Annotated in this window: 48 protein-coding genes and 1 riboswitch (1 of these 49 cut by a window edge); of the genes, 43 read left to right on the plus strand and 5 right to left on the minus strand. The window is 33.9% G+C overall.

All coding sequences use genetic code 11. From position 1 onward, the window contains the following. The first annotated feature begins 173 nt into the window (after positions 1-173). The 4 genes from STERM_RS08490 to STERM_RS08510 all read left to right on the plus strand — a co-directional run bounded on the left by STERM_RS08490 (position 174) and on the right by STERM_RS08510 (position 11,138). Positions 174-1,262 (plus strand): hypothetical protein, encoded by a 1,089-nt coding sequence (locus STERM_RS08490; RefSeq protein ID WP_012861180.1) that lies wholly within the window; start codon positions 174-176, stop codon positions 1,260-1,262. A 170-nt stretch (positions 1,263-1,432) separates the two neighbouring features. Next, positions 1,433-1,520, plus strand: a riboswitch (SAM riboswitch). Positions 1,521-1,670: 150 nt separating this feature from the next. Then, entirely contained in the window at positions 1,671-2,825 is a 1,155-nt protein-coding gene (gene metK / locus STERM_RS08495; RefSeq protein ID WP_012861181.1) for a methionine adenosyltransferase, read from the plus strand. Between the two features lie 263 nt (positions 2,826-3,088). Beyond that, a complete protein-coding gene (locus STERM_RS08500) occupies positions 3,089-3,895 on the plus strand; it encodes a Cof-type HAD-IIB family hydrolase (RefSeq protein WP_012861182.1) in 807 nt (268 codons plus the stop codon). A gap of 529 nt (positions 3,896-4,424) precedes the next feature. Continuing rightward, entirely contained in the window at positions 4,425-11,138 is a 6,714-nt protein-coding gene (locus STERM_RS08510) for an autotransporter domain-containing protein (protein ID WP_012861183.1), read from the plus strand. Between the two features lie 94 nt (positions 11,139-11,232). Here the strand turns inward: STERM_RS08510 and STERM_RS08515 are convergent, their stop codons facing one another. After that, entirely contained in the window at positions 11,233-11,565 is a 333-nt protein-coding gene (locus STERM_RS08515) for a DUF1622 domain-containing protein (RefSeq protein WP_012861184.1), read from the minus strand. Between the two features lie 364 nt (positions 11,566-11,929). Between STERM_RS08515 and STERM_RS08520 the strand changes: the two genes are divergently transcribed. The 10 genes from STERM_RS08520 to STERM_RS08565 all read left to right on the plus strand — a co-directional run bounded on the left by STERM_RS08520 (position 11,930) and on the right by STERM_RS08565 (position 27,301). Next, entirely contained in the window at positions 11,930-14,002 is a 2,073-nt protein-coding gene (locus STERM_RS08520) for a BglG family transcription antiterminator (RefSeq protein ID WP_148211850.1), read from the plus strand. A 139-nt stretch (positions 14,003-14,141) separates the two neighbouring features. Next, positions 14,142-14,609, plus strand: a complete 468-nt coding sequence (locus STERM_RS08525; protein WP_012861186.1) for a PTS sugar transporter subunit IIA — start codon at positions 14,142-14,144, stop codon at positions 14,607-14,609. 15 nt (positions 14,610-14,624) lie between these two features. Next, complete coding sequence (locus STERM_RS08530; protein WP_012861187.1) at positions 14,625-14,903, plus strand: PTS sugar transporter subunit IIB; 279 nt, start codon at positions 14,625-14,627, stop codon at positions 14,901-14,903. Between the two features lie 47 nt (positions 14,904-14,950). Then, on the plus strand, positions 14,951-16,312 hold the full coding sequence (locus STERM_RS08535) for a PTS galactitol transporter subunit IIC (RefSeq protein ID WP_012861188.1): 1,362 nt from the start codon (positions 14,951-14,953) through the stop codon (positions 16,310-16,312). A 1-nt stretch (position 16,313) separates the two neighbouring features. Continuing rightward, on the plus strand, positions 16,314-17,255 hold the full coding sequence (locus STERM_RS08540) for a 1-phosphofructokinase family hexose kinase (protein WP_012861189.1): 942 nt from the start codon (positions 16,314-16,316) through the stop codon (positions 17,253-17,255). Positions 17,256-17,269: 14 nt separating this feature from the next. Then, on the plus strand, positions 17,270-17,929 hold the full coding sequence (locus STERM_RS08545) for a class II aldolase/adducin family protein (protein WP_012861190.1): 660 nt from the start codon (positions 17,270-17,272) through the stop codon (positions 17,927-17,929). A gap of 1 nt (position 17,930) precedes the next feature. Continuing rightward, on the plus strand, positions 17,931-18,113 hold the full coding sequence (locus STERM_RS08550) for a hypothetical protein (protein WP_012861191.1): 183 nt from the start codon (positions 17,931-17,933) through the stop codon (positions 18,111-18,113). Further along, on the plus strand, positions 18,091-18,351 hold the full coding sequence (locus tag STERM_RS08555) for an HPr family phosphocarrier protein (RefSeq protein ID WP_012861192.1): 261 nt from the start codon (positions 18,091-18,093) through the stop codon (positions 18,349-18,351). Before STERM_RS08550 ends, STERM_RS08555 begins: the two co-directional genes overlap by 23 nt. Before the next feature lie 577 nt (positions 18,352-18,928). Then, positions 18,929-26,719, plus strand: coding sequence for an autotransporter domain-containing protein (locus STERM_RS08560; protein WP_012861193.1), 7,791 nt, complete (start codon positions 18,929-18,931; stop codon positions 26,717-26,719). Between the two features lie 303 nt (positions 26,720-27,022). Further along, complete coding sequence (locus STERM_RS08565) at positions 27,023-27,301, plus strand: GNAT family N-acetyltransferase (RefSeq protein WP_041310619.1); 279 nt, start codon at positions 27,023-27,025, stop codon at positions 27,299-27,301. Positions 27,302-27,438: 137 nt separating this feature from the next. Here the strand turns inward: STERM_RS08565 and STERM_RS08570 are convergent, their stop codons facing one another. Continuing rightward, on the minus strand, positions 27,439-29,037 hold the full coding sequence (locus STERM_RS08570) for an oleate hydratase (RefSeq protein ID WP_012861195.1): 1,599 nt from the start codon (positions 29,035-29,037) through the stop codon (positions 27,439-27,441). A 304-nt stretch (positions 29,038-29,341) separates the two neighbouring features. On the opposite strand from STERM_RS08570, the gene STERM_RS08575 reads away from it, so the two are divergent. From STERM_RS08575 to STERM_RS08655, 17 genes are all read left to right on the plus strand, one after another. After that, positions 29,342-30,646: a deoxyguanosinetriphosphate triphosphohydrolase family protein gene (locus tag STERM_RS08575; protein ID WP_012861196.1), complete on the plus strand. Its 1,305-nt coding sequence runs from the start codon at positions 29,342-29,344 to the stop codon at positions 30,644-30,646. Between the two features lie 168 nt (positions 30,647-30,814). Further along, the gene (gene era / locus STERM_RS08580; protein ID WP_012861197.1) at positions 30,815-31,696 is read left to right on the plus strand and encodes a GTPase Era; all 882 of its coding nucleotides are present in this window, start codon (positions 30,815-30,817) and stop codon (positions 31,694-31,696) included. A gap of 224 nt (positions 31,697-31,920) precedes the next feature. Next, positions 31,921-32,520 carry a metallophosphoesterase family protein gene (locus STERM_RS08585; protein ID WP_012861198.1) on the plus strand — a complete coding sequence of 200 codons (600 nt, stop codon included), beginning with the start codon at positions 31,921-31,923 and terminating at the stop codon, positions 32,518-32,520. A 22-nt stretch (positions 32,521-32,542) separates the two neighbouring features. Then, positions 32,543-34,456: a hypothetical protein gene (locus tag STERM_RS08590; RefSeq protein WP_012861199.1), complete on the plus strand. Its 1,914-nt coding sequence runs from the start codon at positions 32,543-32,545 to the stop codon at positions 34,454-34,456. Between the two features lie 58 nt (positions 34,457-34,514). Further along, the gene (locus STERM_RS08595) at positions 34,515-35,303 is read left to right on the plus strand and encodes a Cof-type HAD-IIB family hydrolase (protein WP_012861200.1); all 789 of its coding nucleotides are present in this window, start codon (positions 34,515-34,517) and stop codon (positions 35,301-35,303) included. Between the two features lie 15 nt (positions 35,304-35,318). Next, the gene (dnaE, locus tag STERM_RS08600) at positions 35,319-38,684 is read left to right on the plus strand and encodes a DNA polymerase III subunit alpha (protein WP_041309891.1); all 3,366 of its coding nucleotides are present in this window, start codon (positions 35,319-35,321) and stop codon (positions 38,682-38,684) included. Positions 38,685-38,933: 249 nt separating this feature from the next. Beyond that, on the plus strand, positions 38,934-39,329 hold the full coding sequence (locus STERM_RS08605) for an acetyl-CoA carboxylase biotin carboxyl carrier protein (protein WP_012861202.1): 396 nt from the start codon (positions 38,934-38,936) through the stop codon (positions 39,327-39,329). 15 nt (positions 39,330-39,344) lie between these two features. Further along, positions 39,345-40,691, plus strand: coding sequence for an acetyl-CoA carboxylase biotin carboxylase subunit (gene accC, locus STERM_RS08610; protein ID WP_012861203.1), 1,347 nt, complete (start codon positions 39,345-39,347; stop codon positions 40,689-40,691). A gap of 18 nt (positions 40,692-40,709) precedes the next feature. Continuing rightward, positions 40,710-41,126 carry an Asp23/Gls24 family envelope stress response protein gene (locus tag STERM_RS08615; protein WP_012861204.1) on the plus strand — a complete coding sequence of 139 codons (417 nt, stop codon included), beginning with the start codon at positions 40,710-40,712 and terminating at the stop codon, positions 41,124-41,126. 132 nt (positions 41,127-41,258) lie between these two features. After that, the gene (amaP, locus tag STERM_RS08620) at positions 41,259-41,930 is read left to right on the plus strand and encodes an alkaline shock response membrane anchor protein AmaP (protein WP_012861205.1); all 672 of its coding nucleotides are present in this window, start codon (positions 41,259-41,261) and stop codon (positions 41,928-41,930) included. 11 nt (positions 41,931-41,941) lie between these two features. Then, on the plus strand, positions 41,942-42,334 hold the full coding sequence (gene nusB / locus STERM_RS08625) for a transcription antitermination factor NusB (RefSeq protein ID WP_012861206.1): 393 nt from the start codon (positions 41,942-41,944) through the stop codon (positions 42,332-42,334). 15 nt (positions 42,335-42,349) lie between these two features. Further along, the gene (locus tag STERM_RS08630; protein WP_012861207.1) at positions 42,350-43,810 is read left to right on the plus strand and encodes a SpoIIE family protein phosphatase; all 1,461 of its coding nucleotides are present in this window, start codon (positions 42,350-42,352) and stop codon (positions 43,808-43,810) included. A 136-nt stretch (positions 43,811-43,946) separates the two neighbouring features. After that, the gene (locus STERM_RS08635; protein ID WP_012861208.1) at positions 43,947-44,159 is read left to right on the plus strand and encodes a heavy-metal-associated domain-containing protein; all 213 of its coding nucleotides are present in this window, start codon (positions 43,947-43,949) and stop codon (positions 44,157-44,159) included. A gap of 214 nt (positions 44,160-44,373) precedes the next feature. Beyond that, positions 44,374-44,748, plus strand: coding sequence for a hypothetical protein (locus STERM_RS08640; protein WP_012861209.1), 375 nt, complete (start codon positions 44,374-44,376; stop codon positions 44,746-44,748). A gap of 29 nt (positions 44,749-44,777) precedes the next feature. Then, on the plus strand, positions 44,778-45,665 hold the full coding sequence (locus tag STERM_RS08645; RefSeq protein ID WP_012861210.1) for a GNAT family N-acetyltransferase: 888 nt from the start codon (positions 44,778-44,780) through the stop codon (positions 45,663-45,665). 83 nt (positions 45,666-45,748) lie between these two features. Beyond that, the gene (locus STERM_RS08650; RefSeq protein ID WP_012861211.1) at positions 45,749-46,585 is read left to right on the plus strand and encodes an AraC family transcriptional regulator; all 837 of its coding nucleotides are present in this window, start codon (positions 45,749-45,751) and stop codon (positions 46,583-46,585) included. After that, positions 46,582-47,502 (plus strand): DMT family transporter, encoded by a 921-nt coding sequence (locus STERM_RS08655; RefSeq protein ID WP_012861212.1) that lies wholly within the window; start codon positions 46,582-46,584, stop codon positions 47,500-47,502. Before STERM_RS08650 ends, STERM_RS08655 begins: the two co-directional genes overlap by 4 nt. A 148-nt stretch (positions 47,503-47,650) precedes the next feature. Here STERM_RS08655 and STERM_RS08660 read toward each other — a convergent pair whose 3' ends face one another. Then, positions 47,651-48,067, minus strand: a complete 417-nt coding sequence (locus STERM_RS08660) for a DUF4189 domain-containing protein (protein WP_169305396.1) — start codon at positions 48,065-48,067, stop codon at positions 47,651-47,653. A 270-nt stretch (positions 48,068-48,337) separates the two neighbouring features. Here STERM_RS08660 and STERM_RS08665 point away from each other — a divergent pair, with 270 nt between their 5' ends. Continuing rightward, the gene (locus STERM_RS08665; protein WP_012861214.1) at positions 48,338-48,781 is read left to right on the plus strand and encodes a GNAT family N-acetyltransferase; all 444 of its coding nucleotides are present in this window, start codon (positions 48,338-48,340) and stop codon (positions 48,779-48,781) included. 88 nt (positions 48,782-48,869) lie between these two features. Continuing rightward, on the plus strand, positions 48,870-49,304 hold the full coding sequence (locus tag STERM_RS08670; RefSeq protein ID WP_012861215.1) for a hypothetical protein: 435 nt from the start codon (positions 48,870-48,872) through the stop codon (positions 49,302-49,304). Between the two features lie 183 nt (positions 49,305-49,487). On the opposite strand, the gene STERM_RS08675 is transcribed toward STERM_RS08670, so the two are convergent. After that, entirely contained in the window at positions 49,488-50,981 is a 1,494-nt protein-coding gene (locus STERM_RS08675; RefSeq protein ID WP_012861216.1) for a YifB family Mg chelatase-like AAA ATPase, read from the minus strand. Positions 50,982-51,279: 298 nt separating this feature from the next. Then, the gene (locus tag STERM_RS08680; protein ID WP_012861217.1) at positions 51,280-51,504 is read right to left on the minus strand and encodes a helix-turn-helix domain-containing protein; all 225 of its coding nucleotides are present in this window, start codon (positions 51,502-51,504) and stop codon (positions 51,280-51,282) included. Positions 51,505-51,929: 425 nt separating this feature from the next. Here STERM_RS08680 and STERM_RS08685 point away from each other — a divergent pair, with 425 nt between their 5' ends. From STERM_RS08685 to STERM_RS08730, 10 genes are all read left to right on the plus strand, one after another. After that, complete coding sequence (locus tag STERM_RS08685; protein ID WP_012861218.1) at positions 51,930-52,115, plus strand: hypothetical protein; 186 nt, start codon at positions 51,930-51,932, stop codon at positions 52,113-52,115. Positions 52,116-52,247: 132 nt separating this feature from the next. After that, a complete protein-coding gene (locus tag STERM_RS08690) occupies positions 52,248-53,018 on the plus strand; it encodes a DKNYY domain-containing protein (RefSeq protein WP_012861219.1) in 771 nt (256 codons plus the stop codon). Positions 53,019-53,197: 179 nt separating this feature from the next. Further along, complete coding sequence (locus STERM_RS08695) at positions 53,198-53,797, plus strand: N-acetylmuramoyl-L-alanine amidase family protein (protein ID WP_012861220.1); 600 nt, start codon at positions 53,198-53,200, stop codon at positions 53,795-53,797. Then, entirely contained in the window at positions 53,794-54,294 is a 501-nt protein-coding gene (locus STERM_RS08700) for a hypothetical protein (protein ID WP_012861221.1), read from the plus strand. Before STERM_RS08695 ends, STERM_RS08700 begins: the two co-directional genes overlap by 4 nt. Positions 54,295-54,460: 166 nt before the next feature. Further along, positions 54,461-54,748 (plus strand): hypothetical protein, encoded by a 288-nt coding sequence (locus STERM_RS08705; protein ID WP_012861222.1) that lies wholly within the window; start codon positions 54,461-54,463, stop codon positions 54,746-54,748. A 54-nt stretch (positions 54,749-54,802) separates the two neighbouring features. Beyond that, positions 54,803-55,351, plus strand: coding sequence for a GNAT family N-acetyltransferase (locus STERM_RS08710; RefSeq protein ID WP_012861223.1), 549 nt, complete (start codon positions 54,803-54,805; stop codon positions 55,349-55,351). Continuing rightward, positions 55,348-55,860: a hypothetical protein gene (locus tag STERM_RS08715; RefSeq protein ID WP_012861224.1), complete on the plus strand. Its 513-nt coding sequence runs from the start codon at positions 55,348-55,350 to the stop codon at positions 55,858-55,860. The genes STERM_RS08710 and STERM_RS08715 overlap by 4 nt, the downstream gene beginning before the upstream one ends. A gap of 188 nt (positions 55,861-56,048) precedes the next feature. Then, positions 56,049-56,705: an N-glycosylase/DNA lyase gene (locus tag STERM_RS08720; protein ID WP_012861225.1), complete on the plus strand. Its 657-nt coding sequence runs from the start codon at positions 56,049-56,051 to the stop codon at positions 56,703-56,705. An 84-nt stretch (positions 56,706-56,789) separates the two neighbouring features. Next, positions 56,790-57,107, plus strand: a complete 318-nt coding sequence (gene trxA, locus STERM_RS08725; protein ID WP_012861226.1) for a thioredoxin — start codon at positions 56,790-56,792, stop codon at positions 57,105-57,107. A 151-nt stretch (positions 57,108-57,258) separates the two neighbouring features. Then, positions 57,259-57,671: the 5' end (the start) of a BMP family lipoprotein gene (locus STERM_RS08730; protein WP_012861227.1), read on the plus strand. 628 nt of this gene lie beyond the right edge of the window; only the first 413 of its 1,041 coding nucleotides appear in the window; its start codon is at positions 57,259-57,261; its stop codon lies off the right edge, out of view.

Consider the following 57,671-nt stretch of genomic DNA (forward strand, 5'->3'; position numbering starts at 1 on the left):
TAAATCCGCTGATGTTATATTAAAACCACAGATAAAGAAATTTAATTTGACTGTTTACAGAGAAGTAATTATAATATATAAAAAAGGGTGTGACTAAATCAAATCCTGAGAGAACACACAATAATAAAGACATTAGAAAGGGAATGAGAGCCGCCAAGTATAGGAGTGAGATAATGAGTTCAAGTCACGGCGAGACAGTAATGCAAAAACCAATCAATGAATATGCTTTATATCTTAAAAGCCTGATACCGAAAAATATACCCGAAACTTATGCGTTGAATCCCATGTTTGAAGATGTTGCGGATGAAGAAAACATACGAAACGGCATTATTGCATTCAGAGATTATTTATACTTATTCTGTGAACGCTTGATTTCAGACGGTCATTTATATTCAAAGCCGCACAAAACAAAGAATCTGGAAGATTATCCTTTTATAAATAATATTAATCACCTGTTGATTGAAATAGGTTATCACAGCCAATTTAATGAAAACGGGGATTCATTATTGATAACTGAAATACCGCTGTTCACTCTACCAAAGCCTAAAGTTCCTTTTTCTAAACAAGTAGAATGCTTGCAATTCCTAACTTTATGCGGCTTTGTTTTTTCCGGTATTGATTTAGACGGGAAAAAAATCGAGTTTACAGAAGGTCAGGTTCTGGAAGTTACTTATCCTGACAATCCTCTTGTACTCACAGGTCTAAAGGTTCTTTCGATCGCTGCTAAGGAGCTGTGGAGAAGATTTTATAATAATGCTGATAATCTTCTGCGATGTGACTACAGAGCTATAAAAGCAGAGGATTCTGATGACTATGATATTTTAAAAGAATTTTTGCAGTCTTTACCTGAAAAACTTCAGAAATTTGGTTTGGAATTACATCAGCGTTATAAAGATATGGGAATGACTTGCGTAGAACTTCATGATGATGCAAATCATTTTGCTTATGCGAATACAAAGAAAAGTAAAAAGACCTTGTCCAGAAGAGATATCTTTCAAAAAAGGGTATGGGAGTTTAGTTTATCTGTAAAATACGGATTCTGTTTAGTAGTAAGAATGAAAAAAGCTGATAAATATGCAGATATTATTGAAGGATTTCCTTTAGTCCTAAAAGAAAAGATTTTACAAGGCTACGGCTGTGACAGAAAGCTGCGCAATGAACCCTGTCAGGGCGGTTGCCAGGGGATTCGCATTCCTTTTGATAATTCAGTGCTTGAAATGAAAAAAGATATTGAAATATGGCTGGATAATGAGGTAATGTGATATAAAAAAGCCAGCCTGTAATAAAAATATATAAATTTGAAATTCATATAAAAATCTCTTGGTTATTGATAAAATAATCCAAATCGAAAATTAGTTTTATAATAAAAATATTTGAAATAAAAATTTATATTGACAAAATAAAAAGTATGTAGTATAGTATCTATTAGAAAATATCATCAAGAGGAACTGAGAGACAGGCTCTGTGACGTTCCAGCAACCTACGTAAATCGTGTGGTGCTAATTCCTGAAAGATGAAAATGAGTTATCTTCAATTTTGCTTTCGGGATTGAAGATTTTTTTATTTCCGAGAAAATTTAACAGAAAATAACAGGGAAACGGGCTGTATTTTCTTAATATAACATTGATGATATCCCGATAAAAACTATATATTCAAGGAGGACAGTAAAAATGTCAAAAAATTTGTTTTTTACATCAGAATTTGTATCACCGGGACATCCGGATAAAATATGTGACCAGATATCGGATGCGGTTTTGGATGCGTGTCTTGTAGATGATCCGCAGTCAAGAGTAGCATGTGAGGTTTTTGCTACAACTGGTCTTGTAATGGTCGGCGGAGAAATAACTACCAATACTTATATCGATATACAGAAAATAATAAGAGAAAAAATCGAAGAAATCGGATATAGACAGGGAATGGGATTTGATTCTGACTGCGGTGTACTGAATACTATTCATTCACAATCTCCGGATATTGCCATGGGAGTGGACACAGGAGGCGCAGGAGATCAGGGCATAATGTTCGGGGGAGCAGTAAATGAGACTCCGGAGCTGATGCCTCTTGCTCTTACACTTGCAAGATCAATAATAAACAGACTGACAGTGCTTACCAGATCAAAAGAACTCGCATGGGCGAGACCTGATGCAAAAGCACAGGTAACACTGGCTTATGATGAAAACGGAGAAAAAGTAGAATATGTGGACACGGTTGTTTTATCAGTGCAGCATGATGAAGAAGTAACTCAGGAAGAAATAAAAAGAGATCTGAAAGAAAAAGTAATCAGACCTGTTCTTGAAAAGTACGGACTGGACTCGGAAAAGGTAAAGAAATATCATATAAATCCTACTGGAAGATTTGTAATAGGAGGACCTCACGGAGATACAGGACTTACAGGAAGAAAAATAATAGTGGACACATACGGCGGATTTTTTAGACACGGCGGAGGAGCATTTTCAGGAAAAGATCCTTCAAAGGTAGACAGATCAGCAGCATATGCGGCGAGATGGATAGCTAAGAATATAGTGTCAGCAGGAATAGCAGATAAGTGTGAAGTACAGCTGTCTTATGCTATCGGTGTAGCAGAGCCTACATCTATAAAGGTGGACACGTTCGGTAAATCAAAGGTTTCAGAAGAAAAAATAGCTGAAGCAGTGGCAGAGATATTTGATCTGACACCAAGAGGAATAGAAAAAAGTCTTGAATTAAGAGAGGGGAAATTCAGATATCAGGATCTGGCTGCTTTTGGGCATATAGGAAGAACTGATATTGATCTTCCATGGGAAAGAGTAAATAAAGCCGAGGAATTAAAGAAGATTTTATTATAAGAAAAAAGAGGAATGACTTTCTTGAGCTTTTGCTGGTATAATAAAATATTTCCGGTTAGTTATCTGGATTTGAAAATATAGAATATTCATACTCTGTCTGTTTTATTTTTTATATAAAATAAGAAAGAGGCTGAAATAAAAAGCTCTGTTACTAGATTCTGCAATATATTTTATCAGTATAAAACAGAGCTTTTTCAATTTCTTTATGGAAGTTTTTATATAATTATGCTAAAATTTGGCAAACAACTAAATCTGGAGGAAAAATGAAGTATAAAATGCTGGTTACCGACGTGGATGACACATTATTAACTGATGATCATGAAATAACAAAGGAAAACAGAGAGGCTATAATGGAGCTTCAGAAGAACGGGGTAAGATTCGTACTTGCAAGCGGGAGACCCACAGAGGCGATCACTGGTATAGCAAAAGAATTGGAGCTGTCTAAGTACGGTGGTTTTGTGGCTGGATATAACGGCGGTGAAATACTGGAAATGAGTTCGGGAAGCATGCTGGACAGGAAAGGACTGACTAGGGAAGAGCTTTTGGAAATATATGACAAATCAAAAAACATAGATTTAAAATATATAACATATAAAGATAATTTTGTATTAGGAAAAGAAAAAGATATATTTGTGGACGAAGAGCTGAAAATAACAAACTTTGAGTATCTGGAATTCAAGGATCTTCAGGATGTAGAATTCGATATGCTTATAAAGTGTATGCTTGTGGGAAAGCCGGAAATTGTACTGGAAACCAGAAATATGCTGGAGCCTTTGTTTGACGGCAGAATAGCTCTTACAATATCAAAACCGATTTTTCTGGAATTTATAAATAAGGATGCCAGTAAGGGAAATGCTGTAAGAACTATTGCGGCTAAACTGGGAATAAGCCTTGAAGAAGTAGCAGCTATAGGAGACAGCTATAATGATATAAGCATGCTTGAAATAGCAGGTTTTTCGGGAACTGTAGAAAACGGGAATAACGCAGCTAAAGAAACGGCTATGTTTATAAGCAGCAGTAATAATAACAGCGGACTTGCCAGATTTGTGGAAGAGATGAAAAAACAGTAGTATTATATGGCGGATACAGGATTATTTTTTTAATATTTTAAAATTCTGAAAATACAGTTTTTATTAACTGTATTTTTTTTATAAATGGAAAATAAAATTATTGTATAAAAAATATATTGATAAATAAGATTTAAAAATTAGTTCAAAAGAATGCATTAATTTTACAGTGAAAGTAGCAGAATATAAGTCTGCACAGCTGTAATAGAAATATTTGTTAATGTTGACAAATTAAATTTAAATGTGTAAAATGATTTTATAGAAAATAAAATTTGTTATTTATTTTACTAAATAAACGAGTGTTTAAAAATTTGATATTGCAGGAACTTTGTTAGTTTACATTATTTCTATATAAAAATGAAAAAATATAAGCTTATCTCTTGTAACAATTTAACCGGATATATAGTTTATATTTTTTTGTTTGTTTTTGTATATGAAAGTAAAAATGTGTCAGAGAACTATAATCACCTGTTAAGTCAATTTTTTTATAATTCAGATAAAATTATTATACATGAAGGAGTAAGGAGAAGGAATGAAAAATAAAAATTTTTTGATGTTTTTTCTGGCGGTAAATGCTTTTGCTGTTTCCCAAGGAGCAGCAGAAAGTATAAAACGTCCGGAAAAATATGAAAAACTTTATAACGGGATGGTCCAGAACATAGAAGCTGGAAAATCTAACGTAAAAAATTATGAAGTATTGGAAAAAATACTTGAAAAAAGAAATAAAGAGCTTAAGGATCTCTATGAGCAGAGTGATTACATCGTAAAACCCGAGTATCTGGAATGGCAGATATTTTTCAGCGGTTTTTATTCTCACAGAGAATCGGGGGATAACACACTTGCCAATGGTACTTACCACTCTGATCCGAGCAATGTAAACGGAAAATTTTACACAGCTCTGGGAGAAGCAAAGCAGGTAGATCTGGGATTATATATTCCAGAGCGTACTATAAAAAGAAGTCCTGTAGAATTAAAACTGGTAAGTCCTCCGGAAATAAATCTGAGCAGTCTTGATGTAAATCCGGAAGTGAACCCAAGCGTAAGTCCGGATGCTGCTTCGGGTACTTATAAGGAATATACGCCTGTCGGCAGTATGAAAAGCTTTCTTGAGGCTTATGAGAATGTTTTTAAGTCAGAAACAAACAGCCAGCTAAAAGATGACGGAGTTACAGAGCTTATAAATTCAGGAGATCCCAGTAGTTCTTACAAAATAAATTATAATGTAAATACTGGTTTAAATATAACTTATGATACTGTAACAGATTCTTTTAGTGAGAATAAACTTTTTACAAATGGTGATTCTCTGGTAACTTGGGGAACGAATTCAATAACGACTTCTTATGGAAATACTGCAAATGATCCTGCATTTTATGGAGGAGGAACACGGGTAGCGGGAGTTTACGGCGGAACTGGCAACAGTATTACGAACAGCAATCAGATGGATTTAAAAGGACCGTTTACTTATGGAATGGTTGCTGAAGGTGGTAACAGCAATACTTTGATTAATAATTCCACAGGAATAATAAGTGATGATAAGGAAAATGATATTACCGATACATGGTATAATAATGAAATCCCTCATATCGGGGAAACTATAACTTATACTCAGGAAAAAACAACTTCAGATCCGAATATAGTAATAAATGATCCATATAGAACAACAACAGTATCTAAACATCCAGACGGAAACATAATATATGTAAATGGAAGACCTGTATACAGACATGGAGGGACGGCGACAAATCCTGATGTTTCGTCAACTGTGACAACAATTGATTCGATTGATTATACACGAACAACTTCCGTTACTTCATATACAGGCGGATATCTCGGATATAAAGTGGGAATGTTTGTAAACAGTAATTTGAATCCGATAAATACAATCATACAAAATGACGGTAAAATTAAATTTAACGGTTATAGTTCAATAGGTATGTATACTTCTGCCGGTGTCAGATTATCTGATGTTCAGATGCTCAATACAGCAACTATAGATATAAATACAGGCAATTATACTGGATATTCTAATTTTGGAATGAAACTAGACGGCGTTGTTAATAACGACCAGACTAAAAAAATAATTTCAAATACCGGAACAATTAGCATAAGTAACGGAGCCGGTATAGCAGTAGTAAACGGAAGCGTCGGAGAAGGCTTTGTGGAAAATTCGGGGACAATCACTGTAACAAATGGAACCGGAGTTTATCTGGCACCAGTGTCAACTAGTGCAAGATTAGAAGATGCGGTAAATACAGCTTCCGGAATTATTGATGTAACTTCCGGAGCCGGAATGTACGCTTTAGGCGGACGTGACGAAATAACAAGAGTTATAAATAACGGGGAAATATCTGTTTTAGGCGGAATGGGTATGGTTGCTTCGGGTAAAAATGCTGAAGCAGTTAATACAAGCAATGATTTTAAAATAAAGACTTCTACAGGCGGCTTCTATGCACATAACGGCGGAAAGGTCATTAATAGTGCAGATTTGACTGTTAATTCTTCAGGAGTATCCCTGTTTAATATTGATGTTAATTCTGAAGGAAGCAGTGTAGGAAATATAATAATGGACGGTACCAATTCAGTTGCTGTTTATAATAAAGGGAAATTTACATCAACTGGCGATATTGATATAGCCAAAAGCGGGTCAATTGCTGTATATAGTACTGGAACAGATAATACAAATATAAAAGCCGATACTATAAAACTTGACGGAGCAAAGGGAGCAGCATTTTATACAGACGGCGGAAAAATAAATATATCTCCGAATACAGGGACAACAACAGCTGTAACAGTGTCAGGAGACTCGTCATACTTATTTTATGACAGCAGCTTTAAAACAGGAGCTGTTCCAAATCAGACTTTTGTAATAGACGGAAATTTTACTGCTAATGTAAAAGATGGGGCTATAGCTTTTGACTTTAAAAATAATTCAGGAAATCTTATAGATTATGTAAAAAATAGTCTTTTGAATATAAAGAGCGGAACAACAACTATTAATATAGAAGGAACAGCATTTCATGCAAAAAATTCCACTATAAGTATTGATGAAGTTTCGCAGATAAAAACAACTGGCGGTCTTGCATCAGGCTCTGTCATATTAAAAGGAAGCGATGTATTTTATGCAGAAGAAAGTACAATTAATATAGATCAGGATTCTGATCTTGATGATTCTGCGGATACATACCAAAAAAATCAGAGTCATATAGCAAATTCAAATGTAAATCTTCTGTCTGGCATGACTATATCGGGAAGTAAAAATGATCAGTATGGAATCGGGCAGGAAGATTACAAAAACAGCGGTGTTACTTTAACAAATGCCGGTGATATAATTCTTACAGGATCAGGAACTACCGGAATATACGGGAATAATGCAAAAATTATAAATAATGGAAATATAACAACTGGAGACAGCAGTACAGGAATTTTTTCATCAAATAATGCAGAAGTTACAAATACCGGAAATATAAACTTCGGGAATTCCGGTATAGGAATTTACGGGATAAATACTTACGGTTCCAAAGTACCTTCTTCCGGTTCCAAAGTACCTTCTTCATTTAATAAAATAAATATAACGATGTCATCGGGAACTATAACAGCTGACGGTACTACAGAAGGCTACGGTATTTTTGCGAATAATTCAAAAGGATATGGATTTTCTGAGGTAAACTTCGATGGAGGGTTAATTGATCTCAGCAAAATTTCTGCTGCGGATAAAAGCAAGGCAGTGGCTGTAGCTGTAAAGGATACAGACTTAAGCTCGTCAGGAAATATTAATACCGCTGAAAACGGAATAGCTTTTTATATAAACGGAGGAAATACAAGTATAACAGGCGGTACTATTAATTTAGACAAAGATAATTCAATAGGTCTGGCTCTTCAAAATATAGATACAAGCAGTTTTACAGGTACAGGAGCTGCATTTAATATAGATGGAAACGGTGTAATTCTTTTTCATTTAAAAGACTCAACAGGAATAAAGGATGATTTTACGGTAAATGTTGCATCAGGTTCTAATTACAGATATGCAGATATGAAAAACAGCTCATTTACTTTTGATAAATCCTTTAGTATAGAGGATAATATAAATCTTATAGTTGCTGATGCTTCGGCTGTTCTTCTGGGGACAAGCTCGGATATTAGTTCCGCAGGAACGGGAAATATAGGGGTATATGCTAAAAATAAAGCTTCAGCTGCAGTTTTAAGTTCTCTCGGGGTTTCAGACGAGATAACAAACAAAGGAAAAATCAACTTGGGGGATTCTTCTACAGGAATTTATGCAGAAGGCGGTGCCGGATTATTAAATGAAACTGCCGGAATCATTAATGTAGGAGATAATTCACAGGGGATTTATGCAAGAAATTCCGGATCAGCAGTAAACAGAGGAAAAATAAGCATCGGAGATTCTTCAATAGGAATTTATTTTAATAATGCATCTGCAGCAGTCAATTACGGAGATATAACAAGCGGCTCGGATAATGGCGTGGCGGTTTATATGGATGATCAGACAGCAGGCTTTAGAAATGACGGTCTGATTTCATTAAGCGGTCAGAATAATATAGGTATTTACGATACGGGAACTGGTATCAGAGTTATTGATAACAACGGGGAAATATCAGTAGGAGATTCAGCTTCGGCAGACAGTCCGAATGTAGGTATATATTCTGTAGACGGTTCTCTGACAATAAATCATAATACAAATGCCAAAATTACTGCCGGAATAAATTCAATGGGAATTTATGCAAAAAATACAAAAATAAATGCAGAGGGAATAATAAATATTGGAGATAACGGAACAGGAATATATGCTGATTCGGGATCAAATGTGTATCTCGGCAGCAATGCAAGGCTGAATCTGGGAGCTGTAAATGCAGCTGGAGTATATGCACTCGACGGGAGTATCGTCGATAACTATACTTCTAATATAATATATCCGTCGGATTCTTATGCATTTGTACTGAATTCAGGGGCAGTTTTAAATAATTATGCTGCAAATACCATGCTTGATAACGGAAAAGTATACGCATATTCTGATAATGCAGTAATAAATAATAAGGGGAATTTTACCCTGACAGGTACTGATAATATAGTTTTATACGGAGTTAACAGCTCTGCAGTAACTAATTCAGGAAAAATAGATGCAGGCGTAACTCAGGGAAGCAATATAGGAATATATGTAAAAGAAAGCAGTGCGGTAAACAGCGGAAAAATAATAATGGGAGATTCTGTTATTGTTGATGAATATAATCCTTTTGTAAATAAATATTCAGTAGCAATATATGGAGAAAATTCCGATATTTTAAATGATACAAACGGTTCTGTTTCTGTCGGAGAAAACTCTGCCGGATTATATGCAGTAGGCGGAAGTATAGTAAATAAAGGGACGGTAACTTCTGTAAAAAACGGTGCAATCGGAATATTTATAGATAACGGTACTGCAGAAAATACAGGTCTCATAGATTTATACGGAGCTGATTCAGTAGGGCTTGCAGGGAAAACAGGGGCAGTACTTACTAACTCGGGAACAATAAGAATTCATGGAGATAATTCCATAGGGATTTTTGCAAATTTAAGTTCTTCGGTAATAAACAAGGGAACTATTGAAGTATTGGGGAATAACAGTACAGGAATACATCTTCAGGGAAACTCGGTACTTTTGAATGAAGGAACTATAGTACTCGGATCAAATCTTTCGGAATCTGTGAAGGTATCATATTCAACAGGATACGACATACCTGAAATACAGAATGCCGGAATAATAAAAGTATCCGAAAAATTCGAAGTTCCTGCTGATTTTCAGATTTCAATAAAGCCGGCTCCTTCTTCATTCAGAGAACCGACTGCATCTGAAATATTCTCAGATAATTATGCTCTTGAAGATATCGACGGAAGATATTTGATATCAAATGCAGTAAGCTTTGTGGCGCCATATTTTGCCGCGACAGAGCCTGTAGTAGTACTGCCTGATTTTTCACAGCATACAAATGCACTGGCATATAAGCTTGAAGATGTTTTTGTTCCTACCACTCCTGACGGAGGACCGAATTCAGGCAAAGTAAGGGTAAAAAGCAAATCTATTACATGGGATGTTATTCCTGATGAAAATGCTGACGGAAATATAGATCTCTGGATGGTGAAAATTCCTTATAATGTTTATACTAACGGTCTTTGGTATGACGGCTTCGGAAAATCGCTAGATGCAAATTATGCCGGAGCAAATGCAGAAGGAATAGAAATCTTCGATAAAATAGATTATATAGATAATGAAAAAGATCTAAGACATATTATGGCAAGTTTGGGAGGAAGTGTATATTCCAATATAAACCAGAGAGAGGAAGATATAGCAGAGGTATTCGAAAGCTCGCTGGATCTTCTGCAAAGCTCGCATAATAATACAAAAGAAAATGTGAAGATAAATGTAATTGCCGGAAAAGGAAACAGAAAAGAAAAGACAGACGGTGTGGAAGAGTATGATTCTGCATATACAGGAGTAATGGCTCTGAGAGAAGTAGAAAGAACATACAGACATACTTTCGGATATTCGGCAGGATATCTTCATTCAGGCTTTGAATTCAAAGACGGCAATGAAAGCGAAGAATGGGTAGATACATTGCAGCTTGGAGTTCACAGTAAATACAGGGCAGATAACTGGGAACTGAGAAATGATCTTACAGCAAGGGGAAGTATTCATAATATAGACAGAAACATAGACTGGCCGTCTCCGAACAGCAGATCTGAAATGAACGGTACATATGAAACTTACAGTCTTACAAGTGATAACAGACTCGGAAAAGAGTTCGGAGTAGGAAAAAATGCTTCTGTAACACCTTATGGAGGTATTAGGGCAATGTATGTGGTAAGACCGACTTTTGAAGAGGAAGGTTTGGAAAGATTAAAAGTCGAGGGTAATGATGCATGGAGTGTAAAACCAAGAGCCGGAGTAGAGCTTAAAGCTTCGGTTCCGATTGGGAAAAACAGTGCATGGAAAGTAAAAGGAACTTTGGATCTTGCTTATGAGTATGAGCTTGCTAATCTGAACGAGAGAGAAAGAGCTCAGCTTGTAGCAGCGGAAGACGGTTATCATGATCTTGCAAAGCCGGAGGAAGAAAAAGGACAGTTTAAAACAAGGGCAGCAATAGGGGTAGAAGTAGAAGAAAGATACGGAGTCTTTTTGACAGGCGAATATGTAGCAGGTGAAAAGAGTCAGGAAGAGTATAGAGCTGGAGTAACATTAAAGGCTGTATTCTAATTAACATTTATTATTAAAAAATATAAATATAAAGGTACTGTAGCAGTTAGAAACTGCAATACAGTACCTTTTTTATATAAGCAAAAACAGAAGTTTATCCCTGCCGTGCTGTCTCTTTTATCTCCTTTTGTAAAAAGTAGGAAATGAAAGTACGTATAAAAACTATTACAATAAGTGTTATTATTTCGTTTAGTTCAGGATGAGCTATAGTATCTATAATATCAGCAGCTATTAACACTTCCAGACCGAGAAGAATATATGAAGCCAGAAAAGTACGGATATAAGCCCGCTGTACTGCTTTCTCGCTGCTGCTGCTTTTGGAGAGTTCATTTTTGAAAAACTGAAAGGTAGAAATAATAACTCCCCAGATGATAATTACACCGGAGAAAAAACTCATAATAGTACCTAAATATCTGATATGTTCCAAAATCCTTACACTCCTTTCTCCCAAAATAATATTTATAAAATACAAGAGAATTTTTTTTATTATACCATCTTTTATTAAGAAAAGATAAGCTAAAATATTTCTTTATGAAACCATTCATGTTTAACCGGATATAAATATAATACTATACCAGTATAAAAAAATACTTTATGAAATATTATTTCCTAAAAAAAGAAAAATAATAATAAAAATGACTAAAAGTCAAATTTTATAAGTGAAGTAAAAAAAGTACTGATAAAAATATCTTTTCCGAAAAAATTGAAGTTTGCTGAAAATTTACAAATACTTTTTTCAGGCTATTATTATAGGGAAGAATCAAAAATTGGAGGTGGTCATAATACTTAACTTGAAAGAAATCGAAATTTTTAATATTTTTATTTCTTCAGATGAAGTAAACATCAATGAATTAGCCGGTAAGTTTTATGTCACAGAAAGGAGTATAAGATATAATATCGAAAAAATAAATCAGGTTTTGGAGCTTCTCAATTTTAATACCATACAAAAAACCAAGAAAGGATGTCTTACATTATCAAAAAATCAAAATCTGAATAAAATGCTGGATTTTCTAAAAGAACTGGAAATTTTATTACCTTATGAAAGGATGGAAATATTAAAGCTGACACTTGCTTTGGATCCGAACGGCCTAAATATAAACAGGCTTTATAAAAAACTGGAGGTCTCCAGAACAACCTTGAAAAAGGATTTTGATGAAGTAAAAAGAGAGCTTTTCCAATCAGGGCTTTTGGTAGAGCAGGTGAAGAAAGGCGGGCTTCAGATAAGCGGGGAATATGAAGATATAGAAAAATTCCGGATCAAATTTCTTATGAAATATCTTCAGCTTTATCTGGATAACAGACCGGGAAAATCCTTTGAAAAAATTATACTTAATATGATGAAAGATATTTTTAGACTTAATAATCCGGGACTGGTGAAAAAATTTATAAAAAATGTAGCAAAAAATCTGGAAATTATTATATCTGACGAACCATTCGGCATAATAGCCAGCTATATGCTTATAGTAATACTGAACAATAAATCTGGAAAGGAGAATTTACAGGAGCCTGCTGTGACAGAAGAAAGGTTTCTGAAGGAAACAGATGAATATCGGTCAATAATAAAACATATAAGTGAAATTGAAATGGCAGAAGAAATAAAATTTAAAAATACCCAGATATTAAAACTCGCTGATCTGGTTTTAGGGAGCAATTCATTTCATATAGAAAATGATTTTTATGAAAGCTGGATAGAAATAGACCTTCTGGCTAAAAAGCTTATAAATAATATGAATCAGAAGATCGAAGCTGATATATCAAATGACGAAATACTTTTCAGATGTCTTATACATCATTTGAAACCGACGATTTACAGGATAAAAAAAGGCGTAAGAATAGTAAATCCAATATTTGAGAATATGAAAATAAAGAAAGATGATTTCTATTATTATGTAAAAGATGCAGCAAAAGAACTGGAAAAAATGCTGGGACAGGAAATACCGGAAGATGAGCTTTTTCTGCTGATAATACATTTTAAGGCATCTATAGAAAGAAACCGGCCGAAGCATGTAAAAAAAATACTTCTGGTATGCAGTCTGGGATACGGAACAGCTACACTGCTTGCTCAGAATATAAGGGATACATATGAAGTGGAAATTATGGAAATACTTCCTTATTATGCTTTAAGAGAATCAATAAAGGAGTATAAGGGAATAGATCTTATAATTACCACTGTGGATATAAAGGAAAGCAAAAAGCCAAAGAATGTGCCTGTGGTAAAAATAAATCCGATATTTACTCTGGATGATATCAAAATACTGAATGAGGCAAATCTGGAGCAGAGCAATAAAACCATACTGCTTTCTGAAATAATAGACGTAATAGAAAAAGAAACAAGAATTTTGAACAGGGAAAGGCTTATTGACAGTCTGAGTGTGAAGCTTGAAAACAAAATAATAAATGATATAGGGAAGAAAAAAGTAGAAATACTGGAAATTCTCAAGGAGGAAAATATTTATCTGAACCAGGAGGTGAAAAACTGGCAGGAAGCTATTATATTCGGCGGTAAGGTGCTGGAATCCAGAGGATATATAAGCAGCTCTTATATAGATGATATGCTGGAAATGTCAAATAAATACAGTGAATATATTGTTATTTCCGAAGGTGTGGCAATACCGCATTCCAAAAATAAAAGAAATGTATTTAAAACAGGAATGATGCTTCTTACCTTGAAAAATCCCGTTACATTTCCTGCCGGGCAGTCAGTGGATACTTTCTTTATATTTTCGATTTACAAAAAGCAGGAACATCTGAATGCAATAAGCGAATTAATAGATTTGATACTGAAATATGATATAAGATCATACTTGAAAAAGGAAAGCAGAAAGAAGAATGTCATAAAATTTATTTCAAATGTGGAGAGCTAGTATTTTTTCTATTTATATTTCCAGTAATGAAAATATTTACGGAATACGGAGATTTTGAAATCATCAGTCAGCCGGAATTCCGGGAAAATATAAAAAACCGTTCATAATATTTTTAACTATATAAACAAGGAGGTAGAGAATGCATAATTTATTTGATTATTTTAAAAAGGATCTTATATTTCTTGATTTTGAATCTGATAATCAAATTAATTTTTTTGGTAAGATTTACAAAATACTTGAAGAAAGGGGCGATGTAAAATTTTCTTTTCTAAATTCAATAATAGAGAGAGAAAAGGAATTTCCCACTGGACTGGATCTGGGGAAATATAAAATAGCAATACCGCACACTAATCCTGAACATATTAATACAGAAGCCATAGTTTTTGTAAGGAATAAAAATAAGATAGTATTCAGGGATATGGGAATGGATCTGAATGATCTGGAAACTGATTTCATATTTGTGCTGTTGGTAAAAAAGAACGGGGAACAAATAGAAGTTTTGGAAAATCTGATGAATCTTCTTTCAGAGGAAAAGCTGCTGGATGAATTGAAAAATTCAGAGACTGAGGAAGAAGTATATAATTTATTAAGAGAAAAAATAAAATAAACGGGAGGAAATATTATGAAAAGAATTATCGTAGCATGCGGTTCAGGAGTAGCAACATCACAAACAGTAGCTTCAAAGGTAGAAAAGCTTTTGAAGGAGAAAAAGATAAATGCAAAGGTAGAGGCAGTGGATATAAAATCACTGAAAACATATTTAAAGCAGAGTGATGTGTATATTTCCATAGTACCGGCCAAGGAAGAGGTGGGAATACCCGTATTAAGCGGAATACCTTTTTTGACAGGAGTAGGGGTAAATGAAGAACTGGAAAAATTAATCAAAATAATAAACAGTTAGAGCAGTAACAGCAGAGCAATAAAATATCTAAGGAGGTTATTTAAGTTATGAAAGAGATTATCAACTATATTCTGAACGATTTGGGAGCGCATGTTTTTCTGCCTATGATAATGATAATAGTGGGTCTGATAGTCAGAATGAAATTTAAGGATGCATTTTCATCAGCATTAACACTTGGTGTGGCATTTCTGGGGATGGGAATGGTTCTTGGATTTATGTTTAATTCCATAGGGCCTGCATCCGAAAGCTTTGTAAAAAACACAGGACTGCAGTTAAATGCAATTGATACAGGATGGTCTCCGCTGGCTTCTGTCGCATGGGGATGGCCGTATGCATTTTTTCTTTTTCCGATACAGATAGGGATAAATATAATTATGCTTGCCACAAAACAGACAAATACCCTGAATGTGGATTTATGGAATGTATGGAATAAAATTCTTACAGCAGTATTTGTAACGGCAATTTCGGGAAGTGTAATAGCCGGACTTGCGGTTGGTGCGGTAGAAGTATATTTTGAGCTGAAAAACTCTGATCTTACACAGGCTGAGGTATATAAAATAACCAAGATTCCGGGAGTGGCATGTCCACATTCTATGGCACTGTTTAATGTAATAGTATATCCCTTTGATCTGCTTTTGAGAAAAATTCCGTTTTTTAACAGACAGCTTGATGCAGAACATCTTAAGGATAAAATAGGAATATTTGCAGAAAATCATGTGATGGGTTTCATAGTGGGAATACTTATAGGAATATTTGCAAGATATGATGTGAGTCAGATACTTACATTAGGTGTACAGGCTGCAACAGCATTAAGAATATTTCCCATGGTGGCTAAATTATTTATGGAAGCCCTTGCACCTATTTCAGATGCAGCAAGTGAATTTATGAAGAAAAGATTTCCCGGAAGAGAATTTTATATCGGGCTTGACTGGCCGTTTCTTGCAGGATCCTCTGAATTATGGGTAACTACTATAATTCTGGTACCTATTACAATATTATTTGCTGTAATACTGCCGGGAAATAACGTACTTCCGTTCGGCGGGATTATTAATATCTGTATAGCTGTTCCTCTGCTGATAGTAACAGGCGGAAATCTTCTCAGAATGATAGTAATAGGAATAATAACTACACCGGTTTTTCTATATGTAGGTACTTATTTTGCACCGACTATAACTGAGCTTGCAAGAAAAGTAGGTACAGTGGAAATTCCTGCCAATTCAATGATAACCTGGTCAAGTATGGAAGCCCCAGTATTCAGATTTGTCTGGTCATATGCTTCCGGAGTAATGAAAGGAAATTTTACGGGAGTTATTTTTCTGGCAATATGGCTGGCTTTGTGGGTTTTTTATGTGAAGGGCATGAAGAAAAGAAGGGAAGAAGAACTAAACGCAGAAATGGCGGAGGCATAAAATGATATATACATTCACTTTGAACACGGCAATAGACAGAATAATTTACTTTGAAGAGGAGCTGGAAAGAAAAAAAAATAATAAAATTTCACATTATTTATATGATGTAGGCGGAAAAGCAACACATGTTTCCATAATTCTGTCACAGCTGGGAATAGACAATATTGCGGCAGGATTCATAGGGACAGAAAAAGGCGGACTGCTTAAGGAGCTTTTGAAAGAATATAACGTCAAATCAGAATTTATAGTACAGGAGGGAAAAACAAGAGAATCCTTTGTACTTGTGGATAATTCCGGAAAAGGAAGCTTTATGATTACAGAAAAAGGATTTACAGTAAATGAGGAGTCATATGAAAAAATTATCGGTTATATAAATGAAAAACTGAAAAAAGGAGATGTAGCAGTATTTGCAGGAGGTCCCCCTCCGGGAATAGACGAAGAAAAATACAGAAGACTTTTGAGGGCGGCCAATGAAAAGGATGCAAAGCTGTTTGTGGACTGTTCGGGGAAATTTTTGAAAACAGCAATACTGGAAACTCCTTTTTTGATAAAGCCTAATAAAGACGAATTTGAAGAATTTATTTCAAAAAGCGGAATAAGTGATGAGAATGAATATATACCTTATATGGAAAAGTTGCTGGATTCCGGTGTGAAAAATGTTTTGCTGTCTCTGGGAAAAGACGGAAGTATGCTTGCAATGGAAAACAGAGAAGTATACAGAGTATATCCTCCAAAAATAAAAGAAATAAATGATACGGGAGCAGGAGATTCATTTGTAGGAGGAGTAGTAGCGGGAATTGCCGGAAACGGCGATCTGCTTGAAGCGGTAAAATCTGCTACGGCAATAAGTGCTTCCAAAGTAGCAAGTGGAATGAGTTCAGGATTTAATAACGAAGAAGTAGAAGAGTTTTTGAAAGAAATAAAAATAAAAAAATTAAAATAACTGAGGAGGAAAAGATGTTATATCAAAAAGAAAGAGAAGAAATGTGTGAAGTGGTAAAGGTAATGTTTGACAGGGATTTGACGAATGCAGCAGGCGGGAACTTAAGCGAGAGAATGAATAAAGAGCATTTTATAATGACACCGACTCTAATGGCACAGCAGCAGCTCTGCAAACTTGAGCCTGAAGATATTCTGGTAGTAGATAAGGAGCTTAATGTAATAGAAGGGAGAGGAAAAGTAACAAGAGAAATAAATATGCATATGGCTATATATGAAGTTTCTGATTCAGTAAAAACAGTAATACATGCCCACCCGAAAGAAGCTATGGTTTTTGCATGTCTCGGGCTGGAAATAGAGCATTTGTGTGAAAATACCGTAAAACTGGGAAAAGTAGAAACACTTCCGTTTTCTACGGCTACTACAGAGGAGCTCGCAAAGACAGTAAAGGATTATATGACAAAAAGAAAAGATGAACTGGAAAAACATCCGATAGCGGCACTTTTGAATAAGCACGGAATTATACTTGCAGATAAGAGCGGATTAAAAGCGGCATATGATGTGCTTGAGAGAATAGAGTACGAGGCTTATGTGAACATTCAGGCAAAGCTTCTGAGACTAACAGAGCATATTGATTTAAGTGATGACAGAAAACTAAATTATAATATGGAGGAATAAAGTGACAAAGTTTGAACAGAGAGTACTGGTTATTTTAAGTTTTCTGCTTTTGATCATAGGTTATGTTTCAGGAAATATTATAATTAGTTTATTTGCCCTTTTTATAAGTTTATTATTATGGAAGAAAAACAAAAAAACGGATACATACAGAGGAGGAAAAAATGGAAATAGAACTGACAGTTAACAATGCATCAGGACTGCATTCCAGACCGGCCGGAAAGCTGGTAAATACAGCGGTAAAATTCAAATCGGAGATAATGCTGTATAATGGAGATAAAACAGCTAATGCAAAAAGAATTTTATCACTTTTAAAATTAGGGGCAAGTAAAGGAAGCAGAATAAAAGTAGTTATTGAGGGAGAAGATGAGAAAGAAGCTATGACGGAGATAAAAAGATTGTTTTATAATAATTTCGGAGAGTAAGAAAATTAATTTTCGGGAAACAGACATGTGTGCGGCATGTCTGTTTTTTGTCGGGGTGAGACAGCTGTGTCATGAGTGAAGATTTTCAGGAAATTATTAGAAATCTTTGAAATAGAGAAGGAGCTTTTGACATAATCAGAAAAATTCAAGCCAAAAACAAATAATTTTTTTACGTTATTCATAATTTTAATTATGGTATAGAAAATAGACCGGTTTATAATATGTTAATCGAGACCTTATAATATAAAGTAATATTTTTACAGTCAAGTTTTCAATAGCTGAAATAAATGAAATATTTTTTAAAGATATTGTGATTTTATAATTAATAGAAGGATAATTTTTTTAAATAATAAACATACTTAGAAAAAAATTTGAAGCTTAATATCATATAAAAAGGTAAAACATAGTATAGAAAAATGAAACATTTATATAATTAAATGTGTGATACTAGAAATAATCAATTTGTTTGACAGAAAGAATGAAAATTAGTATAATTATTTATCTATAGAACGTTTGTTTAATATTTTGAGGATACAATTGTTCATTTAGATTGATATAATTGAAGGAGAGAGAAAAAGTGAATAAAAAATTATTTACACTGTTAGCATTAAATACTTTAGCAGCAATACCAGGAGAGGCAGCAGGAATTAAAACAGACAGACTGTATAATAACATTACAAAAAATGTTCAAGCCGGAAAGTCAAATAATGAAAATTACAAGCTGATAGAAAATATCTTAAAGCAAAAAAACAAAGAACTAAAAGACTTATATTTACAGGGAGATTATATAGTAAAACCAGAATATCTGGAATGGCAGATATTTTTTAGCAGTTTTTACTCTGAAAACTCAAAAGGCGAGCAAAAAAATATAGGAAAAATTATTATGACTGACAGTGAAACACAGGCCAGAATACCAAAACAGTATAAATTTGGTGTAACAATACCTATGAAAACTATAACAGATCTAAATATATCACCGGAGCTAAAAATTGATAAATTAGCTGTTCAGCCAATAACGGTAAATGCACCTGGTGTAATACCGATAAAAATACCTATAGTAACCATATCAAGTATAACATTACCTGAAATAACAATTGATTCAATAACTTTGCCGACAGCTCCGGAAGTTACGCCGATTAATATGAATGTATTAAGTGTAGTAGAAGTACCTGAAATTATACTTCCTGATATAACAGTAGTAAATTTCAAGATAGATAATCCGGCAGTTATAGGGACAAACTATACGGGAGTCAGTACAGGCGGAACTATAACTTCTACAACGGTAAATACTTCAGACAGTACTGTTTCAAGTATCAAAAACAGTTCTGGAACTTATCAGGTGGGATCAGGTCAGACATTAACTTTAAACGGGAATAAAAATATAGGGGTAGAAATATTAGAAAATAAATCTTCAAATACACTTAATGCTGTTAATAACGGGACTATAATTTTAAACGGTGACGGAACAGGAACTGTAAAAAATCAGGCTGCTTTTTTATTAAATAATGAAACAGTAGCTTCTACAAGACAGATTAGTATAATAAATAACGGAACTATAAATATAAATTCCTCTGAAAGCGTGGGTATTCAGCTCAGACCTGATGCCGGAGGAATATTGGAATATGGAAGTAATTCAACAACTGGGATTATTAATGTCAATGGTTACAGAAGTTACGGAATGATGACAGTGCCAAATAATAAAATAAGCGGCGGAGGGCAGTTTTATAAAGGGACTGGGACTTCAAGCAGTCTTGAAAATGTAGGGACAATAAATGTACAGGGGGATGAGGCATCAGCCTTTTCATTGCAGTATAAAATCAGGGATCCTCTTAACTGGAAGTCAACTTCTATAATAAATATAGGAATGAGTGACCCAAATCAAAACGGGGACGGAAATATTCCGGGAAATAATCCCAATCTGGTAGAAGGAGCAATGGGCCTTTATTCACAGGTAACAAATGATTATTATATAGATGGGGCTGGAAAAAAATACGGACTCGGGGCTCTAGCAAACTATGGTACCATAAATATTGGAGAATATGCTTTGAATGTTGCCGGAGTGAGATCAGAGGGAGGTACGGCAGATTCATTAGCAGCTGTCACAAATCAGTCAGGAAATATAAAAATAACTGGTAAAGGAAATTATGGAGTAGTAGTAAATAGTGAATTTGCTACTGGTAGTAATGGTACAGACCTGCACTATGGCGTTGCCGGACAACCAAGAAAACAGGGATTAATTGATATTAAAGCTGGTAAATCAGTAGGTATTTTGGTGTTAAAAGGTGGTAAAGGTGCTAATACCGGAATAATAAATATAGATTTAGGAAATTATGATTCAAATCTTCAGAATGAAAATTCCATAGGATTTTATATTGTGAATGGTACTGGTGAAAATTTAAATAGAGATACAGTAGTTGCTTCTCAATTTCAGTCTAGAGGCCAGATAACAACAACAGGTAAAAATGCACATGCAGTGGTGGTGAAACGTGAAGTCAAAAACGCAGCCGGTACTGATTATATAGATTCTACATTTACAAATAATGGATTAATTCAAAATAATACTGCCGGAACAATTGGAATATATGCAGAAAATGGAGCTTCAATAATTCATACAGGATTTTCTACTTCATTTGGGAAGTCAGAGATAATATCCGGTGCCGGAGCAATCGGGATATATGCAAAAGGACTGAAAGATTCAAGTGATCCGGCAGCAGCAGGAGATAAGACGACTGTAACAGTGAGCGGTCCGATAACAGTGGGTAACAGTACAGGTACAAATACGAGTGTCGGTATACTGGCAGAAGGTGATACCTCAGAAGTAACATTTAATACAGGTGCAAAGCTGTCTCTAGGCAATGATTCCATAGGAATTCTGCTAAAAAACACCAATATAGCAGATTCAATAAAAATTAACGCATTACAATATAATATGGGAAATAATTCTATATTTTTATATGGTGAAAAATCAACATTGAAAATATCTGACTCATTAACAGCTTTGAACGGAACTGCATTTTCATCATTAGGAACAGATTCCACAATGCTTTATGCAGCCAATAATTCACATATTAGTATAGACAGCGATATTACGCTTCCATTAAGCGGAAAGCCGTCTTTATTTACTAATTTATATGTAGCGGAAAACAGCGATGTAACATTAGAGAATGGAAATACATTAACAATAACACCAGCGCAAAAGACTGGATTGGTATCGTTTTCAGCAGATGGTAAATACTTTAGTGACGGAACAACAGCAGTTGTAATAGATAATACTAAAACCGGTTCAATAAATAAAGGGATAATTAATATTAATTCTGATAATTCCGTAGGAATGTATACATTATACGGAACAGCCAAAAATGATTCTGCCGGAGTTGTGAATGCAGCCGGTCAAGGTAGTGTAGGTATGTTTGGAGAGGAAAATTCAATTATTGAAAATAAAGGGACACTGACACAGAGTGGTGTTTCAAGTATAGGAATATACGGTAAAACAGAGTCAGATAAAACATTAGTACCTGATACACATAAATTAGCTATAAACAACAGCGGGACAATTAATGTGAATTCTAACGGCAGTTTAGGTATTTATGCTTCAAACAACAGTACAGATCCTGCTGTCAGCAAAGCTGAATCAGTGATAAATCACACATCTTCCGGTACCCATGCGATAAATGTAGCAGGAACAAAATCAGTGGGAATTTTTGCTGATAAATCTACAGTAAAGCAAAATGGTAATATTAATCTGACTGGAACGAACTCAGTGGGTGTATACGGCCGTTCGGGTACTGAAATAATCGGCGGCGGGATAATAGATCTGAATACAAATAATCAAAATCAGGTGGCCTATTATATAGAAGGAAATACGGGAACATCATATGACGGTACGAAATTAACAGGCAGTTTAGGTACTATAAATGGTTATGGGATAGGCGTATATGCTAAAAACGCTGAAATAGATGATTCATGGGCTGACTTGGACGTAACAGCCGGAGCCGGTAATGGTAACGGAGTAATAGCGCTGGCATTAGTCGGAAATTCCAAATTAGACGGTTATACCGGAACAATAAAAACCGGTGATACAGTAGGAACAAACTATGCTGCTGCCCTTTATCTAAATGGGCAGAATATCTCGGCACCAGGTCTAAGTACTAACTTATCAGGAGGATCAAATGCAGTAGGGTTATATGCTGCGAACGGAAGTAACCTTTCATACAGCGGTACAATTAATGTAGGGAACGGAATAACAGCCGGGACGGGAATATATATCGGCGGTAATTCGACTGTCACTCTGAAAGGACAGATAAATTTAAACGGAGATAACGGAGTAGGAACATATATAGAATCAGGCTCTACATTCACATTTGACACAGGAAGTACTATGAATTTTTATGGAAACGGTGTGGGCTATTACGGTGTTGCCGGTTCTGTGATAAATGACAATGGAGGAACTATAAATGCAAATGGTCACGTAGTAGAAAGAGTACGTTCCTTAAATGGTACGATAAATATCACAGCTAATACTACTATTGCGTCTAATAATATTCTTGGTCATGTTATAAACGGGGAAATGAACATAAATTCAGGAGTTACTGTAAATTCCAAAGGAGACGGAATAGTCGGAATATTTGCAGACGGAATGAAAACAGCCGGATCAAATCCATATGAGGGAAATAATTTTGGAACAATAGATTTATCAGTATCCAATAGTTCTACCGGGATGTATTTGTCAAATGCCAGAGGTCAGAATAAAGGTACAATAAAAATAAAGGATGATGGAATTGGTATTTATGGGGTAAATATAAATACTGATATCTATAATGAAGGATTAATTTCTGTTGGTGAGAATTCAGCTGGAATCTACGGGGACGATATTAAGTCGGTTACAAATCTTTCTGTCGGAAGTATTGAAAGCACAAAAAATAGTAATGTAGGAATTTATATAAAAACAGGAGCAGACAGCATTACAAATGCAGGAACTATAAATTTATCCGATGATTCAACCGGGATTTACGGAGAAAATACTGTTATTAACAACAACGGAAATATTGCTGTAGGAAATAAGGCAGAAACATCTTCAGTGGGAATATACGGGATGGGTTCTGTAATAAATAATACAGGTAATATAAAAACAGGTAAAATGGGTGTAGCATTTTATGCTGAGAACTCTGTAATAAATATAAATTCAGGAAACATAGATATTTCAGATTCAGGGACAATGGTATACGGGAATTATTCCACTATTAATTACAACAGCGGGATTGATCTTACGGCTTCCGGAGAACCGCTTGTTTATTTGATAAACAGCAGTATGAATTTTAATGGTGTTGATATCTCTGCTTCAAAAGGCGGAGTGACACTGTATCAGGAAGGAATTTCGTCAATAACAGGTTATAATAATCTGATTTTAGGAACAGGAGCAACTGGTATATATGGAGTTAATACAGACATAATAAATTCAGGACAAATAAAAACCGGAGAAAACAGTATAGGAATTACAGGAATTGATTCTAATATAAATAATAACAGTACCATTTCAGGAACAGAAAAAGGAACGGGGATTTATTCAGAATTAAATACATCAGGCAGATCAACAGTAATCAACAATAATTCTTCAATAATTCTGGATAAAGACCAGTCAGTGGGTATATATATAAATACAACCGATAATGCAGGAAACGTTTTAGGAAGCACAACAGTAAATAATATAGGAAGTATACAACTAGGAAATGCTTCAAGTCTTGATACGGCAGCAATAGGGATCTACGGAACCGGCGGAGTTACTATTAATAACAGCGGTTCGGTTAATGCCGGCACTAACTCAATTGGATTATACTCTAAAAATGGCAGTACTATAACTAACGGCGGTATAATACTCGGGGATCAATCAGTGGGTGTATATCAGTCAGGGGGAACTGCGGTAACAGCCGGGAATATCTCGGTAGGTGATAATGGAGGAGTAGCGTTATTTGCAGATAACGGAGCTGAATTAATAAATAATTCAGCTAATGTAAGCGCAGGAACTAACAGTGTTTTAGGTTATTCTAAGAATAGCGGTACAAAATTAATAAATAACGGTAACTTAACCGTTGGTACAGAAAATGTAGGATTTTATACAAATTCTGGAAAAATAGAAAATAACGGGATATTAACATCGACAGGTGATGGTGTAATATTTTTATATGGTAAGTCAGGAGAAATAGTTAATAATAATAAACTGGACAGTTCTACAAATGATTACGGTGTGGGAATTTACGGAGAAAATACGAATATTATTAATAACAATGATATCTTAGTAAAAAATTCCATAATAACAGATCTTGATAACTTAGCCAATGAGGCTAACAGATTTGCTGTGGGAATTTACGGTAATTCCGGAAAAATAGAAAATACCGGAAATATTCAGATTGGTGAAAGAGGAATCGGAATATATTCATATAACCAATCCGGAGATATTGTAAATGCAGGGCAAATAAAATCTTCTTCTGATTATGCAATGGGAATTTATGCTTCTAATGGAAACGGATATGAAATAAAAAATACAGGAAGTATTGAATTAAGCGGAAAAGAAGTAATCGGAATAGCAGCTAATACTAATACTGTGGTAAGAAATACAGGTTCTATAATTATTGCCGGAGAAAATAGTGTGGGAATACTGGCAGAAAAAAATTCTAAGGTATATAACACTGGAACAATAAGTATTTCAGGGTCTCAAACAGCCGGAATTATATTAAGAGCGAATTCTGTCTTAGAAAATACCGGGACTATTATTTTGGGTTCAGGAGCAGCAAGTGTATTAACAGATCAGTCTGGGGGAACTGTAGTTTCAGGAAGTGATTATTCTGAACTTTCAGGTATATATCCTTCATTTACAGGGACTACATACAGCCTTCCAAGGATAGTTAATGCCGGAGTAATAAAAGTAGACGGAAAATTTGAAGTGCCGTATGGAGGAGTTGTTGCGGTAAAAGTAGAGCCAAGCACATTCAGGATACCGACACAGGAAGAAATTACAAGTAAAAACTATGCATCAGAAGATATAAATTCAAAATTTTTAGTGTCAGATGCAGTGAAATACATAGCGGATGGATTTAATATAAAAGATATTACAATATCTAAAGATTTTACACAAGGAACTAATTCTACAGTATATAAATTAGAGAATCTGTTTAATCTGAAAGAAGGAATCGGGACAGTAATCAGTGAATCTATTACTTGGCAGGCAATTCCTGATACTACAGAGTCGGGATTAGATGTATGGATGTCAAAAATAGATTATACTGACTATACAAGCGGAACATGGCTCGAGGATTTTTCCGGAGCTATGGACAAAAATTATGATGGTTCTGCGGGAAAAGCCGGACAAATATATGATAAAATAGATAATATAACATCATTGAGTGATTTTAATCATAAAATGTCGAGTTTAGCCGGAAATGTATATGCTAATATGAATCAGAGAGAAAATGATATAGTAAGAACACTTGAAAATTCACTTGATCTGCTGCAAGACTCAAAAAATAATACAAAAGAGAATGTCAAAATAAATGTAATAGCTGGAAAAGGCAAGCTGACAGAAAATACAGACGGAGTGACAGGATATAATTATGAATCTGTGGGAGTACAGGCTTTACGGGAAGTAGAACGAACTTATAAACATACATTCGGATACTCGGCAGGATATTTTCATACAAATTATGAGATGAATGACGGAAACAGCAGTGAAGAAGATGCAGATACGATACAGCTTGGATTCCATAATAAATACAGATCAAATGACTGGATATTAAGAAATGATGTATTAGGAAGGGTAAGTATTTATAATACAGACAGAAATATAGACTGGATAAATACCGGAAGATCACAGATGACAGGAATGTATGAGACGTATAGCATATCAAGTAATAATAAGCTTGGAAAAGAAATAACATTAGGAAAGAATACAAGTATAACACCATATGGCGGTCTTGATGTAATGTATATTACTAGACCGACATTCAGTGAAGATGGTTTGGAGGCTTTAGAAGTAAGAGGAAATGACGCCTGGAGCGTAAAACCTAAAGCAGGAGTAGAACTAAAGGGAGAAGTGCCGCTTAAGGATCAATGGAAACTGAAAGGAGCTCTGGATGTAGCATATGGTTATGAGCTTGGAGATCTGAACGAGAGAGAATATGCAAAACTAGTAAATATAGAAACAGATTATCATAAATTATCAAAACCAGAGGAAGAAAAAGGAATATTAACTACTAAAGCAACAATAGGAGTTGAAATAGAAGACAGGTACGGTATTTTTCTTACCGGGGAATATAAAACAGGAAATAACAGTGAAAATGAATACAGAGCAGGAGTAACATTGAAAGCAGTATTTTAAAAAATTAAATTATAATTAGTGTTATGCTTGTTTTTAAAATGTGTAATTTTTTGTTTTGTATGAGCAGTACTTCTGAAAAATGATGTTTAAACACTGATAAAAATAGGTAAGATAATAAAAATATAAAGTTAATAATTTAAATCATTCCGATTTAAGAAGTTTTAATATTAATGCTGGGATTTTTATAAAAAGAACAAAAATAATGAAAAACTAAGAAAAAGAGATTACAATATATGAAGATTAGAATTTTATAAAAAGCATTGGAAGTTTAAATAAAAAACTAAAAACGGAGTGTGAGTGCCTATGGAAATAATTCATAAAAAAGAACAGAAACAGTTTGAAGCATGGGAAAATAATGAAATGCTGGGACATATGACTTATACATGGATAGGGGATGATAAATTCATTATAGACCATACTGTGGTAGAAATTCCGGCGGAAGGAAAAGGTGTAGGAAAGAGTCTGGTGATGGCAGGTGTTGATTTTGCCAGAAAGAATAATCTGAAAATATTGCCTTTGTGCCCGTTTGCAAAACTAATATTTGACAAAAACAATGATATTCACGATGTTTTAATGAAATAAAATTTTTGATAATAAGATATTTAAAAGAGCTGCTGGAAAAACAGCTCTTTTTATATGGGAGCCGGTTTATGGGAATTAAATTAAAAAAGGTAAAAGAAGTATATATTCTTTTACCTGTATTACTAAATTTAAGATATTTATTTATGCATAGTAACAAACGAATCAAACAACACCTTTATGTCCTTGTCTCCCTTAAAATAAGCCGGTATTTCCTTATCGATAGAGAGGAAATCATAAACTGCAGTCATAGCAGTTCTGACGGAATACTCTACAGTAAAAACTACACCCTCCGGAATCTCCACAAACTGCCCTATAAAAGCAAGATTTTTATAACCCTCTGGTCTTACACGGGGTCTGTCGGAAATTTTTCGCGGCATAAACTGGCTCGTAATAAAAGGAAGAATACACGGAATACAATTTGATGTTTTTTTCATTTCAGAAACATAATCATGAAATTTCAGATGGCAGAGCAGTTCAGTAAGTATCTCTTTACCTGTACATTCAGTCATTTTCTTTTTTATGTAATCTCCCTTTCTGTCAGGAAATAAGCCGTATCCCCAGAAAACTGTCACGTCTTCAGGCTGATTCAGAAAATGAGGCTGATAGGCAATTACTACAGACATCAGCCAGCTGGAATCCTTCAGAGTTACCAGAGCACCTGTACCAGCGGTATTGCCTGAAAATTTTTCCATCATATCAAGAAATTTATTGTCTTTATTGCATGTGACAGTAAATGATTCCCAAAAACTCTGGTCTATATTCCCGTCAAAAACTTTAGGATTACCAAATTCAGGCCTTCCTGCAGATATTTTTTCCCAGAATTCCCATGAGGTACCAAGATTAGTTTCGGAAAAAACAGGAGGTGAAGTCATAGAGCCGAGAGTAGTGGCAGCAGTCATAGAGCCGTTTGTGATAATAACCAGATCATCAGAATTTATATATACAGTTTCATCTGTATTATTTCTTGAAATATATAATTTTGAAACACTTTTTTCGTTATTTTCAATAGTTTCAAATTCTATATCTTTTACTTCGCAGTCATATTCAAATATAACTCCCTGTTCCTTGAGCCATAATTCCACAGGCAGAATGATAGAATCATACTGATTATAAAGTGAGCGTTTTACACCGGAAAGATTGTTTATTCTTGGAAATTCATGAATGAAAATATGCAGGTATCTTTTGAACTCTAGTACACTGTGCCATGGCTCGAAAGCAAAGGTAGTTGCCCACATATACCAGAAATTAGTGGTGAAAAAATGAGGTGAAAAGAAATCTTCTATGGTTATATCTTCAAGAGATTTTTCAGATTTTGCCATAAGTTTTATAAGTGTCATTCTGTCGCTTTCATTAAAGCCCATGGAAGAAACATCGGTTATTTGTCCGTTTCTGTCCACAAGACGGGCCTTGCTGTTCGTCTGTATTCTTTCGTTAAAGTTTTTTATTTCTTCATAAACTGAAATATTTTTATCTGAAATTGCAGGTATTTCTGAAAGGACATTCCAGAGTGCAGGATACTGTTCATAGTCAAACATACGGCCTCCCCTGATAACATATCCGTCATCGGCATTTCCGCTTCCGTCCATACTTCCGCCGCTTACATTCAGCTTGTCATATATATGAATGTTTTCTGCGGGCATTTTTCCGTCTCTGATAAGAAAAACAGCACCGGAAAGAGCACCAATACCTCCTCCTATGAAATATGCCTTTTTATTTTTCACATTTTCTGCTGACATAATATCAGCCTCCAGTCTTTAATATGATTAAAAAGAATATAATTGCTAGTTGTTAACAAATTATACTCTGGAAAAAATTCAAAGTCAACGTTATTTTTTATTCTAATAAATCTAAGGTTAATCTAAGTTTTTTCAAAGAGTAATATATTGCTAAAAAAATATTTTTTAAAAGGAGAAAACTATATGTATACACCGGGAAAAAGCGTTTACCGAAATAAAGCATATAAAATGATTTTATGTTATAATATAAAAGAGAAATTTTTAAAGTTATAAAAAATTATTATATACAGAAATGAGGGAATTTATGCCGAGAACTTCGGAAAATAACGGGAAACTGCTTAAATACCTGAAAGAAAAATATGCCGAGTTAGATAAACCGGTATTGGAAGAGAGACTTGAAAAAGAGAAGAAAAAGACACTCAGCAAAGTAGAGAGAAACCCTTATCAGAAAGATTATGCACGGCTTATTCATTCATCTTCATTCAGATGTCTTCAGGGGAAAATGCAGCTTCTGGATGTTAATTATGCAGAGCATTACAGAAACCGTCTTACGCACAGTATAGAAGTATCACAGATAGCAAGAGGAATAGTGGATTATTTTATAAGTATTTTTCCTGACGAGCTTGGGGATGAGAATTTCTATTCCATAAAGGATAACTATGTCTTAGAGTTTTCTTCACTGGCACATGACTTGGGAAATCCTCCTTTTGGTCATTACGGCGAGATGGTTTTGGACAGGCTTGCGGTGGAAAACGGACTCGAGGGCTTTGAAGGGAATGCACAGACACTGCGGATATTAACAAGGCTTGAGCGGGCAAAGGGCGGAATACACGGCCTTAATTTGTCTAAAAGAAGCCTTTTGTCAATAGTAAAGTCTTTTAATAAAATTACAGAAAGACAGAAAAGATTTTTATATGCTGATGATTATGAAGTAATAAAGTCTATTGCGGATAAAACAGGAATAAAGCCTATGACGCTTGATGCACAGATAATGGATCTTGCTGATGAAATAGCATATATAGGCCATGATCTGGAGGATGCCCTGAATCTGAAATTTTTCAATGACAGAGAATTTATGAATCAGCTGAAAAAAGAGAATTTAAGCAGCAGAGAGTATGAGCTTGTAAAAAACATTTTTGAAAATGCCCACGAGGAAGCGGAAGAATCAAATACAACAGAAGAATACAGCAAGATTTTCAGAAAAAATGTAAGGGGAAATATAGTAAATGATCTGATACAGGATATTATCTGCGTGGAGGAAAACGGGGAAAGAAGATTATACTTCAATGAATACGGTAATCTGGCTTTAGAGCTGAAAAAGCTCATATTCAAATTGATTAACAGAGAAAGTAATGTTGTGATATATGAAAAACGGGGTGAAATAATCTTAAGAGGTCTTTTTGAGCTGTTCATGGATGAAAAATTTAACAGAAACGGAATATTGCTTCCGGAAGAATACCGGATAGACTGGGAATCTGACAAAGAAAGGAATATCATAGATTATTTGTCAGGAATGATGGATTTATATACTGTAGAATTATATGAAAAATATTTCGGCACTAATAAACTGAACGAAGTGTACATGAGCTATAAAGAAAAGGCGGAATAAGAGTTTTTGAAATTCCGGTTTTTATTGATTCTGTGCTTTTTAATATGGTACAATATAAGAAATAATAAAATATAAAATTAACAGGAGAAACCAAGGTTTTAGAGGCTTCTTCAAGGTACTGCCAGATAATCGGCAGAAAAAAATTAATATTAAATAAAGAGGTGTAATATGCATTCAGGATTCATAGCAATAGTAGGAAGACCCAATGTAGGGAAGTCCACTATGATGAATAAACTAATTGAAGAGAAAGTGGCAATAGTTTCAAATAAATCGGGAACAACAAGGGACAGAATAAAAGGAATAGTGAATAAAGGAGAAAATCAGTATATTTTTATGGATACTCCGGGAATTCACAAGCCCAGACATCTTCTGGGAGAACATATGACTAATGTAGCATTGGAAACATTAAAAGGAGTAGATGCAATAATGTTTCTGCTGGACGGGACTCAGGAAATAAGCACAGGCGATGAATTTGTAAATGATCATGTAAAAGCTGTGAATACTCCTGTAGTATTGGTAATAAATAAAATAGATAAACTGAGCGATCAGGAAATACAGGATAAGCTTTTGGAAATAAAGGAAAAACTGGGGGATTTTGATAAGATTATTACAATAGCTGCCGAATACGGAATAGGAATGCATAAAATATATGACGAGCTTCGGGAATATCTTACATCAGATGTTTGGTACTATCCGGAAGATATGTATACTGATATTTCGATAAATAAAATGATAAGAGAAATAGTAAGAGAGAAGCTTCTGTTTTATACAAAGGATGAAATACCTCACAGTATAGCTATAGAAATAATAGATATAGACAATACTCCCAAGTTAGCCAGATATGATATAAACATATACGTGGAAAGAGATTCCCAGAAGGGAATTATTATAGGCAAGGACGGGAATCTTCTGAAAAAGGTAGGAAGAGAAGCCAGACTTGAAATAGAAAATCTCCTTGAGAAAAAAGTTTTTTTGAATTTATGGGTAAAAGTGAAGAAAAACTGGAGAAAGAAAAAAGATTTTCTAAAGGAACTCGGATATGACGAGTAAGATTCACAGTGCTTTAGCTGCATTTTGAAAATTGGAAATAAGACGGAGATAACAGGGTACAGGCTGTCGGATATTTTATGGTTAAGGTTTATTAAGCAAATACAGATATTTGGCACTGAAAGTCATTAATTAATTTAAATTTTTCATTTTAAATATACTTCATTATTGAAAAACAGTAACAACAACATGTTTTAACTATACTGGGAATCAAAAGGAATGAATTGATGAAGAAAAAGTATAAAATTTTATGTGTCAGTGATATAGACATTCTTTCTAATATGAATCTGGAATCAATGAAAAATAAATTCAGGGATATTGACTTTATAATATCTGCCGGCGATGTTTCAAACAGATATATAGATTTTCTGGTATCCACACTGGATAAAGATATTATTTACGTGAACGGCAACCATGTTTATCATAAAGACCATCCGATTACATTTGCCAAGAATATAGACGGAAAGTTTTTGAAATATAAGGGACTTAGAATTCTCGGGCTGGACGGGTCAAAGCTTTACTCGCATAAAGAACATCAGTATACTGACTTTCAGATGACATGCAAGGTAATGAAAAATATTATAAGCTTATGGCGGGGAGTAGATATAGTAGTATCTCATGCTTCCCCGAAAGGAATACATGATATAGACGAAAGGGTTCATGAAGGGTTTAAGATATTTAATAAAGTAATAAAATGGTTCAAACCGAAATTATGGGTTCATGGTCATGTTCATCTTCATAATTATCTTGCAGTGCAGGAAACTTATGTGGATGATACGAGGATAATGAATGTTTTCGGATATAAACTGCTTGAGTTAGAAAAATGAAGAAATAAAGAGGTAGCGTGTTATGGATCTGTATAATGAAAACTTACAGAGAGAAGCGGAAAATGCATATAAGAAATTTATTAAGTCATCAAAAGGATTATTTGGCATAAATAAACAAAAAAGCGGACTGGAGTCTTTTAAGAGTATACAGAAACAGGAACAGGCGTATAACAGTTCCGTTCTCGGAATAAGGGATGTAAGATTAGAGCAGATAGAAGGAAGTGTAGAAAAATACAAGGATTTTGATAAAAACTTTGTTCCGAAAAATGAGGTTATCAAGGAAAGATGGACAAAAATTTATGTGGCCTGTATGAAGGAAGAATCTCTTCCCCCGGTAATTCTTTATAAAATAAAAGATACTTACTATGTCTACGACGGAAATCACCGTGTATCAGTGGCGAAATTTTTGAATTTTCCGACTATAGAGGCAGAGGTCACTGAATTTCTTCCTTCCGGCGAGGATACTGAAGATCTTGTATACAGGGAAAGGTTTATTTTTGAAAAGGAAACAGATATACAGGACATAATTTTTACGGAACATGGAAAATATGAAAGACTGGATACAGAGATAAAGTCATACAAGGAATTTCTTGAAGAAAAAAAAGCTTTGGAATGTACGTATAAAGAAGCTGCAAGATATTGGTACAGGGATATTTTCAAAAGCATTACAGGTATTCTGGAATCTAATTCTATGACAGAGTATTATGAAGGCTTTAATATAAATGATCTATTTATATTTGTACTGGATCATAAATATTTTATAAGTAGGGAAAAGCAGGGTGATCAGGGGTATCTTTACGCTGTCATTGATTTTGTAAATATGGTAAAGACAAATGAGGATATCTCGCTGGCAAATAAATGTATCATTCCTGATGAAAGAAGAAAAGATTTTTTGAAGCTTCGTAAAACTGACAGGGAGATGAAGCTGCCGCGTGAACGGATAGAAGGCAATGAAATTCTTCTTAAAATAACCGGAATAGATTTTGAATACAATGATTTTACTTATGAAATGATAGAAAATTTTCGTAAAATTTATAAAATAGAGACCTTTGCAAATGCTGTAAAAAAATGGTATGAAGAGGTATATATACATATCCTGAAATATTTTTTGATAAAAGTGAAAAAGCTTCCCGAAAAATACAGCAGATATCTGAAGCTGTTCACAGGAAACGATAAAAGAATATTTGAATCAATATATAATTTTAGAAGACTCCATTACTATTACGGCGATAAAGGCGAGGAAAGGCTTGTCGACTGGAAAAATACCATTTTGAATTATATAGTGGAAATTTATATAAATATAATTGACGGTATAGCAGAAAGCAGTGTTTCTTATGCTAAGGCCATCGACGTCTATTATACAGTGGAAAAAGAATATTTTTATCTTTTAAAAAATGAGAAAATACTGGCATCAGAGAAAAAAAATCTGAATTATTCCAAAATAAAAGAAGTGGAGTCAATATTTTCACTAAACTGGTTTGGGAAAAAATTCAGAACGGATAATGTGTCAGAGATATTAACAGATGAAAGATATGATGAGTTTCAAAAAAAATTTACTTCCAAAAAAAATCTGCAGAAATTTGAAAAAATTTATTATAAATATGACGGAATAAATATTTATTCTACTTTTTCAAAATTGGAAAAAGCAATGAAAATAACCGGAGAGAAAGAGTTTATCTTTGATTTGGAAAGAAATATGAAAACTTTATCCGGTACGGGTTATGTTGTAAAAAATTATAAAACAATCGAAATTTTGAGAAGCTTTGACAAAGAAAAAGAAAATATGAGTTTTCTGGATTTTTATGCAAAAATACTTGATCACGGGGTATCGGCATCACCGGATTTCCTGTTTTTGAATATTCTGGATATAGCACTTGATTATCTGAATAACTGTAAAAATATAGAATCCTGCGTCGAAGAGCAGACCTATATCTGATATAATAATTGTTACTAATAAAATAAAGCATTAAATATATGGGAGGAAGAAATCAAATATGAATGTGAAATCGGTATTTTTGGACTTGGACGGAACAGTTCTGCATGATGATAAAACTATTTCAAAAAGACTTGCAGATGTGGTAACAGAACTGAAAAAACGGATAAATATATATGTATCCACTGGAAGAAGCTGGGAATCAGCCTCATCATATGTAGAAAAACTGGGTCTTGAGGATCTGGCGATAAATTATAACGGAGCAAGAATAATCAATCTGAAAACAAAAGAGGTAATATCAGAAAAGCCGCTTAATGAGGAAACTGTAAAAAAGCTTATAGCAGTATCACGTGAACATAAGATTCACCTGAATTTATACAAAGATGACAAATGGTATGTGGAAAATGCAGGAAGAGAAGCGGAATATTATTCTAATCTTACTGATATTAAGTGGAATCTTATAAATTTTGATGATTTTATGGGAAAAAAATCTACTAAGGCTCTTTTTGTAGCTGAATATAAAAGGCTTGAAGAGATAAAAGAAATACTTCAAAAGAAGCTTTCAGGCGTGGAGTATGTATTTTCAAGCGAGTATTATATGGAAATTTTACAGGAAGGTGTCAATAAAGGAAGTGCAGTAAAAAAAGTATTAGAGGAAAGCGGTGTTTCAAAGGATGAGGCTATGGCCTTCGGGGATCACTGGAATGATAAAGAGATGCTTCAATATGTAAAATATGGTTATTTAATGGGAAATGCCCCAGAAAATCTGAAAGAAGTATTTGATAAGGAAAAAATTATAGCTGCTAATAATGAAGACGGAGTAGCGCAAATTTTGGAAAAATTAATCTAAATTGGTGATTGGATGATGAGAGAAGAGTTTGTACATTTGAAACTGCATACAGAGTATTCACTTCTGGAGGGCGTAGGCAAAATAGAAGAATATCTGGACAGGGCGAAAAAACTGGATATAAAGCAATTAGCTGTGACTGACACAGCTATGTTTGGCGTGGTCGAATTTTATGAAAAGGCTTTTAAAAAGGGAATAAAGCCTATAATTGGTCTTGAAATATTTATGGACGGTTTTTTTTCCGAAGGAGAATATTCACTTACTCTGCTTGCGAGGAACCAGACAGGATATAAAAATCTGTGTAAACTTTCATCACTGTCATTCAGCAGATTTAACAGAAGCAGAAATAAAATAAGATATGAGGAATTAAAAAAACATTCCGAAGGTCTGTTTATACTTTCCGGAGGAATAAACAGCGAGCTTACCGAATCTATACTGACTTATAAATACAGTGAATTTAAAAATATAATAACGAAGCTTGTACAGGATTTCGGTGAATATTTTTATGTAGAAGTACCTGCCGCTGAAAGGCTGAAGGATAAAGTAAAGCTGTATATAGAGATGGCAGAGGAATGCAATGCGGAATATGTGGCTGCCAATGATGTATATTATCCTAATTTCGGTGACAGTATCCTCCAGAAAATAATGATTTCGATAAAGGACGGAACTAAAATAAATTCTGAAAATACAGAGTTAAAATATAATGATCTTTATCTGAAATCGGCGGAGCAGATGAAGGAAAATTTTTCAGGATATGAAAAAGCGATTGAAAATAGTTTGAAAATAGCAAGAGAGTGCAATGTAAGCTTTGAATTTGATAAATTTAAATTTCCCGAATATAATCTTCCAGAGGGAAAAAGTGAGACAGAGTATATCAGAGAGCTGGTATATGACGGACTGAAAAAGAAATACGGCGAGCCTTTGGAGGAAAAAATAACGGAAAGAGCAGAGTATGAGCTTGATATAATAAATAAAATGGGATATAACGGGTACTTCATAATAGTATGGGATTTTATAAAATATGCAAAGGATAACGGTATTTATGTGGGACCGGGAAGAGGTTCGTCGGCGGGGAGCATAGTATCATATGCTCTGAATATAACCGAGGTAGATCCTATTAAGTATAACCTGATTTTTGAACGTTTTTTGAATCCTGAAAGAATTTCAATGCCTGATATAGATATAGATTTTGATCAGGAACAAAGAGAACAGGTAATAGATTATGTAGTAAAAAAATACGGACATGAAAAGGTAGCTCATATTATTACATTCGGGACTCTGAAAGCAAGGGCGGCAATCAGGGACGTAGGAAGAGTTCTTGATATTAATCTGAAAAAAGTAGATAAAGTAGCAAAATTAATACCGCATTTTTCCGAGCTGGAAGATGCAGTAAAGAATGTACGCGAATTAAAAACTCTTTATAACAGTGACAGTGAAGTAAGAGATATGATAGATTATTCTCTTAAGCTGGAGGGGAAAGTAAGACATGCTTCGGTTCATGCGGCGGGTATGGTTATTTCCAAAGATGTTTTGGATGATGAAATTCCTACTTATTCAGACGGTCGGGCATCTTTTCTGTCTACGCAGTATCAGATGAAAGAGCTGGAGGATCTGGGAATACTCAAGATGGATTTTCTCGGGCTGAAAAACCTGACTATCCTCAGAAAAACAATGGAAAATATAAAAATAACACAGGGAAAAGTCATGGTACTGGATGATATACCTCTTGATGATAAAGAAACATATAAAATGCTTACCGCAGGAGACACACTCGGAGTTTTCCAGTGTGAGTCCATTGGAATAAGAAGACTTATGCAAAAGATGAAAATAGAAAAGTTTGAAGATATAGTGGCGCTTTTGGCTCTGTACAGACCGGGACCTCTGCGGAGCGGTATGGTTGATGATTTTATAGCGAGCAAGAATGAAGGAGCCGCAATAAAGTATCCTCATGAGGCCTTAATAGATGTGTTGAGCGAAACATATGGCGTTATACTTTATCAGGAACAGGTACTGAAAATAGTAAATGTACTTGCCAATTATACAATGGGTGAAGGAGACAGTCTCCGGCGTGCAATGGGTAAAAAAATTCCGGAATTAATGGCACAGAACAGGGAAGTATTCATAAAAAGAGCTGTAGAAAATAATATTACTCCTGATAAGGCTGAGGAGATATTTAACCTCATAGATAAATTCTCGGGATACGGATTTCCAAAATCCCACTCAGTGGCTTATGCTTTGGTGGCTTACTGGACGGCATACTTGAAAACTAATTATTTTAAAGAATTTTTTGCTGCGACTATGTCTACGGAAATGTATAATATAGACAGGCTTTCACTGTTTATAAATGAGGCAAGAGATAAGGGAGTGAAAGTTCTTCTTCCGGATGTTAATTTGTCAGCATATGAGTTTCTTGCAGAAAAAGACGGAATACGGTTCGGACTTCTGGCAATAAAGCATGTGGGAATAAACATAGTAAAGAAAGTAATTGAAGTCAGAAAAAATGAAAAATTTGATTCTTATGAAGATTTTGTATATAATCTGAAAAAAGAGGGACTGAATAAAAAACAGCTGGAAGCATTTGTATTTTCCGGAAGCCTTGATAAAATACATAATAACAGAAAAGAGATGTTTTCATCAATAGACAGGGTTTTGGAATGGTGTGAGAAAAAATTTAATTCCGAAGAGGATCTTCAGATGATATTATTCGGGGGGAAATCTCAGAAAATAGGATTGTTTTCAATGGAAAAATCCGAAGAATACAGTGAAAGTCTTCTTTTGGAAAAGGAAAAAGAATTTTTGGGGGTTTATCTTTCGAAGCATCCTCTTGATAATTACAAGCTTCTTATGAGAACAATAGACAAAACCCGTATGGACAGTCTGAAACAAGGGAAAAGAGCAAGGGTAATAGGTCTTGTAAAAGATATAAAAAAAATGATTACCAAAAAAACTGGAGAACCAATGGCAAGATTTTTTGTGGAGGATTATGGTACAAAAGCCGAAGTGGTTTGTTTTCCGAGGGATTATATAAATTACAGCCATGAAATATTTGACGGGAATGCGGTAATCGTGGAAGGAACAGTATCTTCCGACAACAGCGGCAGGCTTAACATTCATATGACAAATATAAGTTCTCTAAAGGATATAGATGAAAATCACAGACTGAAACTGTATATACTGATAGATGAGGAAACAAAAGGACAAATGGTTCAGGTGAAAAAAGTCATAACAGAAAATAAAGGACCGAATCAGGTATATTTTGCAGTAAATGAAGCCGGTAAAAAAGAGATAATAAAACTAAGCGAGAAATACAGAGTAAGCATTACAGCAAAATTTATAGAGGAGCTTTCACAATTATTCAGTTATAAAAAGATAAAAATAAAATAGCGATATCTATGCAGCAGAGATCAGCGGTATTCTGACTCGAATGTTTATACCGAAAATCAGGGGGATGAGTGCAGAAGTTTCGGCATTAATAGTTTCAGGTATTTTATAGTTTGCGTAAGATAAAATTTACAATAAAATAAAAAGATTCTGATTATGAAAAGACAGTTCTCTAAGCTGTCTGTAACTATTAGATTGCAAAAAGAACAACTGTGTGATAAAATTATATAAAGATTTTTTGCAGGAGGAAAAATGGAATTAAAAGAAATAAAGGAGTTAATGAAACTTATAAAGGAAGAAGACCTGGGTGAAATTAAGGTAAATATCGGGGCAGAAAAGCTGCATCTGAAAAATACCAAGAGTCCGAATACTAATTTCCAGAGTGTTCAGGAAAAAGTAGTTTTTATTGAAGAGCCTGAACCGGCAAAAGAAATTGTAAAATCTAAAAATGTTGGGAAAATTAAATTTTTAAATATTGAAAAAGAAATGGAAGTAAAAGAGGGTGCAAAACTTGCCACGATAGAAGCTATAGGGGTAGCAACCGATGTAAAGGCTCCTGTGAGCGGTATACTTACGGAAATATTCGTGGCAGATCAATCAATCGTAGATTACGGAAAAAATTTATTTGAGATTGAGATAAGTGAATAATTATTAGGAGGAAAAATGTTTAAAAAGATATTAGTTGCCAATAGAGGAGAAATTGCTGTTAGGGTTATCAGGGCAGCTAGGGAGCTTGGTATTAAGACAGTAGCAGTATATGCAGAGGCAGATAAAGAATCATTGCATGTGAAACTTGCTGATGAGGCTATATGTATAGGGCCTGCAAGTGCATCAGAATCATATCTGAAAATACCGAATATAATTTCAGCCGCACTTGTAACAGAAGCTGAAGGAATACATCCGGGATACGGGTTTCTTTCAGAAAATGCAGGATTTGCAAAAATATGCGCCGAAAATAATATAGTATTTATAGGACCAAGTCCTGAAATTATCAGTCAAATGGGAGACAAGGCAACTGCCAGAGCCACTGCAATCGCGCATAAAGTACCTATTACTAAAGGATCTGACGGAATAATAAAAGATATAAAAGAAGCAAGAATTCTTGCCAAAAAAGAAATAACTTATCCTGTTATCATAAAGGCAACTGCCGGCGGGGGCGGAAAAGGGATGAGAATAGCAAGAAACGAAAAAGAACTGGAAGAAAATATGGTTGCTGCACAGACAGAAGCACAGGCAGCATTTGGAAATCCGGATGTATATATAGAAAAATATGTGGAAGAGCCAAGACATGTGGAAATTCAGATAATCGGAGATAAATTTGGAAATGTAGTTCATCTTGGAGAAAGAGACTGTTCTATACAAAGAAGACACCAAAAGCTTATAGAGGAGGCACCTTCTGCAGGAATAAACAAAAGTATAAGAGAAAAAATGGGAAAAACAGCTGTGGCACTTGCTAAAGGAATAAAGTATGACAGTGTGGGGACATTGGAATTTCTTGTAGATAAAAGCGGAAATTTCTATTTTATGGAGATGAATACAAGAATACAGGTAGAACACACAATTTCAGAAGAAATAACAGGTATAGATCTGATAAAAGAGCAAATCAGAGTAGCAGCCGGTAAAAAATTAAGTTTTACACAAAAAGATATACATATAAAAGGACACGCAATAGAATGCAGAATAAATGCAGAAGATCCGGCAAATAATTTTCTTCCTTCAGTAGGAACTCTTGAAACATATATAACATCCGGAGGAGTAGGCGTAAGAGTGGATTCACATTCTTATCAGGGATATGAAATACCTCCGCAATACGACTCAATGATAGCAAAACTGGTAGTGTGGGGTAATACAAGAGAAGAAGCTATAACAAGAATGAAAAGAGCACTGGGAGAATTTATAATTGAAGGAATAGAAACTACAATACCTTTTCATTTAAAGGTCCTTGAAAATGAGGATTTTGAAAGCGGAGATATATTTACAAACTTTATTGAAACACATTTTAATAATTAAAATTTAGGAGGAACAAATATGAATGATTTAGGAAATATAAGCATTTCTTCGGAAGTAGTAGCTACAATAGCGAGTTCGGTTGCTTCAGATGTGGAAGGTGTATACAGTTTAGCAGGTGCAGAGCCGAAAAATGAATTTACAAAATTTTTTAAATCTGTTTCATCTTCCGGGAATAAAGGAATTGAGGTAGAAGTAGGAGAAACTGAGTGTACAATAGATCTTTATGTAATAGCAAAAATGGGATTTCAGCTTCCGGCACTGGCTGGAGAAATACAAAAAAGAGTAGTTAAAGCAATAACTGAAATGACAGGTCTGAAAGTACAGGAAGTAAATGTGTATATTCAGAAAATAGTTAAAGATGATGTACCAAAGCTGGAAAATGCAGAAGTAAAACCTTTGGATGCAGAAGAAATAGTGGATGAAAGCGAATTATAAACAATGATTTAAAGATAACGAAATATGGCAGTGTCAAGAGCTTTGTTATTTAAACAAAATATGAATTGGTGTGGTGTCACGTCTGGCTAAAAAAAACGGGTTACTGCACTGGACATGCGTAGGGAGGTAAAAATGATAACATTTTTAGTATTTTTAGCTTGGTTATCGATAATTTCCGGGAGTCTTATTGTGATAGGACTGGGTTTGTCAGATTTAATCATGAAGACAGGATATTTGGAAGTGATACATCGAAGAATAGATTTATCTGATCCACAGGTAATAATAATGTTAATACTGTTAATAATAGTATATCTGATAATTTTCGTTTTATATTTTGTCCACAGACTGACGAAATACTCTGAAAATAAAGTAATAAAAAGCAAAAATGGTGAAATCACAGTAACATATAAAACTATAAACAATCTGGTAAGAGAATATCTCGGAGCACAGAAGTTTATAAAGTCAATAAAAACAAAAACAGCCAAAAAAGGACGTGGAGTAGTAATAAATGCAGTTCTGGAACTGTATTCGATAAAAAATCTGAACAGCAGACTTCAGGAATTGCAGAATGAACTGGTGGAGTATCTTTTTAATTCTACAGGTGTAGAGCTTAAAAAATCATATTTTAAGATAAAAAAGCTTATACAAAATCAGGAAATTTACACCTTTTATGCTGAAAATGAAGATACTAAGATACTTGATTACAAAGAAAAACCTGAATTTGAGTCTACATTAAAAATTTCAGGCATGAAAGAAGAAGAGGAAGAAAATAAAAATATAGACAACATACAGGAAACAAAATAGAAAGGACCGAAATGGGTAGGAGAAAGCTTAGGGAAGAAATATTTAAACTGTTATTTGAAAGAGAACTGATAGATAATGATATGGATGTGAGACTTGCAGAGGTTCTTTCGGAAAATAACATTACAAAAGAAGAAGATATTGAATTTATGAGAGAATACATAAAAAATGTTACCGAGCATAAAGAAAGTATCGAAGATAAAATAAAATCCAAGCTTGTTGGCTGGTCCTTTGATATATTGGGAACTGTGGAGAAGACGCTTCTGAAAATGTCATTTTATGAAATTACAGAAGCAGGTACAGGGCACGAGATAGTAATTAATGAAACAGTGGAACTGGCGAAAAAATATGGTGAAGATAAGACACCGGATTTCATAAACGGGATACTGGCAGATCTGGTGAGCTGATTATCGGAGAAAAATATGGAAATTGTGATATTTAAAGATATAGAAACTTCAAAGAATGAAATATTTTCTCTTTTTGAAAAAGAGACAGACAATAGTATATTAATAGATTTTGGGGATAATTTTATTGATCCCCAAATTTTGTATTTTATGTTATTTATACAAAGAGAGGCTGTTTTGCGAAAAATTTCCGTGATTTTCATAGTGGGGGATGAAAGCTCATTCAAAAAGCTTCTTCTTGAAAAGTATAATAAATATTTTTCTATATTTAATACCTATAAAGAATATGAAAATCTGAAAAGATTCATAAAATTTAAGGTTGCTAATATAAATAACGAACAGTTTGTTAAAGAGCTGATTACAAATATTCTGACAAATGACAGATTCAATGTAACCGAATATTCTTCTAAGGATTTTCTCATGAAAAGGAAAATAGATGAGGATGTAGTTATTCTTGAATATAAAGATGAAAAGAAGAATTTTTTTGAAGTGATAAAGAAAATAAAGCATTTAGATAAAAATATACCTGTTATTCTGCTTTCTAATGATAATGACCTTGAGCAGGCACTTACTACTATAAGGCTCGGGGTAAATGAAATAGTAAGAAAGCCGTTTAAGAGAGAAGAGATAAGCAATGCAGTAAAAAGAGTAGCTGTAGAGTCAGAATTGGTAAAAGAAAATGAAAGACTTTTCAGAGAGATCCAGAAAAGAGAGAAGGAGCTTACTGTACTTTATAATAACCTGGAAAAAGAGCTTACTCTTGCATCGGAAATACAAAAAAGCCTTATGCCTAAGAATGATCTTCACTTTGGTGATTACCGCATAAGATACATATATAAGCCCTCGCAGGACATAGGGGGAGATTTTTGTGATATTCTGGAGGTTGACGAGAATAATTTTGCAGTAGCTTTTGCGGATATATCAGGCCATGGGATACCGGCCTCTTTATTGTCAACTATGCTGAAAGTATATATTCTTAACTACGGCTATGATATAAAAGATACAGCCAAGCTCACTGAAACACTGAATGAAGATGTAATACGAGTATTTCCCAGAGGTAAATTTATCAGTCTGTTTTATCTGATGATTGATTTTCATAATAATAGAATGAAATTTTGTAAGGCAGCACAGGAAAGTGCCTTTCTGCTCAGAGGGGAAACGGGTGAGATAGAGGAGCTGAGTACGGAGGGTCAGGTGTTAGGACTTTTTTCAAAAATTGATTTTCCGGATATTGTAAATTTTGAGGAGAAAAGTACTGATTTTAACAAAGGAGACAAGCTGCTTCTATATACAGACGGAATAGTGGAGGCCCGGAATGCAGACGGGGAATTTTTCGGAATTGAAAGAATAAAGGAAATACTTTTGGAAAGTAAGGACTCTGACGATATACTTGATATTATTCTGAAAGAATTATATAAATTCACAGAAAGCGAAAAGCTCGAAGATGATCTTACTTTTCTGCTGATAGAGAGGGATTAAACAGGAATAAGTTTTGGCAAAGCACTCTGCCAAAACTTATTTTTTGTTATTAAACCTGATAATATAAAAAAATTTTGTTACAAAAAAATATTTTGTATGCTATAATATTTTAACTTCAAAATAAAGGAGACAGGTAATGAAAAAATCTATTAAAATAAATGGAATTTGTTGTTCAGGGTGCACTTCAAAAATAGAAAATGCACTAAAAGGTCTTACAGAAACTGAAAAGGTAGAGATAAATCCTGCCGAGGGTATTGTTTCGCTTGAATTATCAAGAGATGTTGATAATGAGCTGATAGAAAATATTATTACCAGTTCCGGACATTATACTGTTACGGAAATAATTTAGCATTTTGATAATATAGTATCCTGAAATATTGATACGGATTTATCAAAATGATATTAACATATATGAAAGCCCTTCCGGGCTTTTTTCTTTTAAAATATCGGGGTTGTGAATAATTCTTTTCTTTTAAAAATAATAGTAAAATGCTATTATAAAATAGATGTTGTTTTATCTAAAAAAAACAATACCGGAAAAATATTCAGGGAGGTTTTATAATATGGCAAAAATAACAATGGAAGTCTTGGAAGAGACTTTAAAAAAGTATAATATAGAAAATAATTACGATAATTTTATATTTGGATATAAATTATCAAAATTAATCGGTTTTGCAGATATGCAGATATTTGGTATAGGAAAGAACAGCATAATCCTTCTGCCTGTGACAGCTCTGGGGGCATTGGAAAATGAAAAGCCGGAGATTTTGAAATTTTTTGATGAGATAGAAGGCTTTGAATTAAAAAAAGGTCTTCTTAGTCATACTCTGATTATAAGCTTTTTAGATGGTAAAAAATTAAAGTATAAAATAAATAAGTTTGTAATTCCGTATCCATGGCATAATGAGAGCGTAAAAAGACTTCTGGATAAGGAGTAGAAAGGCAAGTGAATAATTAAGTGGAGTATGTGTCTATAAATGGCAGAAAGTATGCTTTTGTAAAGAATTACAGGAGAAATGAAAAATTACGAAAAGAATATAATAAATTAACTGAAAAAACCTATGGATTTGATTTTGAAACATGGTATCAGGAAGGGTACTGGGGAGAAGGGCATATTCCATATACATTGTTTGACGGACAGTCTGCTGTTTCAAATGTTTCTGTAAATAAAATAAAATTTTCTGTTTTGGGTGAAGAAAAAGAATATATACAGCTTGGAACTGTTATGACAGATAAAGCGTATAAAAAACAGGGACTAAGCAGCTATCTGATAAAAAGAGCAATTGATGATACAAAATCCGAATGTGATTTAATATATCTTTTTGCTAATAAAAATGTTCTTGATTTTTATCCTAAATTCGGTTTCAGAGAAACAAAGGAGTATAATTATTTTAAAGATATAAATTATGTGAAGACGGAAGCTAAGATAAAAAAACTGGATATGAATGATATTGAGAGCAAGAAATTTTTGTATGAAAAAGCCAAGAACAGTCTATCTCTATCTAAAGTGTCAATGGTGAATAATTCTGAGCTCATTATGTTTTACTGCACATCTTTTATGAAAAATTTTGTTTATTACATAGAAAACCTTGACGCTGTAGTTATTGCCGAGTATGATGGAAATATACTTCATATATATGATGTTTTTTCCGGCCGAAAAATCGAATTGAGGAATATTATAAACATAATGTCACTGGCTGAAACAGAAAAAGCAGTATTAGGCTTTACACCTGATGAAGAGGGGTTTCAAAATTCCATGCAGAACGACAGGGATAATGTTTTATTTGTTTATAACAGAGATAAGGTAATTTTTGACTATAACAGACTGAAATTCCCCGAATTATCCCATACCTGACAGGAGAAAAAACAAAAAAGTCAATATTGTTCAATAAATTTTTTTACATACATGCTATAAATATATAAATGGAAGGAGATAAAATGGGATATGAGAAGCGGCAGATATATCTGGATAAAGAGCTCGATATAGAAGCATACTGGTTTTACGGGATAATGCAGAAATTTCCCAATCATTTTCATGAATATTATGTTATAGGCTTTGTAGAAGAAGGACAGCGCCGTTTGCTCTGCAAAAATAAGGATTATACAATAAATCCGCAGGATTTGGTAATTTTGAATCCCTTTGATAGCCATACATGCATGCAGATTAATAATGAGGCACTTGACTGGCGGTGTATTAATATAAAAAAAGAGGTAATTCAGAAAGCAACAGAGGAAATTTATGGTGAAAAATACCTGCCGTCTTTTTCCAAAACTGTTTTATCAGATATAGAAATACTGATGTTATTAAAGGAATTGCATACTATGATTGTTTTGGGTACCGGAAACAGTAAAACCAGAAAAGAAAAATTTTATAAAATTATAAAAAAATTATATGATGAATATAACGGGCAGATTTTAGAAGAGGAAGTAATACCGGCAGAAGAAATAAAGTATTTGTGCAGATATATGAAGAATAATTACAGACAGAAGCTTACTCTTGATGAATTAAGCAAAATAACAGGGCAGAACAAATTTACACTGCTCAGAAATTTTAATAAGGTTCATGGTCTGACGCCCTATCAGTATCTGGAGACAATCAGGATAGAAAAGGCAAGAACATATTTGGAAGAAGGGCACACTCCGGCAGAGGTAGCTTTGAATACTGGTTTTTCGGACCAAAGCCATTTTACAAGGTTTTTTAAAAGCTTTATAGGGTTTACACCAAAACAGTATCAAAAATTATTTAAAGAAAATATTGAACAGGAGAAAAAATGAGAACAAAAAATGAAATATCAGGGCATCTTTTTGCACTGACCGCAATATTAGTATGGGGAACAACCTTTACTTCAACTAAAATATTACTAAAAAGCTTTGCTCCTGTGGAGATATTATTTTTTCGTTTTATTATAGGATTTACAGTACTTTTTATATTGTCGCCGCGTAAAATATCGGTGAAAAATATGAGACAGGAATTGATACTTGCAGCTGCCGGATTCTGCGGGATAACAATGTATTTTCTTATGGAAAATATAGCATTGCTGCATACTACAGCTTCCAATGCAGGAGTAATTGTATCACTATCACCATTTTTTACGGGTATTTTATCATTTTATTTTTCAGATGACGAGAAGCTTGATGTAAGCTTTTTTATCGGTTTTGTTATAGCTTTAACTGGGATAGGACTTATTTCCTTTAATGGAATGATGAATCTGAACCTGAATCCGATAGGTGATTTTCTTGCCTTATTGGCAGCATTTTTCTGGTCGCTGTACTCGATATTAATGAAAAAAGTCAGTAAATTCGGATACAGCAATCTTGAAAGTACAAAGCGGGTATTTTTTTACGGCTTGTTTTTTATGATTCCGGCTATATTAATATCTGATTTTAAATGGGAATTTATCAGATTTGCAGATCCTGTAAATTTGTTTAATATATTGTTTTTGGGTGCAGGGGCTTCGGCTCTGTGCTTTGCAGCATGGAATACAGCTGTTAATATACTGGGTGCTGTAAAAACAAGTGTGTATATTTATATAGTACCTATAGTTACAGTCCTAAGTGCTGCATTGGTTTTGGGTGAGAAGCTGACGATTATTTCTGTCTGCGGGGTAATTATTACATTTGCAGGACTGTTAATTTCAGAAAATAAAATTAATTTTAAGAAAATAAGATCTTTTGGAAAAGCAGAAGAATAGTCAGAAAGAAAAATAACAAAATAAAAAACGGGAAAATCAAAATAGAGCTTTACACAAATCTTTAAAATATTTTACGGTTAAATTTTTAAAGAATTTCTATTTTGAGATGTTCCCGTTTGTTTTTATATTAATAAATTTATTTAATAAGTTAATATTTAGTTGTTCCCTCGACAGCACAGACATTTGCAATTATTTTACAGTCCTTTCCGCCGTTTTTCTCGCATTTTTTCAGTGCTTTTTCATTTGACCTCTCTACACGTGTATTATAGCCGATTCCACCAAAATTATCCGTAGCAGAATCAGAACCGATAATTTTATCACTTTTGGAATAAGCAACCCCGACACATCTTTTACTGTCCACCATAAAGACTTTACAGTCAGAACCGCAGCGTTCCAGCACATCATTTTTAGCTTCTTTTCTATCTTTGGTATTTGAGATGCTTGCCCATTTTCCCGTAGCAGGATCAATAGCTACTGTGCCTATAATGGGGGTAATAATCCATGATTCACCACTACTGGTAGAACAATACTGCCCGGTTGTAACATATCCACCGTTAGGACACATACAAACTTGCGCATTACAGCCGTCTGCCAAAGACCGGACGCTCAAAACTCCAAATAACAGTAATGTAAAGAATAATAATTTTTTCATAGTTTTTTCTCCTTTGATTTATTTATTCATCGTTGAATACAGGTAAATTATAATTCATTTAATGTAAAAAATCAATTAGATTATTTAATAATGAGTATGGTTCTCTTAAAAAATATAGAATTGATAAACTTTTGTGTTTATGTTATACTTTTCAATGATTTTAGACAGGAAAGCAGGGATAAAATGAAAAATCTGGTGTTAGTGGAAATGACAAGAAATATGATAGACGAGTATGTGGATTTATATATTAATACATTTACCAAAGAGCCGTGGAATGATGTATATGAGTCACGGGAGCAGGTAGTCGCTTTTTTTGATAATCATTTTAATAATAACTATTTTACAGGTTATACAGCGATGTCAGACGGTAAAGCCGCAGCTTTGAGTATTGGGTTTAAAAAGCCCTGGATTAACGGAATTGAGTATTATATTGATGAATTTTGTGTAGATTATGATATGCAGGGTAGCGGTATAGGGAGCTGGTTTATAAATGAGATAGAAAAGGATATAGAAAAAAAGGGAATGAATGCTATAATGCTAAATACAGATGCAGACTGCCCTGCGAGAAAGTTTTATGAAAAGAACGGATTTAAAGTTTTGGAGGGACTGATAATTCTTGCAAAGTAGGGCTGCATAGAGCGTGAATAACTTTATCTTGTATTATTTTTAATAGAGTAATGAAGTAAAGCATCTAAAATTCAATAAAGGAGATACTATGGCAGTAAAAATAATATTTTTTATTGTTATTTCAATTCTGGCGACTATAGAAATATACAGTAATAAATTATTAAATTTTAAAAGAGGGTTGATTTTATTTATTTCTACAATTACTATACCTTTTGCGGCAGGATATACTTTTAAAATGATGGATTTAAAAATAGATAGGGGAAATGGAATGATCATGGCTTATGTAATAATGTCGCTTTGGGTAATACTTGTATTATCAGGCTTTCCATATATGTTTTACGGGATGTTTCGCTTTCAGGTATGGTTCCATAAAAAATATAATGCTCAGAATAAACAGGTAGGAGAAAATCTGGAGGAGCTGGGAAGTAAAGAAAATTTGAAAACAGGACATAAAGTTATAAAAATTATTTGTATTCCTTTAGCTTATTTAATGCTCTACGGTGTTTGGTTTGGAACGAAATAATTATAATAAAAAAAGAGGATTTTATAAAAAGGAATTTAAGATAGAATCATAATCTATCTCAGATGGTGATTTTCTTTAATAGTAATGCAGAATAAAGAAAAAATGTTTTAGTCTCTGGATAATTTAATTTATCCAGAGACAGCTTTTTATATAAGCAAAAAAGATAAACAGGAAAAAATACTGTTATTTTTTCCTGTAATTCAAGGCTTCGGATAAATGCCGGATTTGTATATTTTCTGCTTCGTCAAGATCTGCTATTGTTCTTGCTACTTTTAATATTTTATCATAGGCTCTTGCAGACAGCTCGAATTTTTCAATAACAGGAGTTAGAAATTCCAGCATTTCGTCATCTAATCGGCAATATTTTTCCAGATCTTTCTTTTTCATATCTTTATTTAATTTTATGCTGTTATATCTTAGATATTGAATTTTACGTGCTTTCAAAACACGTTTTTTTATATCCGCCGAAGCTTCTCCGTTATTCATATTCAAAATTTCCATGTGGGAGAGCTTTTTCAGCTCCACATAAAGATCCATACGATCTAAAAGAGGACCTGAGAATTTTTTTACGTATCTTTTTATATCACGCAGTGTATCTGTACAGCGAGGGTCATTGGGAAAGTATCCGCTGGGTGAAGGATTTGACGCTGTAATCAAAATCATATTAACAGGATAAACGGCAGAAAAATCAGCTCTGGAAATAGTTATTTTTCCGTCTTCAAGAGGCTGTCTCAAAACTTCAAGCAGCTTTAGCGGGTATTCTCCAAGCTCATCGAGGAATAAAACTCCATGCAAAGCGAGACTTATCTCTCCCGGACGTGTGGAACCGCCCACAAGTGAAACAGTGGATGCAGTATGGTGCGGAGCTCTGAACGGTCTTTCGGAAACTACCGGAAATTCAGGTGAAAGCATTCCGGCTATACTGTATATACGTGTGGTCTCTATTATTTCTTCTTCATGCATATGAGGAAGTATAGTGATCATTCTTTTAGCTATCATAGATTTTCCCGAACCGGGATCTCCTATAAGGAAAAGATTATGCCCGCCTGCTGCGGCTATTTCTGCCGCCCTTTTAGCATGTGACTGTCCTTTTATATCTGAAAAATCTATATCATTAGTATATGTCTCAGAATTAGACTCTGTGTTTTTCAGCGTATAGTATTTTCCTTCATTTAAGAATCTGAATACATCAGTAAGATTTTTCACCGGAATTATTTTTATTCCTTTTATTAGTGATGCTTCTCTATAATTGTCATACGGGATTATAATTCCTTCAAGATTGTTATTTTTGGCAAGAATAACAGCATTTATTATTCCTTTACAGTTTTTTACGTCGCCATTCAGTGAAAGTTCCCCAAGAATGAGATATTTTTCCAGACGGGGCATATTTTCAATATAACCCAGATTTGCCAGTATGCCTGTACATATACTCAGATCAAACTGACTTCCTTTTTTTCTGATGTCTGCCGGAGAAAGATTCACAATGACTTTTTTGGCAGGAAAAATAACATCTATATTCTTTAGGCTGCTTCTTATTCTTTCCCTGCTTTCAATAATAGCGGTATCACCCATACCGACTATAGAAAAACCGGACAGACCATTAAAAATGTCTACCTCTACACTGACAATATATGAATTCATGCCAGTAAAACTGGCACTTAAAATAGTAATAGCCATAATTCCCCCACCTCTTTTATTTATGCTAACATTAATTATTTTTTTAGTCAATCTTTTTAATTGAGAAAAAGGGGAGTTTTAAGGGTGTACACTACAGTTAAGAGTTAATTTAGGGCTAGAGATAGAAACCTATAAAGAAAGGGTAGTAAGATCTCGGCAGCATAATTTTGATATGGTTTTTACTTCATGGAAAGCAATATACGCTGATTCGAAAAGCTATCTTGATATATTTGTTTCGGGAGTCGGGAATAACTGCGGAAAGAAAGCCATACAAAAAATTGTTGAATAAAAAAACTTATCATCTGGAACTCCAAATAAATAAGTCTTCTAAAGAACAGTTAAAAAAAGAAAGCAGTTTTAAGACAGTGTCTAATCTTGTATTATCAAGAGCTGTGCTATGATAAATTTTATGCAGTGATTGTCGTGAAATATACAGGTTTTCAGATTTTAATCTCCGCTCAAGTTCACTCAAGCTGCGTATTTTCTTCTTAGCCATTAATAGATTCAAGTTAGAATTAACCATATCCCCTCCTAAAAAATAAAAAATTTAATATATTTTAACATTTAAATATATATAAATGCAAGTTACGGTTATCAAAAAATTCTCTAATCAAAAGGAAAATTACAGCCTGACTCAGAAATCTTTTCCTGTAAGATTAATATATTAAAATATTTGCAGGTGGAAGTCATCATGGAGAAAAAACACAGAACAAGAAAAACCGGCAGAGACTTCCAGTACTCCGAAAATTATCGGGAGCTTTTATTTTGGGAAAAAACTATATTTTAAAAAAATCAAAAAACAGCGAAAAATAAAAAATATTGTTTTAAATGACGAAAAATCCCTGAATCTTAATTTTTCAAATCTCCTCAGTAAGCCGCTGTTCAGCTTCGATTAATCTGATTTATAATGCTAAAATCTGAATATAAAATAAAGCAGGAGGAACAGCCATGAAAGGATTATTTATAAAAGGAGTATATAAAAATGAGGAATTTGAATTTCACGCATATGAAGAGCTGGGAAAAGTAAGACTGGAAAATAAATATAAGCATGATACATTTTTTAATTCATTAAAGGAAATGGAAGATTTCTTCAAAAATACAGCACACAGCTTTGAAGCTGTTGAAATAAATTAGGAGCTTGTGCTTTAAGATTTTAAAGTATGAAATTTTAAACAGAATCGGCTCTAATTTCAGTATGAAACTGTATTATGATATAATCATAGACATATAATATTTTGATATATAAAAAAGAACAGCAGGTGGATTATGATTTATATTATTTTATCTATGTTAATATTGTTTTTATTGCTGGTACTTCTATTAAAAGATTCACTGAATGTGAAAAAATATAAAAATAAAAAGCTGTATTTTATATTGCTGATTTTAGTATTCATATTTATATTTCTGTATATTTACAGTCATGGGAAAAATTATAATAAAAGCGGCTACGAGAAAAAATCAGAAATAGTATATTTTGACGGGATAAAAATAAAAAACAGTGATATGAAAACATTTGAGAAGCTTGATAACATAGATTATTATGCCAAAGATAAAAACACAGCATATTACAAAGGAAAAGAAATAGAAAATGCAGATACTGCATCATTTGAAATACTGGGCTATGAGTATGCCAGAGATAAAAAATCAGTGTACTACAAAGGAAAAACAGCAGAAAGCATTGATGTATATACGGTAAAATATATTGAAACAGTATATGTAAAAGACAGGAAATTAGTATTTTATAACGGGAAAATAATTAATGAAGCAGATACAGGTACCTTTGAGGTATTAGATCCGATATATTTTTCAAAAGATAAAAATTCTGTATTTTTTATGGGGAAAAAAATAAAAAATGCAGATTCGGGCAGCTTTGAAGTATGCGGTTCTAATTTGACTTATGAAAGTAACGGAAGGCAGAAATGCAGACCCGGAACTGCAAGAGATAAAAACTTCATTTATATAGTAAGAAAAGCTAAATATGCGCCTTTTCGCCATTTGAGCAAAAGAAAAATCAACAGCATATTTAAAGATTTTTAGAATAAAGAAAAATAAGAAGCAGAGTAATTTTTGAGATATAAAGAATTTTTATGAGAAGCTATGAGAAAGCAGAGTTTTATTTGAAGCCGGCGGAAATGAAGCAATCCTCCGGTTTTTTATTCCGGCAGAAAAGCAACCATACAGTTGACAGATTACTATTAGTAAAGGAGATGGTAATTATGAAAATATTGTTGGATATAGGGCACGGAGGAAGCAAAAAATCAACAGGGGGAAAAGTAATAAGAGATTTCGGAGCTGTCAGCCAAAGCTATAAAACAGATGAGTTTCACTGGAATGAAAATTTTGTGAAAAACTATCTGATACCGGAATTTCAGAGGAATAATCTGGAATATGAAATTGTTCTGAGAAAAACCGGAACTGAAGAATTAGTCAGTGATTTGAACAAAGCATCAAAAACAGGGGATATAATTTTATCCTTTCACCTGAACAGCGACATAAAAGCTTCCGGAACTGAAGTACTTTACTGGGAAACAAGTGTAAACGGAAAAAAGCTTGCGGGATTGCTGCAGAAGAAGCTTACAGAAGTGCTGAAACTGCCTGACAGGGGAATAAAAGGAAGAAGAAAGCCGCTTAACAGCAAGGATGCTTTGAATCAGAGAGGATGGACAATGTTTAAGAATACAAAAATCCCTTTTGTAATGATGGAAAGCTTTTTTATCACTAATAATAAAGATATGGAAACAGGAAACAAAAATATTGCAGCAATGGCAAAAGCAGTAACAGAAGCAGTTTTGGAATTCCGGGAGGGGAGAAAATGAATATATTACTAATGATTATAATTATATTAGCAGCCGGGGGGACAGCATATATTCTTTATAAAAAAAATAAACTTGATAAAACAGTCGAATATCTAGTGAAGCTTCTGGAAATATACGGAAAGCATGTATTAAATAAAGTAAAGTTAGTTTTGCTGATAAATACTTTGAGAACATGGGTTCTTGCCAATACTGAAAATAAAGTTTTAAAGTTTTTTATAGAACTGTTCTGGCCGGAAGAAGACCTGCTCTGGATAGCATTAGATGTGGAAAATACAAACAGTAAAAATCAGGCAGTAAACAGTATACCTGATGCTGTAATATCCAAAACTGTAGATAATATATTAAATAATACAAAATACACAAACAATGATTTTAGCACAACCACAAATTTAAAGATAACAGAGAAGGACAGAGGATACCTTGAGGCATATCTGGAAGGGCAGATAAATAAGCTTGAGGAAGCCAGAATCGGAATAAAAGGCGGTATAAAGTTTTAAAAACGGAATTTTGGCAGAATTACAATAAAATCAGCAGTAAATATAAATTAGACACTGCATAGAAAAAGAACCTGAACAGAGGTTCTTTTTCTGATTAAAATATAGTATAATAGAAAATGAAACTGTGACAAAAATTAATAGATTACAATATTTGAGGGAGAAAAAAATGGTAAGGAAAATACAGATAGGAAGCTATATTCTGGAGCTTCTGAATATTATTCAGCTTATACTCTGGGTAAGCGGGGCATATGGCAGAGGCGGACCGATTAATATATCTAATAAAGTATTTTTTTCATTAAATACATTTTTTCCGTTTTTCATTTTATTACTTTCTCTGGTTATGGCTGTATTGAGTAAAAAGAAAATACTGTCTGTCATAATAATGCTTATGTGCGGCATACAGGCAGCATTGTTTACTTTGATTATCATAGTGGGAATACTGCTGTTCGGATAGCTTTTATAAGAACAGCTCCGGACGAAAAAATCATGAAAAACAGGAAGGTGAAAAATGAGAAAATATTTTCTTTTGACTGAACGTCTGGGATTTTCTCACTGGAAAAAGGATGATGCAGAGCTGGCTTATTCCTTATGGGGAAACAAAAATGTTACAAAATATCTGTCTGCATCCGGGACTTTTACCGCAGGGGAGGTTACAGAAAGACTAAAACTGGAGATAGATAATGAAAAAATATACGGTATACAGTACTGGCCTGTTTTTGAACTGGAGACCGGCGGGTTTGCAGGCTGCTGCGGGCTGCGTCCGTATAAAAGCAGCGAAAAGATTTATGAAATAGGGTTTCACTTAATACCCGAATACTGGGGAAAAGGATATGGGAAAGAAGCAGCAGAAGCTATGATTAAGTATGCTTTTGAAGAGCTGGGAGCCGAAAAGCTTTTTGCCGGTCATAATCCTGATAATACAGCCTCGGCAAGGCTTTTGACAAAACTGGGCTTCATTTATACCGATGATGAATATTACAAACCCACGGGACTGTATCACCCTTCATATATTTATGAAAAAATTAATTATAACAAGGTAAAAGGAGAAGCAGAATGATAAAACTGAAATCAGGCGATATATTAAAGCCGTCAAAAATAGGGATTATGCTGCCCGCGGGTGTATTGTCCGCAGCAGGCTTCGGAATGTGGTTTATGGTAATTATGATACCTGTAATAGGACTTATAAATAAGCCTGATATTGTAATAAGGGATTTGAAAAATACGTCCTTTGACCTGTATCTGACAATAGGTGGAATAATGCTTTTGATAATACTGCTTCAGATTTTATTCAGAAAAATTATAAAAAAGAAAAGAATAATTATTGATGATAATTATGTTTATATAAACAATATATTCACTTCCAAAGAAGTAGAAATAATAAATGTGAAAACAATAAAAAAGATAACTGATAAAGCTTCACTCAGTACACATATAAGACTGGTTTATGAAAACGGAGCAAGGTCATCGATAAGCGGCTGGCTTATGAAGTGGAGTGAAATGGACGGACTGGCTGATTATATATACAGCAGAAATTCAAATCAGAATATAAAATATCAAAATATATAAAATTTTTATTTTTAAAATTAATTATTAAGTAAAAACTGTCAGAGGTCAAAAATATGAAAACTATAAGCTGTCAGAGCTGCAGAACATTTCCAGAAAATATATGAAATTTGAATATGCAAATAACTTTCATTTTTAAAATTAATGTGGTAAAATGTATATAATAAAAGAGTTAGACAAGGTGAGGACAAATGAAGGTAAATAAAGAACTGAACAGTGAAATAAAAAGGATACACAAGGAAATAGGAAGCGACATAGACAAAAGACTGGATGAGTTTAAGGAGGTTTGGGAAAAGGGAAGTGAAGAGGACATTTTTGCAGAGGTAGCATTCTGTGTTCTGACTCCGCAGTCTAAAGCCAGAAATGCCTGGAAAGCAATAGGCATACTCAGGGAAAACGGACTGCTGTTTAACGGTGAGGCAGAAGAAATAGCAGAATATCTTAACATTGTAAGATTCAAGAATAATAAGGCAAAGTATTTAGTAGAGCTGAGAAATCTTATGACAAGAGACGGAAAGCTTTTGCCGAAGACGATTCTCAGTGAAAAGGGTGATGTTTTCCAGACAAGAAAATGGATTTTTGATAATATCAAAGGAATGGGAATGAAAGAAGCAAACCATCTTTTGAGAAATCTGGGATTCGGGCGTGACATAGCTATTCTGGACAGACATATACTCCGTAATATAGCTGCTCTCGGGGTAATAGAAGAAATACCCAAATCTATTACAGAAAAAAATTACTATGAAATCGAGAGTAAAATGAGAGAATATTCCAAAATATCAAAAATAACAATGGATAAATTAGACCTGATTCTCTGGTATAAAGAGGCAGGAGAGATATTTAAGTAATTCCGGAATATTGACAAATAAAGGGTAGTATAGTAAACTTAATATAAGATAAAAGTTATAAAACATATCTAGGAGGAATATAAAATGAGCAAAGTTTTTCATTATAACGGTGAGGATTTTAAAGGAGAAGTAGTAAGTACAAAAGGAATAACTCTTGTAGATTTTTTTGCTACATGGTGCGGGCCTTGTCAGATGCTTGGGCCAGTATTGGATGATTTATCAGAAGAGGTTGATTATAAAGTAGTAAAAGTAGATGTGGATCAGTCGAGAGACCTTGCAGCAGAATATGGTGTAAGAAGCGTGCCGACTATGTTCATTTTTAAAGACGGAGAAGTTGCAGAGCAAATGATCGGTTTTTTAACAAAGGATGAAATAAAAGATAAGATAAACAGTCATTTATAGGAATATTTTCCTGTAAAAGCAAGTATTGAAAAAATAAAACTGAGGTAACCCTGTATTTGATTCGGAGCCTCATTTTTATATAAGAGTTATTAAATGCTTTATGTAATAAATTTAATAAAATCAAAATCTCATAAACTTTAGGAGGAAAGTAATGAAAAAAATCTTATTAGTTTTAACACTGTCGTTATTATTTCTGGTATCTTGCGGAAAGAAGACAGAAGAGGCGCCGGCAGACGGTACCGCAGAAACTAAAACAGAAACAGCTGCACCGGCAAGCGATATGAAGGTAGCAATTGTATATTCTACAGGAGGACTCGGGGACGATTCATTTAATGATGCGGCTAAAAGAGGACTGGAAGAAGCTAAGGCAAAGCTTGGTATAACATATGACGAATATGAGCCGAAAGATCCTAGTGCCGAAGCTGAAAACCAGCTAAGAACTTATGCTGAAAGCGGTCAGTACAGCCTGATCATAGCAACAGGTTTCAGTATGAAAGACGCATTATTAATTGTAGCTAAAGAATTCCCTGATCAAAAATTTGCAATAATTGACGAGAGAATAGA

It is taken from the genome of Sebaldella termitidis ATCC 33386 (assembly GCF_000024405.1).
Classification (GTDB): domain Bacteria; phylum Fusobacteriota; class Fusobacteriia; order Fusobacteriales; family Leptotrichiaceae; genus Sebaldella; species Sebaldella termitidis.

Bases quoted from the DNA above. Each gene is read 5' to 3' on its own strand.
- STERM_RS08690 (WP_012861219.1), top strand. From the start codon at position 52,248: ATGATTTATATTATTTTATCTATGTTAATATTGTTTTTATTGCTGGTA.
- STERM_RS08650 (WP_012861211.1), top strand. From the start codon at position 45,749: ATGGGATATGAGAAGCGGCAGATATATCTGGATAAAGAGCTCGATATA.
- STERM_RS08630 (WP_012861207.1), top strand. From the start codon at position 42,350: ATGGAAATTGTGATATTTAAAGATATAGAAACTTCAAAGAATGAAATA.
- STERM_RS08525 (WP_012861186.1), top strand. From the start codon at position 14,142: ATGCATAATTTATTTGATTATTTTAAAAAGGATCTTATATTTCTTGAT.
- amaP (WP_012861205.1), top strand. From the start codon at position 41,259: ATGATAACATTTTTAGTATTTTTAGCTTGGTTATCGATAATTTCCGGG.
- STERM_RS08535 (WP_012861188.1), top strand. From the start codon at position 14,951: ATGAAAGAGATTATCAACTATATTCTGAACGATTTGGGAGCGCATGTT.
- STERM_RS08635 (WP_012861208.1), top strand. From the start codon at position 43,947: ATGAAAAAATCTATTAAAATAAATGGAATTTGTTGTTCAGGGTGCACT.
- STERM_RS08605 (WP_012861202.1), top strand. From the start codon at position 38,934: ATGGAATTAAAAGAAATAAAGGAGTTAATGAAACTTATAAAGGAAGAA.
- trxA (WP_012861226.1), top strand. From the start codon at position 56,790: ATGAGCAAAGTTTTTCATTATAACGGTGAGGATTTTAAAGGAGAAGTA.
- era (WP_012861197.1), top strand. From the start codon at position 30,815: ATGCATTCAGGATTCATAGCAATAGTAGGAAGACCCAATGTAGGGAAG.
- STERM_RS08490 (WP_012861180.1), top strand. From the start codon at position 174: ATGAGTTCAAGTCACGGCGAGACAGTAATGCAAAAACCAATCAATGAA.
- STERM_RS08575 (WP_012861196.1), top strand. From the start codon at position 29,342: ATGCCGAGAACTTCGGAAAATAACGGGAAACTGCTTAAATACCTGAAA.
- STERM_RS08655 (WP_012861212.1), top strand. From the start codon at position 46,582: ATGAGAACAAAAAATGAAATATCAGGGCATCTTTTTGCACTGACCGCA.
- STERM_RS08705 (WP_012861222.1), top strand. From the start codon at position 54,461: ATGGTAAGGAAAATACAGATAGGAAGCTATATTCTGGAGCTTCTGAAT.
- STERM_RS08720 (WP_012861225.1), top strand. From the start codon at position 56,049: ATGAAGGTAAATAAAGAACTGAACAGTGAAATAAAAAGGATACACAAG.
- nusB (WP_012861206.1), top strand. From the start codon at position 41,942: ATGGGTAGGAGAAAGCTTAGGGAAGAAATATTTAAACTGTTATTTGAA.
- STERM_RS08510 (WP_012861183.1), top strand. From the start codon at position 4,425: ATGAAAAATAAAAATTTTTTGATGTTTTTTCTGGCGGTAAATGCTTTT.
- STERM_RS08500 (WP_012861182.1), top strand. From the start codon at position 3,089: ATGAAGTATAAAATGCTGGTTACCGACGTGGATGACACATTATTAACT.
- STERM_RS08615 (WP_012861204.1), top strand. From the start codon at position 40,710: ATGAATGATTTAGGAAATATAAGCATTTCTTCGGAAGTAGTAGCTACA.
- STERM_RS08660 (WP_169305396.1), bottom strand. From the start codon at position 48,067: ATGTGTCCTAACGGTGGATATGTTACAACCGGGCAGTATTGTTCTACC.
- STERM_RS08695 (WP_012861220.1), top strand. From the start codon at position 53,198: ATGAAAATATTGTTGGATATAGGGCACGGAGGAAGCAAAAAATCAACA.
- STERM_RS08640 (WP_012861209.1), top strand. From the start codon at position 44,374: ATGGCAAAAATAACAATGGAAGTCTTGGAAGAGACTTTAAAAAAGTAT.
- STERM_RS08555 (WP_012861192.1), top strand. From the start codon at position 18,091: ATGGAAATAGAACTGACAGTTAACAATGCATCAGGACTGCATTCCAGA.
- STERM_RS08680 (WP_012861217.1), bottom strand. From the start codon at position 51,504: ATGGTTAATTCTAACTTGAATCTATTAATGGCTAAGAAGAAAATACGC.
- metK (WP_012861181.1), top strand. From the start codon at position 1,671: ATGTCAAAAAATTTGTTTTTTACATCAGAATTTGTATCACCGGGACAT.
- STERM_RS08585 (WP_012861198.1), top strand. From the start codon at position 31,921: ATGAAGAAAAAGTATAAAATTTTATGTGTCAGTGATATAGACATTCTT.
- STERM_RS08700 (WP_012861221.1), top strand. From the start codon at position 53,794: ATGAATATATTACTAATGATTATAATTATATTAGCAGCCGGGGGGACA.
- STERM_RS08675 (WP_012861216.1), bottom strand. From the start codon at position 50,981: ATGGCTATTACTATTTTAAGTGCCAGTTTTACTGGCATGAATTCATAT.
- STERM_RS08665 (WP_012861214.1), top strand. From the start codon at position 48,338: ATGAAAAATCTGGTGTTAGTGGAAATGACAAGAAATATGATAGACGAG.
- STERM_RS08685 (WP_012861218.1), top strand. From the start codon at position 51,930: ATGAAAGGATTATTTATAAAAGGAGTATATAAAAATGAGGAATTTGAA.
- accC (WP_012861203.1), top strand. From the start codon at position 39,345: ATGTTTAAAAAGATATTAGTTGCCAATAGAGGAGAAATTGCTGTTAGG.
- STERM_RS08540 (WP_012861189.1), top strand. From the start codon at position 16,314: ATGATATATACATTCACTTTGAACACGGCAATAGACAGAATAATTTAC.
- STERM_RS08565 (WP_041310619.1), top strand. From the start codon at position 27,023: ATGGAAATAATTCATAAAAAAGAACAGAAACAGTTTGAAGCATGGGAA.
- STERM_RS08545 (WP_012861190.1), top strand. From the start codon at position 17,270: ATGTTATATCAAAAAGAAAGAGAAGAAATGTGTGAAGTGGTAAAGGTA.
- STERM_RS08570 (WP_012861195.1), bottom strand. From the start codon at position 29,037: ATGTCAGCAGAAAATGTGAAAAATAAAAAGGCATATTTCATAGGAGGA.
- STERM_RS08670 (WP_012861215.1), top strand. From the start codon at position 48,870: ATGGCAGTAAAAATAATATTTTTTATTGTTATTTCAATTCTGGCGACT.
- dnaE (WP_041309891.1), top strand. From the start codon at position 35,319: ATGAGAGAAGAGTTTGTACATTTGAAACTGCATACAGAGTATTCACTT.
- STERM_RS08710 (WP_012861223.1), top strand. From the start codon at position 54,803: ATGAGAAAATATTTTCTTTTGACTGAACGTCTGGGATTTTCTCACTGG.
- STERM_RS08530 (WP_012861187.1), top strand. From the start codon at position 14,625: ATGAAAAGAATTATCGTAGCATGCGGTTCAGGAGTAGCAACATCACAA.
- STERM_RS08595 (WP_012861200.1), top strand. From the start codon at position 34,515: ATGAATGTGAAATCGGTATTTTTGGACTTGGACGGAACAGTTCTGCAT.
- STERM_RS08590 (WP_012861199.1), top strand. From the start codon at position 32,543: ATGGATCTGTATAATGAAAACTTACAGAGAGAAGCGGAAAATGCATAT.
- STERM_RS08715 (WP_012861224.1), top strand. From the start codon at position 55,348: ATGATAAAACTGAAATCAGGCGATATATTAAAGCCGTCAAAAATAGGG.